This window comes from Allorhizobium ampelinum S4 (assembly GCF_000016285.1).
Classification (GTDB): Bacteria; Pseudomonadota; Alphaproteobacteria; order Rhizobiales; family Rhizobiaceae; genus Allorhizobium; species Allorhizobium ampelinum.
The window spans coordinates 402,788-460,458 of the sequence record NC_011988.1; the positions used below are offsets into that span (position 1 = coordinate 402,788).

52 protein-coding genes (2 of these 52 running past the window's edge) are annotated in these 57,671 nt (G+C 58.8%); 35 read left to right on the forward strand and 17 right to left on the reverse strand.

Features of this window, described 5'->3' with window-relative positions:
• The 7 genes from AVI_RS19095 to AVI_RS19125 all read left to right on the forward strand — a co-directional run.
• On the forward strand, positions 1-394 hold the end of the coding sequence (locus tag AVI_RS19095) for an ABC transporter ATP-binding protein (RefSeq protein ID WP_012653775.1). The gene continues 707 nt to the left of window position 1, outside the view; 394 of the gene's 1,101 nt are visible here — the last part of the coding sequence; its start codon lies off the left edge, out of view; the stop codon is at positions 392-394.
• A 449-nt stretch (positions 395-843) separates the two neighbouring features.
• Positions 844-1,833 carry an ABC transporter substrate-binding protein gene (locus AVI_RS19100; protein ID WP_012653776.1) on the forward strand — a complete coding sequence of 330 codons (990 nt, stop codon included), beginning with the start codon at positions 844-846 and terminating at the stop codon, positions 1,831-1,833.
• 5 nt (positions 1,834-1,838) lie between these two features.
• On the forward strand, positions 1,839-2,612 hold the full coding sequence (locus AVI_RS19105; protein ID WP_012653777.1) for an ABC transporter ATP-binding protein: 774 nt from the start codon (positions 1,839-1,841) through the stop codon (positions 2,610-2,612).
• A gap of 55 nt (positions 2,613-2,667) precedes the next feature.
• Complete coding sequence (locus AVI_RS19110) at positions 2,668-3,423, forward strand: ABC transporter permease (RefSeq protein ID WP_012653778.1); 756 nt, start codon at positions 2,668-2,670, stop codon at positions 3,421-3,423.
• A 117-nt stretch (positions 3,424-3,540) separates the two neighbouring features.
• Positions 3,541-4,524: an isopenicillin N synthase family dioxygenase gene (locus tag AVI_RS19115; RefSeq protein WP_012653779.1), complete on the forward strand. Its 984-nt coding sequence runs from the start codon at positions 3,541-3,543 to the stop codon at positions 4,522-4,524.
• Positions 4,525-4,610: 86 nt separating this feature from the next.
• Positions 4,611-5,513 (forward strand): LysR family transcriptional regulator, encoded by a 903-nt coding sequence (locus AVI_RS19120; protein ID WP_012653780.1) that lies wholly within the window; start codon positions 4,611-4,613, stop codon positions 5,511-5,513.
• Positions 5,514-5,584: 71 nt separating this feature from the next.
• Positions 5,585-6,967: a cytosine deaminase gene (locus tag AVI_RS19125; RefSeq protein ID WP_012653781.1), complete on the forward strand. Its 1,383-nt coding sequence runs from the start codon at positions 5,585-5,587 to the stop codon at positions 6,965-6,967.
• On the opposite strand, the gene lacZ is transcribed toward AVI_RS19125, so the two are convergent.
• On the reverse strand, positions 6,945-9,971 hold the full coding sequence (gene lacZ, locus AVI_RS19130) for a beta-galactosidase, LacZ type (RefSeq protein ID WP_012653782.1): 3,027 nt from the start codon (positions 9,969-9,971) through the stop codon (positions 6,945-6,947). The genes AVI_RS19125 and lacZ overlap by 23 nt on opposite strands.
• A gap of 403 nt (positions 9,972-10,374) precedes the next feature.
• Here lacZ and AVI_RS19135 point away from each other — a divergent pair, with 403 nt between their 5' ends.
• On the forward strand, positions 10,375-11,565 hold the full coding sequence (locus AVI_RS19135) for an ROK family transcriptional regulator (protein WP_012653783.1): 1,191 nt from the start codon (positions 10,375-10,377) through the stop codon (positions 11,563-11,565).
• Positions 11,566-11,580: 15 nt separating this feature from the next.
• On the opposite strand, the gene AVI_RS19140 is transcribed toward AVI_RS19135, so the two are convergent.
• The 7 genes from AVI_RS19140 to AVI_RS19170 all read right to left on the reverse strand — a co-directional run bounded on the left by AVI_RS19140 (position 11,581) and on the right by AVI_RS19170 (position 19,607).
• Entirely contained in the window at positions 11,581-12,438 is an 858-nt protein-coding gene (locus AVI_RS19140) for a formate/nitrite transporter family protein (RefSeq protein WP_139192519.1), read from the reverse strand.
• A 142-nt stretch (positions 12,439-12,580) separates the two neighbouring features.
• Positions 12,581-13,945, reverse strand: coding sequence for a guanine deaminase (gene guaD / locus AVI_RS19145; RefSeq protein WP_041698486.1), 1,365 nt, complete (start codon positions 13,943-13,945; stop codon positions 12,581-12,583).
• Between the two features lie 19 nt (positions 13,946-13,964).
• Complete coding sequence (locus tag AVI_RS19150) at positions 13,965-14,816, reverse strand: aromatic ring-hydroxylating oxygenase subunit alpha (RefSeq protein ID WP_012653786.1); 852 nt, start codon at positions 14,814-14,816, stop codon at positions 13,965-13,967.
• A 23-nt stretch (positions 14,817-14,839) separates the two neighbouring features.
• On the reverse strand, positions 14,840-15,775 hold the full coding sequence (locus AVI_RS19155; RefSeq protein WP_012653787.1) for an ABC transporter permease: 936 nt from the start codon (positions 15,773-15,775) through the stop codon (positions 14,840-14,842).
• Between the two features lie 11 nt (positions 15,776-15,786).
• Positions 15,787-16,833, reverse strand: coding sequence for an ABC transporter permease (locus AVI_RS19160; RefSeq protein WP_012653788.1), 1,047 nt, complete (start codon positions 16,831-16,833; stop codon positions 15,787-15,789).
• Positions 16,826-18,421: an ABC transporter ATP-binding protein gene (locus AVI_RS19165; RefSeq protein WP_012653789.1), complete on the reverse strand. Its 1,596-nt coding sequence runs from the start codon at positions 18,419-18,421 to the stop codon at positions 16,826-16,828. The genes AVI_RS19160 and AVI_RS19165 overlap by 8 nt, the downstream gene beginning before the upstream one ends.
• Positions 18,422-18,494: 73 nt before the next feature.
• Positions 18,495-19,607, reverse strand: coding sequence for a BMP family ABC transporter substrate-binding protein (locus tag AVI_RS19170; RefSeq protein ID WP_012653790.1), 1,113 nt, complete (start codon positions 19,605-19,607; stop codon positions 18,495-18,497).
• A gap of 473 nt (positions 19,608-20,080) precedes the next feature.
• Between AVI_RS19170 and AVI_RS19175 the strand changes: the two genes are divergently transcribed.
• The 26 genes from AVI_RS19175 to AVI_RS19295 all read left to right on the forward strand — a co-directional run bounded on the left by AVI_RS19175 (position 20,081) and on the right by AVI_RS19295 (position 47,611).
• Positions 20,081-20,314: a hypothetical protein gene (locus AVI_RS19175; RefSeq protein WP_049777339.1), complete on the forward strand. Its 234-nt coding sequence runs from the start codon at positions 20,081-20,083 to the stop codon at positions 20,312-20,314.
• Between the two features lie 52 nt (positions 20,315-20,366).
• Complete coding sequence (locus AVI_RS19180; protein ID WP_012653791.1) at positions 20,367-21,059, forward strand: Rieske (2Fe-2S) protein; 693 nt, start codon at positions 20,367-20,369, stop codon at positions 21,057-21,059.
• Positions 21,059-21,691, forward strand: a complete 633-nt coding sequence (locus tag AVI_RS19185) for a glutathione S-transferase family protein (protein WP_012653792.1) — start codon at positions 21,059-21,061, stop codon at positions 21,689-21,691. Before AVI_RS19180 ends, AVI_RS19185 begins: the two co-directional genes overlap by 1 nt.
• Positions 21,692-21,745: 54 nt before the next feature.
• Positions 21,746-23,545, forward strand: coding sequence for an adenine deaminase (locus tag AVI_RS19190; protein ID WP_012653793.1), 1,800 nt, complete (start codon positions 21,746-21,748; stop codon positions 23,543-23,545).
• A complete protein-coding gene (locus tag AVI_RS19195; RefSeq protein WP_012653794.1) occupies positions 23,545-24,495 on the forward strand; it encodes a LysR family transcriptional regulator in 951 nt (316 codons plus the stop codon). The genes AVI_RS19190 and AVI_RS19195 overlap by 1 nt, the downstream gene beginning before the upstream one ends.
• Positions 24,496-24,588: 93 nt before the next feature.
• On the forward strand, positions 24,589-25,089 hold the full coding sequence (locus AVI_RS19200) for a thiamine pyrophosphate-binding protein (protein ID WP_012653795.1): 501 nt from the start codon (positions 24,589-24,591) through the stop codon (positions 25,087-25,089).
• Positions 25,086-25,694 (forward strand): thiamine pyrophosphate-dependent enzyme, encoded by a 609-nt coding sequence (locus AVI_RS19205; RefSeq protein WP_012653796.1) that lies wholly within the window; start codon positions 25,086-25,088, stop codon positions 25,692-25,694. The genes AVI_RS19200 and AVI_RS19205 overlap by 4 nt, the downstream gene beginning before the upstream one ends.
• A gap of 13 nt (positions 25,695-25,707) precedes the next feature.
• Positions 25,708-26,889 carry a GMC family oxidoreductase gene (locus AVI_RS19210; RefSeq protein WP_234895225.1) on the forward strand — a complete coding sequence of 394 codons (1,182 nt, stop codon included), beginning with the start codon at positions 25,708-25,710 and terminating at the stop codon, positions 26,887-26,889.
• Between the two features lie 19 nt (positions 26,890-26,908).
• The gene (locus tag AVI_RS31460) at positions 26,909-27,286 is read left to right on the forward strand and encodes a GMC oxidoreductase (protein WP_244427792.1); all 378 of its coding nucleotides are present in this window, start codon (positions 26,909-26,911) and stop codon (positions 27,284-27,286) included.
• Positions 27,287-27,331: 45 nt separating this feature from the next.
• Positions 27,332-28,726, forward strand: coding sequence for an amidohydrolase family protein (locus tag AVI_RS19215; protein WP_041698878.1), 1,395 nt, complete (start codon positions 27,332-27,334; stop codon positions 28,724-28,726).
• Positions 28,723-29,589, forward strand: a complete 867-nt coding sequence (locus AVI_RS19220) for a phenylpropionate dioxygenase (protein ID WP_012653798.1) — start codon at positions 28,723-28,725, stop codon at positions 29,587-29,589. Before AVI_RS19215 ends, AVI_RS19220 begins: the two co-directional genes overlap by 4 nt.
• Positions 29,589-32,735 (forward strand): molybdopterin cofactor-binding domain-containing protein, encoded by a 3,147-nt coding sequence (locus AVI_RS19225; RefSeq protein WP_012653799.1) that lies wholly within the window; start codon positions 29,589-29,591, stop codon positions 32,733-32,735. The genes AVI_RS19220 and AVI_RS19225 overlap by 1 nt, the downstream gene beginning before the upstream one ends.
• Positions 32,732-33,217 (forward strand): (2Fe-2S)-binding protein, encoded by a 486-nt coding sequence (locus AVI_RS19230; protein WP_012653800.1) that lies wholly within the window; start codon positions 32,732-32,734, stop codon positions 33,215-33,217. The genes AVI_RS19225 and AVI_RS19230 overlap by 4 nt, the downstream gene beginning before the upstream one ends.
• Position 33,218: 1 nt before the next feature.
• A complete protein-coding gene (locus AVI_RS19235) occupies positions 33,219-34,733 on the forward strand; it encodes an aldehyde dehydrogenase family protein (RefSeq protein ID WP_012653801.1) in 1,515 nt (504 codons plus the stop codon).
• A 161-nt stretch (positions 34,734-34,894) separates the two neighbouring features.
• Positions 34,895-35,602, forward strand: a complete 708-nt coding sequence (locus AVI_RS19240) for a CoA transferase subunit A (RefSeq protein WP_012653802.1) — start codon at positions 34,895-34,897, stop codon at positions 35,600-35,602.
• Positions 35,602-36,249, forward strand: a complete 648-nt coding sequence (locus AVI_RS19245) for a 3-oxoacid CoA-transferase subunit B (protein WP_012653803.1) — start codon at positions 35,602-35,604, stop codon at positions 36,247-36,249. The genes AVI_RS19240 and AVI_RS19245 overlap by 1 nt, the downstream gene beginning before the upstream one ends.
• Positions 36,250-36,472: 223 nt before the next feature.
• A complete protein-coding gene (locus AVI_RS19250) occupies positions 36,473-37,228 on the forward strand; it encodes an FCD domain-containing protein (RefSeq protein ID WP_012653804.1) in 756 nt (251 codons plus the stop codon).
• Positions 37,225-38,364, forward strand: a complete 1,140-nt coding sequence (gene lldD, locus AVI_RS19255) for an FMN-dependent L-lactate dehydrogenase LldD (RefSeq protein ID WP_012653805.1) — start codon at positions 37,225-37,227, stop codon at positions 38,362-38,364. Before AVI_RS19250 ends, lldD begins: the two co-directional genes overlap by 4 nt.
• A 117-nt stretch (positions 38,365-38,481) precedes the next feature.
• Positions 38,482-39,549: a VOC family protein gene (locus AVI_RS19260; RefSeq protein ID WP_234617649.1), complete on the forward strand. Its 1,068-nt coding sequence runs from the start codon at positions 38,482-38,484 to the stop codon at positions 39,547-39,549.
• Positions 39,550-39,597: 48 nt separating this feature from the next.
• Positions 39,598-40,449 carry a fumarylacetoacetate hydrolase family protein gene (locus AVI_RS19265; RefSeq protein WP_012653807.1) on the forward strand — a complete coding sequence of 284 codons (852 nt, stop codon included), beginning with the start codon at positions 39,598-39,600 and terminating at the stop codon, positions 40,447-40,449.
• Positions 40,450-40,641: 192 nt separating this feature from the next.
• A complete protein-coding gene (locus tag AVI_RS19270) occupies positions 40,642-42,285 on the forward strand; it encodes a bifunctional 3-(3-hydroxy-phenyl)propionate/3-hydroxycinnamic acid hydroxylase (protein ID WP_012653808.1) in 1,644 nt (547 codons plus the stop codon).
• Positions 42,286-42,912: 627 nt separating this feature from the next.
• The gene (locus AVI_RS19275; RefSeq protein ID WP_139192520.1) at positions 42,913-44,130 is read left to right on the forward strand and encodes an ABC transporter substrate-binding protein; all 1,218 of its coding nucleotides are present in this window, start codon (positions 42,913-42,915) and stop codon (positions 44,128-44,130) included.
• Between the two features lie 171 nt (positions 44,131-44,301).
• Entirely contained in the window at positions 44,302-45,159 is an 858-nt protein-coding gene (locus AVI_RS19280; RefSeq protein WP_012653810.1) for a branched-chain amino acid ABC transporter permease, read from the forward strand.
• Between the two features lie 9 nt (positions 45,160-45,168).
• Positions 45,169-46,167: a branched-chain amino acid ABC transporter permease gene (locus AVI_RS19285; protein ID WP_012653811.1), complete on the forward strand. Its 999-nt coding sequence runs from the start codon at positions 45,169-45,171 to the stop codon at positions 46,165-46,167.
• Positions 46,164-46,907, forward strand: coding sequence for an ABC transporter ATP-binding protein (locus tag AVI_RS19290; protein ID WP_012653812.1), 744 nt, complete (start codon positions 46,164-46,166; stop codon positions 46,905-46,907). Before AVI_RS19285 ends, AVI_RS19290 begins: the two co-directional genes overlap by 4 nt.
• On the forward strand, positions 46,904-47,611 hold the full coding sequence (locus AVI_RS19295) for an ABC transporter ATP-binding protein (RefSeq protein ID WP_012653813.1): 708 nt from the start codon (positions 46,904-46,906) through the stop codon (positions 47,609-47,611). The genes AVI_RS19290 and AVI_RS19295 overlap by 4 nt, the downstream gene beginning before the upstream one ends.
• Before the next feature lie 61 nt (positions 47,612-47,672).
• On the opposite strand, the gene AVI_RS19300 is transcribed toward AVI_RS19295, so the two are convergent.
• Positions 47,673-49,571, reverse strand: coding sequence for a bifunctional sugar phosphate isomerase/epimerase/4-hydroxyphenylpyruvate dioxygenase family protein (locus AVI_RS19300; RefSeq protein WP_041698891.1), 1,899 nt, complete (start codon positions 49,569-49,571; stop codon positions 47,673-47,675).
• A 149-nt stretch (positions 49,572-49,720) separates the two neighbouring features.
• Between AVI_RS19300 and AVI_RS19305 the strand changes: the two genes are divergently transcribed.
• A complete protein-coding gene (locus AVI_RS19305) occupies positions 49,721-50,443 on the forward strand; it encodes a TetR/AcrR family transcriptional regulator (RefSeq protein WP_041698893.1) in 723 nt (240 codons plus the stop codon).
• On the opposite strand, the gene aroQ is transcribed toward AVI_RS19305, so the two are convergent.
• The 8 genes from aroQ to treZ form a co-directional block, all read right to left on the reverse strand.
• The gene (aroQ, locus tag AVI_RS19310; protein WP_012653816.1) at positions 50,418-50,861 is read right to left on the reverse strand and encodes a type II 3-dehydroquinate dehydratase; all 444 of its coding nucleotides are present in this window, start codon (positions 50,859-50,861) and stop codon (positions 50,418-50,420) included. The genes AVI_RS19305 and aroQ overlap by 26 nt on opposite strands.
• The gene (locus tag AVI_RS19315) at positions 50,858-51,727 is read right to left on the reverse strand and encodes a shikimate dehydrogenase (RefSeq protein ID WP_012653817.1); all 870 of its coding nucleotides are present in this window, start codon (positions 51,725-51,727) and stop codon (positions 50,858-50,860) included. The genes aroQ and AVI_RS19315 overlap by 4 nt, the downstream gene beginning before the upstream one ends.
• Positions 51,728-51,798: 71 nt before the next feature.
• Positions 51,799-52,557, reverse strand: coding sequence for an amino acid ABC transporter ATP-binding protein (locus AVI_RS19320; protein ID WP_012653818.1), 759 nt, complete (start codon positions 52,555-52,557; stop codon positions 51,799-51,801).
• Positions 52,558-52,570: 13 nt separating this feature from the next.
• Positions 52,571-53,410, reverse strand: coding sequence for a transporter substrate-binding domain-containing protein (locus tag AVI_RS19325; RefSeq protein ID WP_012653819.1), 840 nt, complete (start codon positions 53,408-53,410; stop codon positions 52,571-52,573).
• 130 nt (positions 53,411-53,540) lie between these two features.
• Positions 53,541-54,191: an amino acid ABC transporter permease gene (locus AVI_RS19330; protein WP_012653820.1), complete on the reverse strand. Its 651-nt coding sequence runs from the start codon at positions 54,189-54,191 to the stop codon at positions 53,541-53,543.
• 10 nt (positions 54,192-54,201) lie between these two features.
• Entirely contained in the window at positions 54,202-54,870 is a 669-nt protein-coding gene (locus AVI_RS19335; protein WP_012653821.1) for an amino acid ABC transporter permease, read from the reverse strand.
• A 627-nt stretch (positions 54,871-55,497) separates the two neighbouring features.
• Positions 55,498-56,388: a SphA family protein gene (locus AVI_RS19340; protein WP_012653822.1), complete on the reverse strand. Its 891-nt coding sequence runs from the start codon at positions 56,386-56,388 to the stop codon at positions 55,498-55,500.
• Positions 56,389-56,977: 589 nt separating this feature from the next.
• Positions 56,978-57,671, reverse strand: partial view of a malto-oligosyltrehalose trehalohydrolase gene (gene treZ, locus AVI_RS19345; protein WP_012653823.1) — the final stretch only. Its footprint extends 1,070 nt past the window's final position; the window shows 694 of its 1,764 coding nt (coding positions 1,071-1,764); its start codon lies off the right edge, out of view — the gene reads right to left on this strand; it ends in the stop codon at positions 56,978-56,980.

Sequence of the window (57,671 nt, forward strand, 5' to 3'; positions counted from 1 at the left end):
CTCTCCGGCGATGAATTTCATTCCTGCGCGGGTCTCGCCGGATGGGCTTGGTCTGGAACTTGATTTTGTCGGGAAGGCGGAGATTCTGAGATTTGCCGCCGGAATGACTGATGGCCTTGCGGCAGGCCAGCCACTAACCCTTGGCCTGAGGCCGGAACACCTGTCGCTGACGGCTCCCGGCGAAGGCGCGTTCGACGTCGAGGTGGCGCTGGTCGAATCGACGGGATCGTCAACCTATGTGACGACCAGAACCGAGCCGGAATTGACCATTGTCGTTTCGGGCGGTCGCGGCCTTCGCTCCGGCGACCGGCTGGGTGTCCGGATCGATCCGCAGACCGTGCATCTTTATGATGCGCAGACCGGTTTGCGGCTGGATTTCGAGGGGATGCAATAAGAATTTTCCGCTTGTTGTGTTCTATTTATTAGAGCGCTTATTTTTTGACCGATGCCGGTTTTTCGCCTGCGGCAAGTTCGTGCCGCAGCCTGTTGAAATATAAGGATCGGCGTGTGCGGACCGAGAGGCTGTCAGCGACACAGTCGGGTTTCGCCTATTTTATATGCAGTTTCATGCATTGTTTAAAACTCTTGCAGAATCCGCGCTTGCGTGAAATGGTTTGAGCACGAGTAGAAGCGGTCTGAGCCTGAGGCTCTGGGCATTGCTCGACGGCGAACCCTGTCGAAGAGATGCCTTCATGCCGCTGTTCTTGTCACCAATTATCGAAAAACCACCGTCACAACCCTGTCTTTTGGACGCGGGGTGCGCCATCGCACGCCTGCCAAGTTCACGCTTCCCCTCGTCAGCCGTCCTTGAAAATCGAACACTGAGCCTTGGAGAAATGTCCCATGTTTCGTCGTAAGCTTGCGTCCACGCTGTTCACTCTTGGCCTTTTCTCCGGGACTGCCCTTGCCGCCGACAAGGTTACGTTCCAACTGGACTGGCTGCCCGGTGGCGACAAAGCGCCGATTTATGTCTGTATCCATCAGGGCTTCTGTCGGGACGCGGGGCTGGATGTGACGATTGCCTCGGGTCGAGGCTCGACCGAGGCGATTTCGAAACTGGCGGCAGGATCTTCCGATATTGGTGTTTCGGATATCGGCGCCTTGATGGCGGCCCGCGCCAATGAAGGCGTGAAGGTTATTGGTGTCCTATCGGTGTTCAACAAGGGACCACACGCCTTCTATGTCATCAAGGGTGGCTCAATCGCCAGTGTTGCCGACGTCAAGGGCAAGACCATCGCCACATCGCCGTTTACCTCGTCCAATGTCTATCTGCCGCTGGTGCTGAAGGACCAGTCCATCGATCCGGCGGCGATCAAGCTGATCAAGGCCGATCCCGGTGCGCTCGGTCCGATGCTGATGACCGGCAATGCCGATGGCATCATTGCCTGGATGACGGATTTCACCCGCTATTCCAACCAGGCCCGCCAGGCTGGCAAAGAAATCGTCGCGCTGCCGTGGTCGGCTGCCGGGCTTGAGCTTTATTCGGCCTCGTTGATTGCCAGCGAGGATTTCCTGGCCAAGCGCCCGGATGTCGCCAAACGTTTCATCGACGCCTACAAGAAGTCGGTGCAATTCACCCGCGCCAATCCTGATGCCGCCGTCACCTCCGTCACCAGTGTGGTGCCGGAACTGGGGTCGGAAGACGTCAAGGGATCGATCAATGACACGCTGCCGCTGATTTTCAATGAGGTCACGGACAAGGATGGCTTGGGCGTGTTCGAGCCCAAGCGCCTGACGGAAACCTGGCGCCGGGTTGCCGCCGCCCAAGCCATCGATCCGGCCAAGCTTGACCCGGAAACGGTGGTCAACCGCAGCTTCATTCCGACGGAGTGAAGAGCATGACGATACCCGCAATCCGCTTTGAGCGGCTTGGTCAGGTCTTTTCGACCCGCTCAGGACAAACGGAAGCGCTGCGCGATGTCAGCTTCGAGGTGGCGCGGCACGAATTCCTAGCCATTCTCGGCCCGTCTGGTTGCGGCAAATCCACCTTGTTGCGGATGATTGCCGGTCTGCTTGCGCCCAGCAGTGGTTCGCTCCAGGTGTTCGGTCATCCGGTGACCGAACCACGCGACGATATCGGCATCGTTTTCCAGAAGCCGACACTGCTGCCCTGGGCGACAGTCGAGGATAATGTGCTGTTTCCGGCTCGCCACAAGCGCGGCAGGGTGAGCGCCGAGGAACGGCAGCGGGCAGGCGAGTTGTTGCGGATGGTCGGGCTGGAGGGGTTTGCGTCCCGGCTTCCCGATGAATTGTCCGGCGGCATGCAGCAGCGGGTTGGTATTGCGCGGGCCTTGCTGATGGACCCGGATATCCTTTTGATGGACGAGCCGTTTTCGGCGCTTGATGCGCTGACCCGCGAGGTGATGGGCTTTGATCTGCTGCGGATTTTTACCGAACGTCCGAAGACGGTGGTGTTCATCACCCATTCCGTCAACGAGGCGGCGCTGCTGGCCGACCGCGTGCTGGTGATGACTGGCCGTCCCGGCACGGTGCTGACCGATATTGTCGTGCCAGTCGGTCGGCCACGTGGTCCCGAAACAGCCAACGAGAGAGCCATTCATGACCTTACCGCTTATCTCCGCGACCTCCTCCTCAAGCGACAGGCGGCCTGAGCCGGTGGCTGGAACGCGCCAGCGCCTGCCGTTGCGCAACACTGTCTCCAAGCTCATGGGCCTGCCGGGCCTTGCAGCCCTTGTCTCGCTGGCGGGTGTGATTGTGTTTTGGGAATTGGCCGTGCGGCTGTTTGCCGTCCCGTCCTATCTCCTGCCGTCGCCATCGTCGATCTTCAATGCGTTTTCGTCCATCGGGATCGACCGCTGGGGCCTGCATCTGTGGGCGACACTGCGGGTGGCGATGATCGGCTATGTGTTGTCGATTGCCATCGCCATTCCGCTGGCCATCGTCATGATGCGCTCGCCGCTTCTGTCAAAGACGCTTTATCCGTTGCTGGTCGTCATCCAGTCAACGCCGGTTGTGGCAGTGGCACCAATCATCATCGTCGTGCTGGGGGCGGGCGATGCGCCACGGGTGGTGATCACCTGTCTCATCACCTTCTTTCCGCTGGTCGTTTCGACGGCGACCGGGCTTGCGGCAACGCCGCCGGAATTGATCGAACTGTCCAGAAGCCTACGAGCGCCCGCCTTTCGGGAGATCACCCAGATCAGGCTGCCCTTTGCCGTGCCTTACATCTTTTCGGCGCTGAAAATCTCGATCACGCTGGCGGTGATTGGCGCTGTGGTTGCGGAATTCTGCGCATCGGAGGCGGGTGTCGGCTATTTCATCCAGTTTTCGACATCGCTGTTCAAACTGCCCCAGGCCTGGGCCGGATTGTTCGTGCTGGCAGCCTTGTCGCTCATCCTGTTTCAGGCGGTGCTGCTTGTACAGAAATTGCTGTTTCCCTGGAGCCTGCCGAAGAACAGCTGAAACCTTTTGCCGGGGAAAAATCCCCCATTCTTTTCGGAGTAGAAGCAGTCGGGCATGCCCGGACATTGCTCCTCAACGGCCGGTATCCGGCTCAACCTCAAGGAGACTGCCATGACCATGCAAAGCTACAGCCTTGCCGAATTGAACAAGGAAACCACCATTGGCGGCATCGGCAAGACCGTCGAGCGCGACGTGCCTGTCATTGATCTCGCCGATTTCGACAATCGCAAGGCAGAGATCGCCGATCAATTGTGGGAGGCCTCGGTTGGTATCGGGTTTTTCCAGGTCTATAATCACGGCATTCCGCAGCAGGATATCGATGCGGCTTTTGAGACAGCCTGGTCCTTTTTCGAATTGCCAGCGGACATCAAGGCCCAGTATCCGATGCCAAAGGGAACCAATGCCGGATGGGAATTCAAGGCGCAGGTGCGCCCTTCCACCGGCACGCCGGATAACAAGGAAAGCTATCAGATTACCCGCCCGATGATGGGTGGACTGTGGCCGAGCGAAGAAGAACTGCCTGATTTCAAGGAGAAGATGCTGCGCTTCGAGCGGCAGAATTGGGAGCTCGGCATGCGCATTCTCTCCTGCTTTGCCCTCAAGATGGGCTTTGCCGAGGACTTCTTCACCAAGGCGCATGATCCGGCATCCAGTGAGTACCAATCGACGCAGCGGCTGATCCATTACATGTCGATGGAACATGCCAAGCCGGAGGATTTCGAGTTCTGGCGGGCCGGTGCGCATTCCGATTTCGATTGCCTGACCATCCTACACCAAAAGGAAGGCGAGGGTGGCTTGCAGGTCTGCCCCGGCAAGGATGCGGCCTCCGGCGAGTGGACGGATGTGCCGCCGAAAAACGGCTATATCACCTGCAATATCGGTGACATGCTGATGCGCTGGTCCGATGACCAGCTACAATCGACGCTTCACCGTGTCCGCATGCCGCGTCCTGGCGAATATCTGGGCCGCCGCCTTTCGCTTCCCTTCTTCTGCCAGGCCAATCGCGATGCGGTCATGCAGGGTCCGCTTGGCAAATATGAGGCGATCACTGCCGGTGATTACCTGACGCAGCGCATCAACGCCAACTTCGCCCGGAAATGATGTTGAACCCGGCGCGCCATGATGCCATCGTGGCCAGACAGACAGCGGACAGGGGCAACCGCCCCTGTCGCGCGACGGGAACGCTGATGCTTCATGGCCGCGCTTTGCGCTATATCGACGAAGTCGCCCGGCAGGGCTCGATCCGCAAGGCGGCAAAGACACTGAATGTCGCTGCCTCCGCCATCAATCGCTATATCCTTGACCTGGAACAGGAATTGGATGCACCGATTTTCGAGCGGTTGTCGCGCGGGTTGAAGCTGACCAGTTCCGGCGAAATCCTGATTGCCCATATCCGCGAGACGCTGAAAGCGCATGATACAATGCGGGTGCAGATCAAGGCCCTGCGTGGCCTTAGCCGAGGCGAGGTGGTGATTGCCACCATGGCAACGCTGGCGGCGGGCAGGCTTGCCGACATTATTGCTGCTTACCGTGCCGATATTCCGCAGGTCAGCCTGCGCATCAAGGTCGGGGATCGCGCCGCGGTTTGCGACATGGTCGCTTCAGGAGCCGCCGATCTGGCGCTTGCCTATAATCTGCCGGAGGATAATCGCTTGCAGCGTGCGGCGGAATTCATGCATCCGCTTGGCGCTGTGGTTGCGCCCGACCATCCGTTGGCGACGCGCAAGACGGTGCGAATTGCCGATTGCCTGATCTATCCGCTGGTGCTGGCTGACAAGAGCCTGTCGCTGCGGGAGGTGGTTGAAAACCTGACGCCAGCCCAGGCGCAATTGACGCCTGTTGTCGAGACCAATTCCATGGAACTGATGAAGCGGCTGGTGCATGGCGCACCGCATGTCACTTTTCTCAATCGCGTTGATGTGGACCGCGAACTGCAAAGCGGAGAACTGGTCTTTCTTCCGCTGACCGGGTCTGCCGGACTGCAAAGGCTGAACATTCTTCACCGGGCGCGCGGTTCGCTCTCTCCTGCTGCCAGCCATTTCATGCACTACGCCCAGGAACGGCTGCGCATGGTGGAAGACAGCCGCTGACGGCGGTGTCCGATGATGTCGCCGTCCCCCCCACACCTTGAAATTCGGCTTATGCCCTATCGAGATCGATCATGATTGACAGTTCCGTCCGCACGCTGGCACGTACCAGCTTTACCGGCCATGGCCGCATTGTTATCCGTCAGGCCCGCGTGCCAACGGTCTGTCTTGCGGACGGTGTGCCGCCGGACAGCGCTCTCGACCGCGACGGCTGTGCTCTGGTGGATATCCTGCTGGACGACGGACGTGTTGCAGCCGTGCTGCCAGCGGCAAGCGGGGTGACCGGCGGTGGCATCGATCTGGAAGGCCGCCATCTCTGGCCGTTGATGATCGACATGCATGTCCATCTCGACAAGGGCCATACGATCAGCCGGGCACCAGCCTCCGATGGCACGCATCCCAGCGCTCGTGCGGCGACGACAGCTGACCGGCAGGCCCATTGGCGTCACGACGATCTGGTCCGGCGGATGGAATTCGGTCTTGCCTGCGCGGATGCGCACGGCGTTGCCGCGCTCCGCACCCATCTCGATAGCCATGCGGGGCAGGCGGAAACCACCTGGGCGGCATTTGATGAGGTGCAGGCCCGTTGGTCGGGGCGCATTGCGTTGCAGGCGGTCGGCCTCGTGCCGCTGGATGCCTATCGCACCGACCATGGGAAGCAGCTTGCCGACCTGATCGCGCGTCAGGGCGGGCTATTGGGCGGGGTAACGCGCGCCTCGGGTGGCACTCATGGTATCGGGAAAAATGGCACCGGGCTTGATGATATCGATGCCTTGCTCGACAGCCTTTTTCTGCTGGCCCGCGAGCGTGATCTCGATATCGACCTGCATGTGGATGAAGCTGAAAAGGCCGATGCCTTGCCGCATGTGGCCCGCGCTGCCATCCGCCACGGCTATGAGGGTCGCGTTACCTGCGGCCATTGCTGTTCGCTGGCTTTGTTCAGCGAGACGGAAATCCGCGAGCGGATCGCGCTTCTGGCCGATGCCGGACTGTCTATCGTCACGCTTCCGACCGTCAATATGTATTTGCAGGGCCGGGCGCAGGGTATAACCCCGCGTTGGCGTGGTGTTACGCCTGTCAAGGAGCTGCGCGCCGCCGGTATCCGCGTCGCGGTTGCTGGTGACAATTGCCGCGATCCGTTTTTTGCCTATGGCGATCATGATATGGTCGATACCTGGCGCCAATCGGTGCGCATTCTGCATCTCGACCATCCCTATGACGATGCCGTGGCACTGGCGACCACCCAACCCGCCGCGATGACCGGTTTTTCCACTGGAACCATCGGGGCCGGGCGTCCGGCGGATCTGATGATCTTTGAGGCCTGGAGCATGGACCAGGTCATTGCCCGCCCGCAAACCGACCGGGTGATCGTGCGGGCAGGCAGGGTCAGTGAGGCAGTGTTGCCATCCTATCGGGAGATCGAATTGCCCTTTCTCACCCCATCACCCTCATCCTGAAGGTGAGCGTCAGAGGCTCACCCGGCTCGATCATGTATTGAGGATGCGGCAGCGCGCCCCAGCTATCGTCGCCACCGACGCCCATCTGCCGGGCCATCAGCGTGACAATGGTACGGTTGGCTGGCGGCAGGTCATAGGGCCGGGCGGCGGCTTCCAGCTGGAAAGCCGTATAAGGCGAAACGCCCAGCTCGAACGGCATATCCACCGCCTCGAAGCGCAGTGTGTTGCCCTCAGCGTCGAACAGTTCTGCCCAGCGCACGCCGGTTCGGTTGCCGGATTCCTGCGGGATGACATAGGGCGTGACATTGTCGGCCACCGCGCGCTGGTAAATGCCAAGCCGTGCGCCATGGGCGCGGTCGATGTGATTTTCCTCCGGTCCAAGTCCATAATAACGGAAGCGGTTAAAGGTTGCTGGCATGGGAATCGTCAGGCCGAACAGCGGTAGCGACGGCAGGCTGGCATCGCCCGGCCAATGGGCGGTGACGGCAATCGCCCCGTCCTCCTCATAGCGGTAGGACACCGTGGCCTGCATGCTGCTATCAGGCAGGGCAAAGCGATAATCGGCCCCGCCGTCACGATAGGCATAGGAAGCTTGTTTCTGGTCGAGGCTTGCCCGCCGCCAGCTGCCGAATTTGAAGCCGAAGCCAGCGCCCCGGTCATTGTCGGTCGGCGCGCGCCAGAAGATCGGCAGGGGTGGCCGTTCCAGGAATTCCACGCCCGCCGCATTGACCAGCGACACCGGCCCGCCAAAGCGACGGCAGAACAAGGTGCGGCTGTGGCCATCGGAAATGCCGAGATTATAGCTGCCTTCGGCGCGGGTGAGGGGGAGGGAAACCGGGTTCGGTTTTTCACCTGCCACCGTCCAGACGTGTTCGCCAAACGCCACTTCGTGGTCAGCCGGTGCCCATGCGCGGTCATGGCGTTCACGCAGGGAGCATTGCAGGGCATATTCGCCCGGCTGCTGCGTGACGGGTATGGACAGCCGCAGATAGGTTTGTTCCTGGGCTGAAAGCGCAATATCGGCTCGCCCTTCGTCCACCGCGACACCATCCTTCAGCAGGTGATAGGACAGATAGAAAGCGTCGAGGTTCAAGAACAGGTTGTCATTGATGACTTTGACGCCGTGCGCGTCCGGGATCAGCCGGACAGGCTGGTAAAGCGCCTTGATTTCCTGGACTTTCGGGGTCAATTGCCGGTCAGCGGTGATAATGCCGTCGCAGCAGAAGCTGTAATCGGTTGGCCGGTCGCCAAAATCGCCGCCAAATAGCAGGCCTTCGCTGCCATCCGGGCGGGTGCCGTAGAGAGCCTGTTCGATATATTCCCAGATAAAGCCGCCCTGGCACTGATCATAACGATAGGTGAGGTCGGTATAGAGATGCATGCCGCCGCAGGAATTGCCCATCGCATGGGTATATTCGCAGGACACGAAGGGCTTGGATGGATTGCTGCGCAGAAAATCCTCGATGTCCTGCGGGCGCGCATACATCCGGCTTTCCATGTCGCTGGAGCGCGCATCAAAGCGGCGGTCGTGGAACACGCCTTCGTAATGGACGAGGCGCGAGGGATCGCGGTCCCTAAACCAATCGGCCATATCGGCAATCACGCTGCCGCCATAGCTCTCATTGCCGCAAGACCAGATCAGCACGCAAGGATGGTTCTTGTCGCGTTCCAGCATATTGGCGGCACGGTCGAGCACGGCGGGTCGCCATTCGTCGCGGTCGCCGGGCAGGACTTTGTCCGGGTCCAGCGTCTCGACCGACCATGTGCCGTGAGTTTCCAGATTGGCCTCGTCGATGACATAGAGGCCGTGCTGGTCGCAGAGCGCGTAGAACTCGCTGCGGTTTGGGTAATGGCTGGTGCGCACCGCATTGATATTGTTGCGCTTGAAGAACAGCACATCCCAGAGCATGTCCTCAACTGTCAGGGCGCGTCCCCGGCGTGGATGGAAATCATGCCTGTTGATGCCACGGAAAACGATGCGCTGGCCATTGAGACGCATCACCCCATCGCGCATTTCAAACCGACGGAAGCCGACCGGCTGCGGCACGGCCTCGATCGTCGCGCCCTTGCTGTCCTTTACGACCAGCAGCAGGCGATAGAGATGCGGCGCCTCAGCGCTCCACAGCAGCGGGGCGGTGACGGGCAGGGCAATATCCATTTCGGCTGCGGCATCGAAGGACGTTGTTAGGACGGTTTCACCCTTGGGATCGTAGAGCGTCACGGCAAGACTGCCAGGGCTCTCTTCCGCCAAGTCGAGGGCCAGCCGCAAGCGCAGGGAGCCACTGTTGAAATCATCGGCAAGATCGGTGGTGACGAATAGATCGCGGATATGCAGGCTCCGCCAGGCCTCCAACCGGACAGGCCGCATGATGCCCGACAGACGCCAGAAATCCTGATCCTCAAGCCAGGCACCGGAAGACCGATGATAGACCTCAACGGCCAGCAGGTTATCGCCGTCAATCAGCGCGTCGGTAATATCGAAGCGTGAGGGCGTGAAACTGTCTTCGGCATAGCCGATAAAACGGCCATTCAGCCAGACATAGAAGGCGGTCTCGACACCGTCGAAAGTGAGGATGATCCGCTGTCCGGCAAGGGCGGGGTCAAGCTGGAAAGTCCTCGCATAGCAGCCGACTCGGTTGGCCTCGGCGGCTTGCCCAAGCGCCAGCGCCTCATGGCCGTCCCAGGGATATTGGGTGTTGACATATTGCGGGCGGCCATGGCCTTGCAATTGCATGGCACCGGGTACGGTGATGTCGCCGAAGCCGCTGCGGTCGAAATCGTGATGGTGGAAACCTTCCGGGCGCTCAGCGGCTGATATGGCGGAGAGGAACTTCCAGGTGCCATCAAGGCTCTGGCGAAGCGGCGAGGCAGAACCCGCCTTGGCGGAGGCTTCATCGGGATAGACGATATGGTCGGAATGGGCAGGCAGCCGCCCGACGGCAAAGACCTTGGGATCGGAAAGCCAATCGAGATGTGCTTTAGCAGGCAAAGTTTGGATCGTCACATGTCCCTCCCGGACGTCTATTCTAACTCATAATACCAGTGTCTCTTATCATATTACAAGCGAAACCGGAATCGGATAGTGGCAAAATATCCAACATCTATAAAGTGTTATCGATTTTTTTGCGCGCAAAAGAAGCTTGAAAGACAAGAAAAGTCTTGAACACGGGGAACTCGATCGCGGCGATAAAAAAATCCTATGCTGGTGCAGGTTGCATTTTCCTCCGGCAATTTGCGGTGGCATTGATCGTGCTCTTGTTCTCGCGTATCAACGGGGTGAGGACGAATTGTGGCAAGGCGAGATAATTCGTCATGGGGACGAACTATTTGCGTCCGTGACCCGGTCGTGCGATACGTGCCATCAATATTTCAACATGCCTGTTGTCGATAGGATGAGGTGATTGCGGATGAATCTCTGGACGAGCACACCGCCGATGTTACGCCAGATCTCCGTTCGCGCCGCTATGGACATCCTTCTGCACCAAGGCCCGACCTCGCGGGCGGATCTGGCAAAAAAGACTGGCCTATCGAAACAGACCATGTCCGAGGTCATACGCACGCTTGAGACGGCAGGCTGGGTTCGAGTCAAGGGAATCGTGTCCGGCAAGGTCGGGCGCAGTGCCGTGACCTATGAAGTCGCCCCGGATGCGGGTTTTGTCATCGGTATGGATATCGGTGCAACGACCATTCGGGTGGCGATTGCCGATATTGCCGGAACGATTGTCCATGAAGTCGAAAAGTCGGCCGGAGAGCATGGTGGGGAGGCCCTTCTGGCGCATGTCAGCGGCGTTGTCGAAGCGTCGCTTAAAAAGGCGAGGGTTTCCCGCAGCAAGGTTCTGTTGGCCGCTGTGGCCATGCCTGGCGTCATCGATCCTGAAACCGGTCGGCTTTCGCTTGCGCCGAACCTGTCAGAAATTGGCAGTCTCGATGTGATCAAGGCCTTGCAGGGCATTTTCCGCTGCGATGTCATCATCGAAAACGATGTCAATGCGGCGGTGATTGGCGAAAGCTGGAAAGGCAGCGGCATCGGTCTCGATTCGGTTGCGTTCGTGTCGCTGGGAACCGGTATTGGCCTTGGCGTCCTTTTCAACGGCAAGTTGATGCGCGGGGCTAAAGGAGCGGCAGGCGAAATCGGCTATCTGCCGTTCGGAGCCGATCCCTACAACTCGGAAAGTCTGGAGCGCGGCGCGCTCGAATGCGCCATTGGCGCCCGTGGCATTCTGGAGCGCTATGGCAACCCTGGAGACGGCGGTATGACGGTTCGCGATATTCTTGAAGCGGCTGAAAAGGGCGACGCAAAGGCGCTGGCAACCGTGCAGGAAACAGCGCGGCTGGCGGCTTTGCTGGTGGTTTCGGTTCACGCCATGCTCGATCCGGGTAAGATCATTCTCGGTGGCAATGTCGGTCGCAATCCGTTGATGGTGCGCATGGTCAAGGAGGCGCTGGCAACCTCGACTCGCAGCAGCATTTCGCTTGAGGCGAGCACGCTTGCGTCCCGCGCCACCTTGGTTGGCGCGGTGGCCATCGCGCTCAACCAGCTTCACAATGCGCTGTTTTCCCCCCAGGATCTTCCAAGCGAAATGCGTCTGCCAGCCTGAAAACGGATTTCCACATCAGTCCGGCTTGAGTTCATCGCGAACCTGGCAATGGGCGACAACGGCAAACAGTCCGGTGCCGCCGATGATATTGCCGATCAGCGTCGGAAGAATAAAGCCGCCAACAGCGCCCCAGACGTTTGTTTCGCCCGCCAACATCAGCAGCCACGCCTCCCCGGACCCGGCGACGACATGGCTGAACCCGCCGAGCGCAACCGTATAGGTAATCATCACGATGACCCAGAACTCATTGCCTTTGGCATTGGGGAGAATCCACGCGATAGAGGCAATCAGAAAGCCTGCCGGGGCGGCAAGCAGCAATGTCGTTGCAAAATCATGCCCGAGGATTGCTCTGGAGATATCCAGGACCGCCTCGCGTTGTTCGGCGCCGATAATGAGCTGGTTCTCCATCAGCACCGCGATGAAAAATGTTCCGAGCAGATTGGCCGCCAGCACCGTCACCCATAGGCGAAGAAGCCGATAAAAGTTGCGACGTGTCGGGTGGGCGGCGATAGGAAGTACGGCGGTAACGGTCGTTTCGGTAAACAGTTGCAGATTGCCCAGAATGACGATCACGAAGCCGACGGTATAGCCAAGGTAAACAACCAACTCCCGCCACGGCGTGTCGGGTAGTCGCACGTGCAGAAAGGCTTCCGCCAGCAGCGATGCACAGATAGCCACGCCGGCAGCGAAGCCTGAAAAAAGCAGGGACTGAAGCGGGCGGCCCAATTCCTCGTCGCCTTGCAGGCGAACGACTTCATGAACCACCTTGGCCGACCCGGACCCTCGCTCGCCGATATCCTGCTTGTCTTCCTCCGACATGGCGTTGGACGGCTGCGCCTCCTGGGCGGCTTCCTGTTCGGCGATATCAGGCATTCTTGTCTTTCCGGGGTAAAACTGGCGAGCGTGCTCTCTCATCATCCCTGATTGAATAGGGGTGGACGCTCGCACGGCAGGCTAAACTATCGAGAACCCATTCGGTTCCAGCGGCAGCTATGTCGCCGCTTTTCCGCGCTGATCAGGCCACCTTGCATCCGTCGATAAACACGGCAGAGATATTGGCACGCGATGCAGTAAAGACGATTTTCTGGAGCAGGGTCTCAGTCATTTCATCACTCTCGCAGAACCGCAGCGTGCCTTGGGCGGCCTGCGGATCAACGACGATGGCATCGAAGCGATAGCCCGGGGCAAATTGGCCGATGGGCAGATCCAATGCCTTGCCGCCGCCAGCGGTGGCGACGTGGAAGGCGTGGCGAAAGTCGATGCGGGCCTTCGTGCCGCTTGCGCGCTTTTCCGGCGGGAGGCCCGGATCGACCCCGGTTTCCAGCATGCGGGAGACGAGAATGGCGGCGCGCATATTGTCCAGAAGCGAGGCGCTCGGTCCGCCGGAAATATCGCTGCCCAGCCCGACATGCAGGCCCTTTTCCAGGGCAGCCCGCAGGGGAAAGACCGCACCAGCGAAATAGCCGTTGGAGAGCGGGCAATGCGCCACCGCTGTCTGTCGCAGCTTGATCAGGTCCATATCATCAGCAGTCAGCAGATTGGCATGGGCAAGCATGCTGCGGCGGGTGAGAAGGCCGAAGCGATCAAGGCTCATCGCATCCGTCATGCCGTGGCGCGATAGCACATAGGCGTGTTCCCAATCGCTTTCCGAACAGTGGGTCTGCACATGGCAGCCACAGTCTTGGGCCATAGCCCCCAAGCCTTCCAGCGTCGCATCCGTGCAGGCCGGAATGAACCGTGGAGTCACCACCGGCCAGACGCGGGAGGCCGTGTTGTCGGGATGAGTGCTGATATAGTCGATCAGCGCTTGTGTTCCCTGCAAAGCCGCATCCGGTGAGGCGTCGCGGTAATAGTCCGGGCATTGTTCGGCATTGTCCATGGCGACTTTGCCGATCAGGGCGCGCTGGCCTTTTTCAAGGCAGGTATCGACGAGAATGCGGGTCGCATCCTGATGGATGGTGGCGAAATACAGCGCCGTCGTCGTTCCATTGGCCAGCAGATCATCAACCAGCAGGCCATAGACTCGCTTTGCATAGGCTAAGTCCGCATAGCGGGCTTCCAGCGGGAAGGTATGGGCATGCAGCCAGGTTTCAAGCGGCACATCCAGCGCTGTGCCAAGCTGAGGATATTGTGGCGCATGCACATGGCAATCCACCAGGCCCGGCAGGAGCAGGCAACCCGCAGGCAAGCGTGATAGCCGCCCCTGGCGGTCGGCTTCGGCTTTCGTCAATGCATATCCGTCATCGCCGGGACGCTGCACGGAGAGGATCATGCCCTCCGCATCAATAGCGATCAGGCAATCAGTCAGCATATCGATTTCGCCAGCCACCGGGGCATGAAAACCGCTGGCGATCAGTACCCGGTTTCTGAAATCGCTCATGGCTGGTACGCGGTATTGGTCATGCAACGGCCTTCAGCGAGGTTCCATAGGTCACGCCTTTTTCCTTCAGCCAGCGGCGATAGGCGATGGAGGTAGCGTCAGCCCGGGTGGGGATTTCCGAGCGTGGCTCCATTGGCAGCAGAACCGGGCGCTGGTTTTCAAGGATGATCCGGTCTTGCAGGAAAATCAGCTGCTGGAACTGGATCAGCGAGGCTGTGGTCGATTGATCGTCGATCAGATACATGATCGGATGGGCGCGGCAGCGATCTGGGTCCAGGGGTTGGACGAACAGGCAGATCACATCCCATCGGCTGTCGGAATTCGGGCAGGTCTTGTAGAGCAGCGTCGTGAACGGCGTCATCACCCGGTAGATATAGTGGGTCATCAACCCGTCCGTGGCGGAAAGGGCGGCTTGTGGCTGGAAGAATTGGCAATTGGTCGCCCAGACCTCATCGACGTCGCGGCGGATTTCCACATTATAATGCTCGACTTCCGTATGCGGCTCCGAGCCGAGAATATCGGTATGGACGAAGGGAAAATGCGCCATATCGAGAAAGTTCTCGACAATCCGCAGGCCCGATGCCTTCACGGTGACCGCACCGCAAGGCACCATCCGGCGATCCGGCTCATCGGCTTCCTCAATGGGGAAAATCTCCTTGTCGGGGGTGCCGAGCGTCGTCCATATATAGCCGTAGCGCCGCCGGATTGGCAGGTTGTTTTCCTGTGCCTTCACGGTCACGTCACCGTCCTGGGTTCGGATCACGGCGAGATCAATGCCAAGAAGCCGGTTTGCGGATGTACCATAGGGAATGAGCGCTTCGGTATCGATGGGATACCATTGATCGAGGCTTGTTTTGTCGATTGCCATCATTGGGTTTCTCCCTGCATCCTTGGTCAACGAAGGCTGCGGTAATAGGGCAGGCCAAGGGCGGCGGGTGCCGCCATCAACCGGCGCATGCGCTGCCAGGCGATCACAGGCACGATAATGAAGGCGATGGTTCCGGCATAGGGCAGCATGGATAGAAAAGCCGGAGCAATCGGCCAGCCGCGCGCCTGTCCAACGAAGCCGAGCGCGGTGATAAAGCCGAACAGCAGGCCGGACAGAGCGGCTGGAATGGGCCGATATCCGGCAAAGATCACCAGCGCCACCGCAATCCAGCCGCGCCCGGCCACGACGCCATCCGACCAGGACGGCACGAAAGCCAGAACCAGATAGGCGCCTGCACCTGAGGCAAGCGCCGCGCCCGCGCAGACATAGCCAAAGCGGATGCGATGGACCGGAATGCCCGCCGCATCGGCCGCCGCCGGATTTTCGCCGACGGCGCGCATGTTGAGCCCGTGGCGGGTGCGAAACATCAGAAAGGACAGGCCAAGCGGCAGGATGATGTAGATCAGGTAGACGAGAATATTCTGGCTGAAAAAGGCCGGCCCGAGGATAGGGATCTCCGAGAGGATCGGCATCTTGACGCCCTGGAATGTCGCGGGGACCGGCATGCCGGAATAGGATTTACCAATCGTCTGGGCAAGGCCGGTGCCGATCAAGGTCAATGCCAGCCCGCAAAGCACCTGATTGGCCCTGATCGTTACCGTCGCCACCGCAAACACCACGCCGAACAAGGCGCCGACGGCGAGCGCCGCCAAAAAGCCGAGGATGGGCGATGGAAAGGCGGTGACGGTGGCAACAGCGGTGATCGCCCCCATGGCGATCAACCCTTCGACACCGAGATTGACGACGCCGACCCGCTCGGCCAGCACTTCGCCCATGGCCGCCAGCGCCAAGACACCGCCAGCCAGAAAGGCTGTGGTCAGAAGTCCGGTCAACAGTTCCATCGCGGGTCCTTTCAGGTCTTGTCGCGCACGATGCGGTAATGGGAAATCTCGTCGCCGATGGCCGTCAGGAAGAGGATGAGGCCGGTGATCGCCAGCACGGTCGAGGTTGTCAGCCCCTGCGTTTGCAGGATGATGCCCGAATTGAGGATGAAGGCCATCAGCGCACCCGCAAGGATAACCCCGATACACGAACCCCGCGCCAGCACGGCGACCATGATACCGAGATAGCCGTAATTGTTGGAAATACCGCCTTGGAGACGATGCACTGTTCCGGTCACTTCCAACATGCCCGCCAGACCGGCGATGGCCCCCGATAGCAGCATGACGGTGATCAGATGGCGGCGGGCGGCGATGCCCGCATAGTTTCCGGCGTGCGGATTGGAGCCGATCAGCCGCACCTCATAACCCCAGCGGGTAAAGGCCAGCAGCGCCGCCATGGCCAGCGCGAGAAGCACGGCAATCGGCAGGCCCCAATGCACGAGGCCCCAGAATTCCGGCATTTCGGCCTTGATGCGCGGCGTGGCGGAATTGGCGACGCCGCCCCGTTCGCGCCAGGCATCTGTGGAGACATAATAGACCATCAGGATGGCGACGAAATTCAGCAGCAGCGTGGTGATCAGCTCGTTAACATTGGCATAGGCACGGGCAAGGGCCGGAATGAGGATCCAGATGCTTCCGCCAACCGCTCCGGCGAAAAACATCGCCACCAGGCTCCAGCCTTCCGGCAGCGGCACAAAAAGACCAACGGCGCTGGCGGCGAAGGCACCTGCGTAAAACTGCCCCTCCGCCCCGATATTCCAGGCACCGATCTGTTGCGCGACCGTGACGGAAAGGCCGGTCAGGATCAGCGGGATGACCAGAAGGCCAAGATCCTCCAGACCGAAACTGGAGCCGAGCGAGGACGAAACCACCTGAATGCCAAGGTTAACAGGGCTTTTGCCCGCGACAGCCAGAATGACACCCGCGATCAACAGCGCCAGCGCGATGGCCGCCACTCGTGCGCCCAGGGCTGCCGCAGGTGTGGTTGAAGGGAAGCGTTGCAGGCGAAGACTAGCCATGCTGCGTGCCTCCTGCCAACTGGCCCGGCTGAAGCTGTCGCCCGCCCATCATCAGGCCGATCTGCTCGATATCGGTGCTGTCATTCTCGACGATGCCCATGATCCGCCCCTCATAGAGCACGGCGATGCGGTCGGAGAGGTTCAGCAATTCTTCAAGCTCCTCCGAGATCAGCAGGATACCGGCGCCTGCATTGCGCAGGTCAACGATATAGCGCAGCATGGTATTGATCGCCCCGACATCCAGCCCCCGGCTCGGATAGGCGGCGACCAGGATTTTCGTGGCGATCCGCATTTCGCGCCGCGCCACCAGTCTTTGCTGGTTGCCACCGGATAGATTGCGGATCGGCATGGCAAAATCCGGGATGGCGACCTCTGCCACGCTGGCGATGCTGCGGGCCAGCGCCTTGGCGGCGGAGGGGCGAAACAGGCCGCCAACGGTGACCGGCGGTTTGCCATATTCGCGCATCACGGCATTGATGGTGATCGACAGCCCCGGTGCCAAGCCGCTTTGTAGCCGGTCTTCCGGGATATGGCCGATGCCGCGCCGCACGAAATCGGCGGCATTCGCGTCGCCAACCGCTTCGCCGTCGATTTCGATGGTGCCGGAGGCGATGGGTCGCGTGCCGGTCACCACTTGCGACAGTTCACGCTGACCATTGCCTGCCACCCCGGCAATCCCAAGGATTTCGCCTGCACGCAGATCAAGGGAGATATCGTGCAAGGCTTGGCGTCCGCTATCGTCCAGCGCCGTCACTGTGCTGACCCGCATGACAGGAGCAGACGACAGCGCGGCGGCACCTTGCGGGCGGCCCCGCATATCGGCCAGCACGATATCGCGCCCGACCATCAGCCGCGCCAGCTTGGCCGGGCTGCAATCGGCGGAAAGCTCGGTGCCGACCTTTTGCCCGCCGCGCAGGATCGTCACCCGGTCGGAAATTTCCAGTACTTCATCGAGCTTATGGGAGATGAAGATCACCGCATTGCCGGTGGAGACGAAATCGCGCAAGGCCTTGAACAGCTCGCGTGCCTCAAGCGGCGTCAAGACGGCAGTCGGCTCATCGAGGATCAGCACGCGGGCCTTGCGGGCCAGTACCCGCAGGATTTCAACCCTCTGCTGTTCGCCGGTCGAAAGCCCTGTTATCCGCGCCGAAGGCTTGACCTGAAGGTTGAACCTGGCCGCGAGCTCTGCGGTGCGTTCCTCCAGAACCGGGGCCGAGGCACGGCGGGGTGTCTCACTCCAGCCGAGATGAATGTTTTCCGCCACGGTAAAGGCATTCACCAGCTTGAAATGCTGATGGATCATGCCGATGCCAGCGGCAATCGCCTGTTGCGGTCCGGTAAATTGCCTTGCATAGCCGTCGATGATGATCTCGCCCGCATCCGGCTGGTAAATGCCGGTCAGGATATTCATCAGTGTCGATTTTCCAGCGCCATTTTCCCCCAGCAGCGCGTGGATTTCACCGGGCATGACTTCAAGATCGACATCGCGATTGGCGATGACGCCGGGGAAATATTTGGCAATGCCTTTTAACTGGACGAGAGGGGCTGCCCCCGTCGGCACTGCAAATTTCGCAGGATGTTCATTCATTCTCGGCACACCGGCATGAGAGACTGCGAAGGGCCGGGCATCATCGCCCGGCCTCTATATTTGGTTGGGTGTTTTAAAGCCCCGTGACGCCTTCCACTGACCAATCCCAATTATAAAGCTCGAGTTCGGTCATCTTCTGGCCCTTGGCCACCCGCACAGCGCCCTTGGCGTCCTTCAATTCGCCGACAAACGGCGACCAGCCGCCCAGGATTTTCGTGCGTATATCGTCTGCCGCCTTGCCGACTTCGGCGGGAACCTTGGCGCCCCAGCTATCGCGGTCAACGCCTGCGCCCATGGCGAAGATGCTTTCCGAAGGCGACCATTCGCCTGCCAGCCGCTTGCGGACCTGATCGATATAGAACTCCTTGAAGTCGATAATGATCGAAGACACGTAGGAATTCGGGCCATAGCGGCGGATGTCGGTGTTCCACATCGCAGCCCAGACGCCGCGTTTTTCGGCGACCTGAAGATAGGCGGCCTCATCCATGATGCCGAACAGGAAATCGCAGCCATTGTCGATCAGCGCGGTGCCAGCCTGGGCGGCGGCCTGCGGATCGAACCAGGAATTGATGGTGATGGTCTGGCAGGTGGCATTGGGGTTGACGGTGCGCGCGCCCATCAGGAAGGCGTTGGTCGAGGCATAGACCGAAGCAACCGGGAAGGAGGCGACGTAACCGAGTTTGCCGGTTTTCGACAGATGCCCTGCGGCGACGCCGACCACATAGGTTGGATACCAATGGGCCATATAATACCAGCCGAGATTGTCCATCGTCACATGGCCATTGCACTCCATGAAGGCGGTGTCTTTGGCGCGGCGCACCACGTCATGCAGGAAGTCGCCGGTAGACGACGTATCGAAAATCATGTTCGCGCCTTCCGACACGAATTGCCGATAGGTGCGGGTCGCATCCGCTGAATAGGGAACGTTCTCGACCTCGAGGATCTTCTTCAGCTTGGGGAATTTTTCCTTGACGGCGAGAACACCCTGATGGTGCGACCAGGTCCAGCCTTCATCCGTCACCGGGCCGACATGGCCGAAGCCAATCACGGCGTCCTCTTCCTTTATGGCCGCCAGGGTATTGGCGGCTGAGGCAGAGCGCACCATGCCGGGAAGCGCCAGTGAGGCGCTGCCGGCTGCCGCCATGTTGAGAAAACCGCGACGGGAAAGGCTGCGCAGGTCGATCATTGGAACCCCCATATGTTTTTGTTGAACTGGTTTTGTCTAACTCTACCGGTTGGAACGCGGCGATCCGCATCCACCTGCCGTCCTTTCTGACGCAACAACCGTGCCAGATGGTGACGTTCAGCTGCCGATGCTTCGGCATTCATCTCGGCACCGGTCTTGGTCGGATGCGGTCATCCACGCAGGGTTGTTTGCCGCGCCGATGCTCACCCCATTCCAATCGGCTTCGACCTTTTCAAATCGCCGGTGTTCCGCATAGTCGAAAAAAATCGCTCAAGATGATGCGTGAAAGGCAACATCTTGACTGAAAAAAATGCTTGTAAGCCTGCTTCTCCTAACGTTAGACTGAATAAAAATCAGGCATGCACAAGATTTAATCTTATGCGTTTGAAACGGTCAATCGGAGACGAAATATTGCGCAGGATTGAGCCTGAGGTTGAGCCGAGAAATGAAGTGCGAGCAATGGTGGAGCCGTGATGAGCCTGACGGTCAATCTGGTGTTCGAGGGAGATTTCAACTGCCACAGCTTCCTCAGTTTTGCCCGCCATCGCGCTGGCAGGCTTGATATCGGCATTGATGTCGAGGCTTGCAGCGAAAACCGCGTTGCGGTTTGTGTCATCGGGCAGGAGGCCTTGGTCGATATGTTTGAAATGGCCTGTAGCCTTGGCCCGACCGACTGCATCGTGCGGGATGTTCGGCGGCTTTCATGACGGCACAGATTTGAGAGTGCGAGACAGGCAGTTTTTGAAAGGTGAAGGGGTCATGAGCATTGAAACAGCATGGGTGCCGGTGGCGCTGTCTTCGTCTATCGAGCCGGGAACCTCGGCTGGTGCTGTCGTTGATGGTGCGGAGATCGTCGTCTGGCGCGATGCCAAGGGGGCAGCGCATGTCTGGGAAGACCGCTGTCCGCATCGCGGCATGCGGATGAGCTTTGGCTTCGTGCGGGGTGACCATATTGCCTGTCTCTACCACGGATGGTCCTATGATACGGCGGGACAATGCACCCATATCCCGGCGCATCCCGATCTGGATGTGCCGAAGACCATCCGGGTGACGACCTATGCCGCCGAGGAGCGCGATGGCGTGATCTGGGCAGCACTTGCCGATCATGCCGACGTGGCCAGCATCCCGGATCTTGGTGTGGGCTTAAACGTGCGCAGCCTTTATGCGGATTGTACCATTCAACAGGCCATGAATGTGCTGAAGGAAGCGCAACTCCCGACCAAAGAGGGGATTTTACCCGCACATTTTGAGGTTCTCACGGCCAATGCCTGGCGGCTTGAGGCTGGTGATCTACGTGTTGCGATTGCAGTTCAAGTGATCTCCGCTGGAAGGCTTGCCCTCCATCTTGTGACCGATGCAGGATCGACGGCATTGAGACCGGCGCTTGCCCGCTGGGCAGAGGCACTGCGCCTGACACTTGAGGCGCCCTCCCCATTGGCACAGGTGGCCTGATGTCTGCGATCACGCTTTACAATTACGATCTGGACGAGAACTGCTACCGGGTGCGTCTGTTGCTGTCCTGTCTTGATGTAGCCTATGAAACCCTCGCCATCGACATGGTGCCGGGCCGGGAGGAACAGACCCCGACGATGCTGGCGCTCAATCCGCTCGGCGAGCTTCCGGTGCTGAAGGATGGCGAGCAGGTGCTTTACGGCACGCAGGCCATTCTTGCCCATCTGGCCAGGGTCTATGATCCCTCCGGCACATGGCTGCCGCTCGATCCCGCCGTCTTTTCCGGTGTCATGCAATGGACCTTGTTTTCAGCCGCGCCGCTCGGTTGTGCTGTCACGGCCCGGCGGGTGGCGCTGTTTGGCGGACCGGGCGATGTTGAGGTGCTGAAAGCGTCCTCGCGCGCCGCCTTCCGAATCATGGACGACCATATGACGCTGCGCCAGATGGATGGCTGCGAGTGGTTTGCCGGGGCAGGCCCGACCATTGCCGATCTCGCCCTGTTTCCAAGCTTTGCGCTCAGCCGCGACTACGGCATCGATCACGATGAATTTCCAGCGCTTCGGCGGTGGATAAGGCGGTTTCGCACGGTTGCTGGCTTTCGGACTATGCCGGGCATACCCGATTATCACTGACGGCAGGACAGAATCCAGGTCTTGGTAATCTGTCCATCAGAGGAGTTCATGCCAATGGCTTTAACCCGATTTTCCGTTGCCCCGCTGGCGGGCATGACACGGCACTTGGCAAATGTGGCGTCTGGCCGTGCCGCGCCGGATCTGGTGATTACCGGTGCCCGCGTTCTCTCCACCTATTCCGAGCGTATTTTGCCGGACAGGGAAATCTGGCTGGCTGGCGGACGGATCGCCGCTGTAAAACCGGCTGGCAGCTCGAAAGCTTCGGGCGTGCCACGCTACGATGCGCAGGGCGGTATTCTTGCGCCGGGTCTGGTCGATCCGCATATCCATATTGAATCCAGCATGGTCACGGCCTGCGCCTATGCCGAGGCAGCGCTTCTCAATGGCACGACGACGATCTTCTGCGACAGCCACGAGATCGGCAATGTCATGGATGTCGCAGGTGTCGAGGCGATGCTGGAAGACGCCCGCCATGCGCCGCTATCGATTTTCCTCACCGTTCCCTCGACCGTGCCTGCCACCTCGCCAGAGTTGGAAACGGCGGGTGGGGATCTGACAGCGGACAAGATCGCCGCCCTGTTCGATCGATGGCCGGAAGCGGTGGCGCTGGGCGAGAAAATGGATTTCGTCCCCGTTACCATGGGGGATGAGCGCGCCCATGCCATTCTGGCCGCAGCGCTTTCCCGGGGCAGGCCGGTTTCGGGCCATGTCTATGGCCGTGAATTCGTCTCGGCCTATGCCGCATCCGGCGTCACGGACACGCATGAAGCTATCGACCGTGACATTGCCGATGACCTGCTGGAGGCGGGGATATGGCTGTTTCTGCGTGGCGGCCCGCCAACCACGCCCTGGCATTCGCTGCCGGAGGCGATCCGCACGGTGACGGAGCTTGGTGCTTCGCATAAGCGCATCGCCGTCTGCACCGACGACCGCGATGCCGAGGACCTGCTGGCCTTTGGCCTCGATTGGGTGGTGCGCGAGGCACGGCGCGCCGGGATGAGCCGGGAGCAGGCCTGGGCCATGGGCTCGCTGCATGGCGCGACGCGGTTTGGCATGGATGGGGAGATCGGCGGGTTGGGTGGCGGTCGCCGGGCCGATCTGGTGCTCCTGAATGACGATCTTGAACCGGTCAGCACCTGGTATGGCGGCGAACTGGTGGTTGACCACAAAAAAATTACCCCGCTTCTCGATGCCGCCCTTTCCAACCGCTGGCGCTATCCCGATGCTGCCTATCACACGGTCAAGCTGCCTGACGTGGTGAAGCTGACCCCGGACCTGCCGAGTAGCAAAGTCATCGCCAATACGATCCGCACTGAATTGCCGGGTATCATCCTCGGACACGAGAAAATTGAGCTGGAACCGGCCAATGACTGGGAAACGCATTTTGCCCGCCACGGCCTGTGCTTCGTGACGGTGATCGAGCGGCACGGCAAATCGCCGGGCAATGTGGCGCATGCGCTTCTTTCCAATTTCGCGCTGAAAAGCGGTGCCGTTGCCTCTTCTGTCGGTCATGACAGCCACAATATCATCATCGCCGGTACCAATGAGGCCGATATGCAGGTGGCGTTGCGCGCCATCGAATCCCATCAGGGTGGGGTCTGTGTGGTGCAGGATGGCAAGGTGACGGCCATGGTGCCGCTGCCGGTTGCGGGCTTGATGTCCGACAAGCGGGTGCATGAGGTGGCCGCTGAAGTTCAGGCGTTGAAAGTGGAGTGGGAAAAGGCAGGCTGCATCATTCCCTATATGGGGTTCAACCTGATCCCGCTGTCGGTGATCCCGGAAATCCGCATCACCGACAAGGGTCTGGTGACGGTGCCGCAAATGGTGATCGTGCCGCCCTTCGAGGCGGCGTGATGGATGCCTACCGGCTGGGCCTGGTTGCAACGCGCATCCATTATTTCCAGCTGGTGGCGCGGCTGGGCTCGATCCGCCAGGCCGCCCTTGCCCTCAATGTCGCACCCTCTTCCGTCAGCCGCATCCTGCGCCGATTGGAAGAGGAAATCGGCACGCCGCTGTTTGACCGGGTGCGCCAGCGCCTGAAACTGACCAGCGCCGGTGAACTGCTGCTGTATCACGCCAAGGCATCGCTGTCGGAACTCAGCCGGGCCTGTGCCGAAATCAACGATCTGCATGGCCTGCATCGAGGCACCGTCTCGGTGGCTGTGGTGGAAAGTGTGGCGCGGGGCCTGTTACCAGCGGCGCTGGAGGCATTCTGGAGCCGCCATCCGGCGATTACCGTCGATGTCAAGGTCATGGCCTCGCAGCAGGCGGCCAATGCCGTGGCCGAAGGCGAATGCGATCTTGCGGTTCTTTTCGACGTGCGCGTGCCGCGTACCGTGCGCCGCATTGCCAGCGTGTCGCTGCCAATCGGCGTTTTGGCCCTGCCGGACAGTGACATGGCCAAGCGCACGGAAATCAAGCTGTTTGATCTCGCCAATCTGCGGGTGATCCTCTCGGATGCCAGCCTGACGCTGGGTGCTTCGGTGGAGGAAGCGTTGAACCGGTCGCTGGTGGATCTCTCGCACCGCTCACGGACCAATTCCATCGGCCTGATGGTGGAATTGGCGAGGCGCAATCTCGGCCTTGTCTTGCAGACCCGGGTCGGCGTGGAGCAGGAACTGGCGGAAGGGTCGCTGGTGTTTGTGCCGCTTTCCGACAGCCGCTTGCCGAACCGCAAGCTGCTGTTGCTGTCGCGCTCCGCCAAGGAGATGTCGGATGCGGCCTCGGCGCTGGGGCGGCTGCTGGAGCAATCGGTCGAACAGCTAACCCAGGCGGCAGCACACGCGCCGCGAGATCTATCGTAACATGTTGCCTTTTGCGCATCACTTACGTCGAAAAATGCCGTCTATTCGAAACACTTTCGGTTTGCGAACCTCACGCGGAAACGAGGGATTACCATGAAACCATCATCCGTCGATGCCGTTATCCGAGGCCTCAAGAAAGCCGGGGTCAGTGTCGTTTGCTACCTGCCCGACTCGCTGTTTAAGGAATTGTATCCGGCACTGGATGCCGATCCTGAGATCCGCACCATCCGTGTCACCAATGAGGGCGAGGGGGCGGCAATCTGCGGGGGCGTGTTTCTCTCTGGCAAGCGGGCGGCGCTGGTCATGGAAAATTCCGGTCTGCGGGCTTCCGTTGAACCGCTGGCGCGCATGGGGCTTGGGGCTGGTATTCCGGTCGTCATGCTGATGAGCTATCGCGGCGAACTGGGAGAAAACAACTGGTGGGCCATTCCCCACGGCATCACCATGGAGCCGGTGCTGAACGCGCTGCGCATTCCCTACCGGGTGGTGCGCGAGGAAGACGAAATCGAGCAATCGATCATCGATGCCTATAACTGGTCCTACAATGCCTACTACCACTCGGCCATCGCCCTTGGCGGGAGCATCGTCCGATGAAGCGCTATGATTGCATGAAGCTGCTGGCCGCACGGCTGGAAAACGAGCTTGTCATCCTGTCGCTCGGGGCCTCCGTTGATGAATGGTATAACGCCGCCCCGCATATGCGCCAAGCCAGCCTGTTCCAGCAGCAGCTTGGCTGCGTCACGCCGCAGGCCTTCGGGTTGGCGGCAGGGCTTCCGCATCGCCGCATCATCTCGCTCGATACCGATGGCGGCATGATGTTCAACCTTGGCATTCTCGCCACCCTTGGCAACGAACAACCGAAAAACCTGTTCATCGTCGTCTGGGACAATGAGTGCTACCAGTCGATTGGCGGGCCGCCGACCCACACGGCTTTCGGCCGGGTGGATATTGCCGCCATTGCTCGCGGCGCCGGGATAGACAATGCCTTGACCGCCCGCACGCTGGAAGAGTTCGATTCCCATTGCGAGGCAGGTCTTAAAGCGGATGTTCCCTATGTGGTGGTTGCCAAGGTGGCAGGCACCGTGCAACCGGACATCAAGCGCAAGCATTCGGATGGGCGCGAGGACAAATATATCTTCGTACGCCATGTCGAAGCCAGCGAGGGCATCGTCATCATGGGGCCGAGCGAGCACAATTGAGGCCGATGTCCCCATGTCCAATACGATGACTGAAGCACGCTCCCTCTTGCCACAGCGTCCGCTGCAAAAAGCCTATGACTATATCGTCGTCGGTGCTGGTTCCGGTGGCTTGCCGGTGGTGCGTCGCCTGATCGATGGCACGGGGGCGACCGTGCTGTTGATTGAGGCGGGCGAGCCGGGGATCGGCAGGGCCGAGATTGACGATCCCCGCCAATGGGTGCCGCTGGGGCGCGGACGCTGGGACTGGGGCTATGATTATGCACCCACCTCTCGCGTAAACGGCCATACGATTGGCATTCCGCGTGGCAAAGTGCTGGGCGGCTCCTCGGCGATCAATGCGATGATGTGGTATCGCGGCCATCCCAATGACTATAACGCCTGGCAGGCCGCTGGCTGGTCCTTTGAGGATGTGTTGCCATTCTTCAAGAAGGCCGAGGATTGGGAAGGGGGCGAAAGCCGCTGGCGTGGTGCTGGCGGTCCCCTGAAAATCACGACCAGCAAGACACTCCATCCAGTGGCCCGGGCGATGATGGAGGGTGCTGCCGATCTCGGCATTCCCGTGATCGATGATCCGAACGGACCAAGCAATGAGGGTGCCTGCCCCTCGAATTTCAATATTGTCGATGGCAAGCGCTGGAGTTCGGCTGAGGGCTATCTCTATCCGATCCTCGATCATCCGCGCCTGACCGTGCTGACCGGTTCACAGGTGATCGGCCTGATGGTTGAAAAGGGTCGCTGCACGGGCATTCGCCATCTGGTGGAAGGCAAGACAGTTGAGACGCTTGCCCAAAGCCAGGTGGTGCTGGCGGCGGGAGCTTTCGATACGCCGCGCCTGTTGATGTTGTCGGGCATTGGTGATCCCGAGGAATTGAAACGGCTTGGCATTCCGCTCAATCATGCCCTTCCCGGCGTCGGGCGCAATCTTCAGGATCACCCGCTGGTGCAGGCCGTGGTCTGCCGGTCGAAAATGCCGCTGGGTGATGTGCTCGACAATGGCGGCGGCACGATGATGAACTGGAAATCATCGGCCCATCTTGGCCAGCCGGATGTGCATGCCTTTCCCGTGCAGGGCAATAGCGCCACGCCTGCGCTGCGCGCTCTTTACGACATGTCCGGCCCGGTGTTTTCAATGGGGGCGGGCTTGATGCGCTCGAAAAGCATCGGCTACCTGCGTCTGCTGTCTGCTGTCTGCTGACCCTCTTGGTCCGCTGGAGATTCAGCCGAATTACTTTGCAGACCCTGCTGATTTGGATGCGACGCTTCTGGCCATTGAGACAGTGATGGCTCTGGCGCAGACACCGGCTTTCGCTGCGCTGTTTGATGGGTTTGCCGCGCCAGACACAAAACTGTCGAGGGACGGCCTTCGGGATTTCATCCGTAACGGCTGTTCCACTTTCTTTCATCCCGTCGGTACGGCCAAGATGGGCAGTGATGAGATGGCGGTGGTGGATAGCCGGTTGCGGGTGCATGGCCTTGCCGGGCTGACGATTGCCGATGCCTCGATCATCCCCATTATTCCGACCTGCAACACCCATGCGCCGGTGACGATGATTGGTGAACGTGCCGCCGCCTTCCTGATGCAGGCGGCGTGAAATTTGCATGCCCTGAAGGGCAGAAGGAAGACCCTGGAGATGAGCATGACTTCGAGCGCAATGATCGTCACCGCCGACACTCTGTTGACCATGGATGCGAAAAACAGCGTCATCTCTGATGGCGCGGTTGCTATTGAGGACGGTCGTATCCTGGCGGTCGGTTCGCTGGAGGTGGTGAAGGCCAGCCATCCGGCTCTGGCGATCAAGAGGATCGACAATGCCTTGCTGATGCCGGGGCTGATCAACGCCCATGCCCATTCCGGCTTCCTGCGCGGCACAGCGGAACATCTGCCGGTCTGGGACTGGCTGACCATCCATATAAACCCGATGCACCGCGTGCTTCTGCCGCATGAAGCCGAGGCGGCGTCCTTTCTGTGCTACGTCGAATCCGCACTATCCGGCACGACGACTGTTGTCGATATGTGGCGCTATATGGATGGCAGTGCGCGGGCGGCACAGTCCATCGGCACGCGCCTGGTTGCTGTTCCGTATGTTGGTGAGCATCCCGATTACAATTATTTCGAAACGCTCGACAACAATGAGGCGATGATTGAGACCTGGCATCGCAAGGCGGGGGGCCGCATCAATGTCTGGGTCGGGCTGGAACATCTGTTTTATGCCGATGCGGCTGGCCAGCAGCGGGCCATCGCCATGGCCAAACAGTATAACACCGGCTTTCACACCCATTGTTCGGAAGCCGAAGTCGAGGTTGGCGGCTTTATCGACACCTATGGCAAGCGCCCCATGCATGTTCTGGAGGATCTCGGCTTCTTCGAGGCTCCACGCACCATGCTGGCCCATGCCGTCTGGCTGGATGAGGCGGAAATCGAGCTGATTGCCAGATACAATGTCTCGGTCGCCCATAATCCGGTGTCGAATATGAAGCTTGCTTCCGGCATTGCACCGATTGCCGATATGCTGGCGGCGGGCATTCCGGTCGGTCTTGGCACGGATGGCGAAAAGGAAAACAACAATTTCGACATGTTCGAGGAGATGAAGACCGCCTCCCTGCTCGGCAAACTGCGCCACCGCGATGCCGCCGCCATGGATAGCTGGCAATGTCTGCGCATGGCGACCATTCTCGGCGCGAGAGCTATCGGTCTTGAGGATGAAATCGGCTCTATCGAAGTTGGAAAGCGCGCCGATATCATTGCGGTGCGCACCGATACGCCGCGTATGACGCCACTGTTTGCCGACGGTCCCTATTTCAATGTGCAGCACAATCTCGTCCACGCGGTGCGCGGCGGCGATGTCGCCATGACCATGGTGGATGGTCAGGTGATCGTGGAAGATGGCGTGCTGAAAACCGGCGACGTCAAGGCGATCATTGCCGATATCCATGGCATGGCGCCTTCGCATTTTGCCCGCCGCGCCGCATGGCTTGCCGAAAACGGCGGCGGCACCAAGCAATGGATCAGCGAAGCGGAGGGTGTCAAATGAAGACGACCGACCGGGTCGCGCTTGACGATTGGTATGTGATCGCCACTGCCGGGGATGTCACGACCCAGCCGGTGCAAACAACGCTGCTGGGCCAGGAGATCGAATATCGGCTGGACGCGAATGGTGCGCCGCTGGTGCGCGAGACAGGCGCGGACGGTTGCTATGGACCGGCCCTGCCGTTCCAGGTCAAATACGGTTGCCTGTTTACTACGCTTGGCACGCCGGGGAAGGACATTGTCGATATCGCCGAGGCGCAAGAGGCGGATCGCCGGTTTGTGCTGTGCGGCTGGGTGACGATGCGGGCATCGGGCCTGCGTGTTGTCGAGAATTTTCTCGATATGGCGCATTTTCCCTTCGTGCATACCGATATTCTCGGCTCAGAACCGCATACCGAAGTGCCGCACTATCTGTCTGAAATCCGCCGCGATGTGGATGAGGTCTGGGCGACCAATTGCACCTTTTTCCAGCCGCGTATTGCCGCGACTGAAAGCGATGGCGATTTCGTTCAACTGACCTACCGGGTGCCGTCGCCTTTCGTGGTGATGCTCTACCGGGTCTGCCCCACATCGCCGAACCGTCTTGATGCGATTGCCCTGTTCATCCAGCCGATGGAAGACGGACTTTGCCGCGCCCAGCCGGTCATGTATCTGGTCGATACCGTCTCGCCGCACACGGCATTGCTGAATTTTGAGCAGGTGATTTTCCTTCAGGACCGCATCATTGTCGAAAACCAGCGCCCCTTGCTGTTGCCGCTTGAGCCGCGGGCTGAAATTCCGACAAGGGCAGATTCCTCCTCGATTGCCTATCGCCGCTGGCTGAAGGAAAAAGGCCTCCGTTTCGGCACGACCGCAGGAGCCGCCTGATGGAGGTGCTGGCCCCGGAGACGCTGGAACTGGCCATCGCGGAGGCGCAGCAGCCGGGCGCGCGCATCGTCGCCGGAGCAACGGCGTTGCAACTGGAATGGGCGAAGGGTCTGGCGAAGCCGGACCGGATGATCAGTCTTGCAGAGCTATCCCCGGCACTGTCGGGCATTGCGCAGGTCGGTGGGCATATCCGTATTGGTGCAATGACACGCCTTGCCGATCTCCTGGCCTCGCACGAGATTGCTGCCGCCCTGCCATTGTTGCATTCTGCCGTAAAACTGGTGGCCAGTCCTGGGGTGCGCACTCTGGCGACCCTTGGCGGCAATATCGCCGGGCGCACCGGCTGCCTCTTGCCAGCCCTCCTCGTGCTCGACGCTGTCCTGGAATTTGCCGCCCTGCCTGACTGTATCACGGTTTCCGTAGCGGACTGGCTGGCGGCCCCGGCGCAGCATGGCGCAATCCTCACGGCCATCCTGATTGCGCCGCAAGGGGCCGGGGAGCGCTTCGTTTTTCGCAAGATCGGCTTAAGAGCGGCCTTCAGCCCGAGCGTCATCAACGTCGCTGGCCGCCTTCGGGCGGGGCAGAGCCGTGTCGATGCGGCGCGGTTTGCTGTCGGCGGCGGCATCGTGCCGCCCGCCCGCCTTGATGATGCCGAAGCGCTTGCAGCTGGGGCTGCCTTGGACGGGATCGATTGGGTCGGGGTTCATAACGCCTTGATGGAGACGATCCAGGCCCCGGGCGATGGATTTCGCTCCGGTGCCTATCGGCGCTTGATTGCCGCGAATATGCTGTGTTTCGGGCTTGGTGGATTTCTGCCGGGTCGTGCGCCATCCGCTCCCGTCGCACAGCCCATTGCCTTTGCCCGCCCGCCCGAGGGTGAACTGGCGCTCGACCGCCTGCGGATGCCAGATCGCTGGCATATTCGTCCGGATGTGGAGCAGAAGATCCGGGGCGAACTGGCCTATCTGACCGATTATCGGAAGGTGGGCATGCTGGTCGGCCGCATCCTGCGGGCCGGAATTGCCCATGCGCGTATCCTGTCCATCGACACAGTGGCAGCAGAAACACTGCCGGGTGTTGTCGCTGTCGTCACGCATCGTGATGTGCCGGGGCTGAATGCTTTCGGCATCGTGGTGCGGGACCAACCGGCGCTCTGCTTCGACACGGTGCGCCATCGTGGCGATCCGGTCGCGGCGGTGGCGGCAATCGATGAAGAGACGGCGGAAAAGGCGCTGGCGCTGATCGACGTCCGCTACGCGCCGCTGCCTGTAATAGATGATATGGAAGCGGCTCTGGAGCCGCAGGCGGAACAGGTGCATGAAAACGGCAATCTTCAGCGGGAAATTCTCTTTACCCGTGGCGATAGTATCCAGGGTTTCGCCAAGGCCGATCATGTCGTCGAAGAAACCTATATCACGCCCCGCCAGATGCATGGCTTCATGGAGACCGAGGGTGGCTATGCCTTTGTCGAGCCGGATGGGCGGCTGAACATGTGTGCTGGCGGCCAGCATGGCGGGCGTGACCGGCTGCAATTGTCGCGTATCCTTGGCTTGGACGAAGACGATATCCGGGTGGTGACGTCGCCGACCGGCGGTGCTTTCGGCGGCAAGGACGAGCTTTCTGTTCAGCCAGCGCTGGCGCTTCTGGCGCTGAAGGCAAAGCGGCCTGTCAGGCTACATTTGTCACGGGCGGAGTCCATGCTTGCCGGTCAAAAGCGCCACCCGATGAAGATCCGCATGAAAACCGCCTGCGACGCGCAAGGTGTTTTGCTGGCCCAGCAGGTCGATCTGGTGGCGGATGCGGGGGCTTACGCTTCGCTTGGCCCGAGCGTTCTGGAAACGGCGCTGGAACATGCCATCGGCCCTTATGTGGTGGGCAATATCACCACGCGGGGCCGTCTCGCCTATACCAATAACGGACTTTGCGGCGCTTTTCGCGGGTTTGGCGCCAATCAGATGACATTTGCCGTCGAGTGTCAGATGGACAGGCTGGCAGCTCTTTGCGGCCTCTCGCCTTTGGAGATCCGCAGGCGCAATCTGCGACAGCCAGGCTCTCCCGGCACTTTAGGGCAGGTCGTATCGACCAGTGAACGATTGGAAGACATGTTGGTCGCTGCCGGGGCCTCCGTGCTGTGGCGCAAGCCGCAAGGACTCGCTGCCGAGGGCGAGTGGATGATAGGCACCGGCATGGCGCTGAATTATCAGGGCAATGGTCTCGGATCGATCATTCCTGATCCCGCAGCGGGTCGGCTGGCGTTGACCAAGCAGGGTCTGATCGAAGGTGCATTCGGGCTGGACGAAATGGGGCAGGGGCTTTTGCCGGCAATCTGCGCGGCCATTTCCGCAGAATTAGGTTGCGCGCGCCAAGATGTGCTCCCGCTTGTCGGAGATACATTGCTGGCACCGGATTCCGGTTCCACCACCGCCTCGCGTGGCAGCCATGTCGTTTGGGCCTCGGTTCGGCTGGCCGCTCCTGAATTTCGCACGCAGATGTGCCGTGCGGCGGCAGGATTGCTTGGCTGCGACCCTGAACGGCTCGTTCTGGTGCCCGGCGGTTTCGCGGAGCCCGGCAACCATAGCGGCACAATTTTGCTGTCCTATGCGGATCTGGCCGCCGCCTTGCCGGAGAAGGATTTGCCAAGTGTGACGGTGAGGTTTGATTTTCCAAAGACCGATTATACGAATGCCAATGCCCGCTATATCTTTGCCTTTGGCGCATCGCTGGCGCGTGTCGCCGTCAGCCGGGTGACGGGAGAAGTGCGGGTGCTTGATCTTCACCAGCATTCTGCTGCCGGACCGATCATCGATCTTGCCACCTATCTCGGTCAATTGGAGGGTGGAGCGGTGCAAGGGCTGGGCTTCACGCTAACGGAGGATTGCCCGATGCAGGAGGCCGCGTATCTGACCGGCAATTTCGACACTTATATGCTGCCCGGCATTCAGGATGCCCCGCTCGGTCTGCATGTCTTTGCGCTTGAGGATCTCGATCCCGGCGACGCGCTTGGTCCGCGCGGGGTCGGCGAACTCGGCATCGGCGCAGTCACGCCCGCAATCGCCAATGCTATTGCGGCTGCCACCGGCTATTGGCCACCAGTCATGCCTGTCGCGCCGGAAACGCTTCTCGCATATCTCTCGGTGATGGCATGAACCTGGGCTTCACACTGAATGGCCAGCGGGTCACTGTGGAGTGCCAGCCGGAGACGCGGCTCACCGAAATTCTGCGTGACGAGCTGTATCTGAGCGCCACCAAGCTAGCCTGCGCCATTGGCCGCTGCGGCGCTTGTAGTGTGCTGTTGGATGGCAGGCTTGCCAATGCTTGCCTACTGATGGCCTGGCAGATCGACGGTGCCGATATTTTGACGGCGGAAGGGCTGGCCTCACATCCATTGGGAGACGCGGTGCGCGAAGGGCTGGCGGAGGAAAACGCTTTTCAATGTGGCTATTGCGCGCCGGGCTTTTCGCTGGCGCTGGTGGCCTTGTTTGCCGACAACCCGCAGGCTGGGGAAAAGGATATTCGCGCTGGTCTGGAGGGCAATCTCTGCCGCTGCACCGGCTATCATTCGATCATCAGAGGGGCGTTGAACGCCGCTTGCCGCATTCGCGCCGCACACGCCATTTCCGGAGACTGACATGACCCTGGCACTCGACCCTATCGGCCCGAAAAACGACGGCGCCAAAGCCTTTCTGGCCCACCGCCGTAAGCAGATCCTGATCGGCGGGTTCTGGCGCGATGCCGGTTCTCGGCGATGGTTTGAGACAGCCGATCCGGCTACAGGTGAGGTTCTGGCCGAGCTTGCCGAAGGAACGGCTGCCGATGTAGACGAGGCCGTGGCCAGCGCCCGTGCCGCTCTCACCTCTCCGGCATGGAAAGGGCTGACACCCTCCCAGCGGGGCAGGCTGTTGTGGAAAGTCGCCGAGTTGATCGATGCCCATGCGGAGGAACTGGCGGAACTCGAAACGCTTGATCAGGGCAAGAGCTTCAGGACCAGCCGGTTTGCCGAAATTCCGGCCAGTGCCGAACAGTTTCGCTATTTCGCGGGTTTCTGCACCAAGATCCTCGGCACCACCATTCCGACCTCTATCGGCTATCAGCCGCAGGGCAAGCAGATCTTTGCCTATACCATCCGTGAGCCTGTGGGCGTGGTGGCTGCGATCACCCCCTGGAATTCGCCCCTGCTGATGGCGGCCATGAAACTAGCGCCAGCGCTGGCTGCCGGTTGCACGGTGGTGCTGAAACCGGCGGAAGAAACCTCGCTGACGGCGCTGCGGCTGGGCGAGTTGATGCTGGAGGCGGGTCTGCCTGACGGCGTCGTCAATATCGTCACCGGCTTTGGCGAAACGGTGGGGGCGGCTCTGTGCACCCATCCCGATGTTGACAAGGTGGCTTTCACCGGATCGACCGAGGTCGGCAAGCTGATTGTGACTGCTGCTGCTGGAAATCTGAAAAAGCTGACGTTGGAACTGGGCGGCAAGTCGCCTGCCATTGTCATGTCGGATGCCGATATGGCCCTGACCGTTGAGGGAATCGCGCGCGGCATCTTTAGCAATTCCGGTCAGGTCTGCGTTGCGGCCTCACGTGTCTACGCCCATCGGTCGGTTTGTGAACAGGTGGTCGAAGGGCTGTCAAAGGCGGCTTCCACATTGCGTCTCGGTCATGGGCTCGATCCCGCCGTTGATCTGGGGCCGTTGGTCAATCGCCGCCAGGCCGACCGTGTGGCGGCCTATGTGGCGGAGGGGAAGGCAGAGGGTGCTGAAATCGCGGCGGGTGGCAGCCAGTCAGGAGAAACAGGCACGTTTTATGCGCCGACCGTGGTGACGGGCGTGCGGCCCGACATGCGGTTGATGCGCGAGGAGATTTTCGGTCCTGTCGTTGCGGTAACACCCTTCGACGATGTCGAGGATGCCATAGCGTTTGCGAATGACAGCCCTTATGGGCTGGCGGGTAGTGTTTGGACCCGGGATCTTTCCCAGGCCCACCGATTGGCGGCGCAGGTCAAGGCGGGGACGATCTGGATCAATTGCCATTCCTATTTTTCACCTGAACTGCCGAAGGGCGGACACCGTCAATCCGGCTGGGGTTATGAGAATGGCGCGCCAGGCCTGGAAAATTATTTGGAAACCAAGACGGTCTGTGCGTTGATTTAACGCTGAAAGCTTTTCTACTTTTGAGATCAATGTTGATCACGGTTTCTTTCCTCCGTGCGCCGCTTTGCGCTTGCCGGACGCATTACGATGAAGTTTAAAGTTGATCTGGAGGCGACAGCTCAAACAGGTTTCAGGACTGATTATTCAGGCGGGAGATACAGATGAAGAAAATATATGGTGACGCAAGTGCGGCCTTAGACGGATTGTTGTTCGATGGCATGACGATTTGCGCCGGTGGTTTCGGGCTTTGCGGCATTCCCGAACGCCTGATTGATGCGATTGTCGCATCCGGGGTCAAGGATTTAACGATTGCCTCCAACAATGCTGGCGTTGATGGGCATGGGCTTGGAAAACTTCTGCGCACCCGCCAGGTCAAAAAGATGATTTCCTCCTATGTCGGTGAAAACAAGGAATTCGAGCGGCAATTTCTGAGCGGCGAACTGGAAGTCGAATTTTGTCCGCAGGGAACGCTGGCCGAGCGCATGCGGGCTGGCGGTGCCGGTATTCCCGGCTTCTATACGCGAACCGGCGTCGGCACTCAGGTGGCCGAGGGCAAGGAAACGCATATTTTCGATGGCGAAGTCTATCTGCTGGAGCGCGGCATCCGGGCCGATCTGTCGATCATCAAGGGATGGCGCGCCGATGAGGCTGGCAATCTGATGTTCCGCAAGACAGCCCGCAATTTCAATGCGCCTGCGGCAACATCCGGCAAGATCTGTGTCGCGGAGGTCGAGGAGATCGTGCCGGTCGGAAGTCTTGATCCCGATGCCATCCATCTTCCCGGCATTTATGTCCGGCGGATGATCAATGGTTCGCCTTATGACAAGAAGATCGAATTCCGCACCGTTACAGTAAGAGGAGCAGCCTAATGTCCTGGAGCAGAGATGAGATGGCGGCACGCGCCGCAAAAGAGCTCAAGGACGGCTTCTATGTCAATCTTGGCATCGGCATTCCGACGCTTGTGGCAAATCACATTCCGCCTGGGGTTGAAGTGACGCTGCAATCCGAAAACGGAATGCTGGGGATCGGGCCGTTCCCCTTTGAGGGCGAAGAGGATGCCGACCTGATCAATGCGGGCAAGCAGACGATCAGCGAGCTGCCGTCATCCAGCTATTTTTCGTCCGCCGACAGTTTTGCGATGATCCGTGGCGGCCACATCGACCTTACGGTGCTGGGCGCGATGGAAGTCTCGGCCAATGGCGATATTGCCAATTGGATGGTCCCCGGCAAGATGGTCAAGGGCATGGGCGGTGCGATGGATCTCGTGGCCGGTGTCAAGAAGGTCATCGTTGTCATGGAGCATTGCTCCAAGGCAGGCGAGTCCAAGTTCATTCCCGAATGCACGCTGCCGCTGACCGGGCTGAATGTGGTGGACATGATCATCACCGATCTCTGCGTATTCGTGCGGTCTGATCGCGCTGGCACGTTCCGGCTGGTGGAACTGGCGCCTGAGGTTACCGTGGCCGATGTCCAGGCCAAGACCACAGCTGCTTTCGAGATTGCCGAAGGCCTTTAAACGCAGGCTTCAAGCTAGTCATGCCAAAGCCCCTACAGCGTCTGATCAGACGCTGTAGGGGCTTTTTATTGGGCATTCGTGACCTCTGAAGAGATTGCTCATAAAATTGGTCCTACCAATTTTTGATGAATTGGTGAAAAAATCGTGATATTTGAGCATTAATCCGAATATTGCTTAATTCGTAGAGTTTTGGTACGACCAATAAAACAAAAAGGTTCTACCAATGTCGCTGACCGGGCGCATCGAAGCCATGATTGCTGAGCGCAAGCTCAGTCCGGGAGATCGTCTGCCGCCGGAGCGCAGCCTGGCGGCGGAGCTTGACGTCTCACGGTCGCGGCTTCGGGAGGCAATCCAGCAGTTGATCAGCCGTGGGATCGTCGTCAGCCGTCGGGGTGGGGGCACTTTCGTCGCCATTGAGGACGCCGCTCGATCGCTGGAACGGGCGCTGGAGCCGCTTTTGCCGATGGTTCAGGGCGAGGCGGGGTATTGGCGCGATGTGATGGAAATTCGAAAATCGCTCGATACGGATGCTGCCTATTACGCGGCCTTGCGGGCCACGGATCTGGACAAAGAGCGGATGACAGTGGCCTTTGCAGCGATGAGTGCTGCGGAAGGCGGCAATCCGCAGAGCCAGGCGCGCGCCGATGCGGCTTTTCACATGGCAATTGCCGAGGCCTCGCATAATGTCGTTCTGCGCCAGATTGTCGCCGGACTGTCCGAGCTTTTACAGCAGAGCATCGCGCAAAGCCTGATGCAGTTCTATCGCCAGCCGGACCTTGGGCCAGCGTTAGAGCGCCAGCATGGCCTGATTCTGGACACCATCCTGGCCGGTCGACCGGATGAGGCCCGCAAGGCAGCGGCAGATCACCTTGCCTTCGTGGAGGAAAACCTTCGTGTCATCGAGGACAACCGCGCGCGGGAGCAGCGAGCCTCAGAGGCTTTGCAAAGACCGGAATTTCAAGGGGAAAACCTATCATGATCATTTCGTCCTCGACTGATTATCGCGAGGCGGCCCGCCGACGCCTGCCGCCCTTTCTGTTTCATTACATCGATGGCGGCGCCTATAGCGAGCACACGATGCGCCGCAATATTGATGATCTTGCCGATCTGGCATTGCGTCAGCGGGTGCTGAAAAGCGTGGGCACAGTTGATATTTCCACGACGCTTTTCGATGAAGAGCTGGCTATGCCGGTCGTTCTCGCGCCCGTTGGATTGACAGGCATGTATGCAAGGCGCGGCGAAGTGCAGGCTGCGCGCGCAGCGGAAAAAAAAGGAATTCCACTGACGCTTTCGACGGTGTCCGTCTGCCCGATCGAGGAGGTGCAGGCGGCCAGCAACCGTCCCATCTGGTTCCAGCTCTACGTGCTGCGGGATCGCGGCTTCATGAAGAATGCATTGGAGCGGGCCTGGGCGGCGGGTATCCGCAAACTGGTTTTCACGGTCGACATGCCCGTACCTGGCGCCCGCTATCGTGATGCCCATTCCGGCATGTCCGGCCCGAATGCTTCTCTGCGCCGCATTATCCAGGCCGTCATGCATCCGACATGGGCTATCGATGTCGGCCTGTTGGGAAAGCCGCATGATCTTGGCAATGTTTCGGCCTATCGCCAGCAGAAAACCAATCTGGCCGACTATGTCGGCTGGCTTGGTGAAAATTTCGACCCCTCGATTGGTTGGAAGGATCTCGAATGGATCAGGGATTTCTGGAAGGGACCGATGATCATCAAGGGCATTCTCGACCCGGAGGATGCAAAGGATGCTGTGCGTTTCGGGGCCGATGGCATTATCGTCTCGAACCATGGCGGGCGCCAGCTGGACGGCGTTCTGTCTTCCGCCCGCGCCTTGCCAGCCATTGCCGCTGCGGTCAAAGGTGACCTGACGATCCTTGCCGATTCCGGCATTCGCTCGGGTCTGGATGTCGTGCGGATGATAGCGCAGGGAGCCGATGGCGTGTTGATCGGACGCGCTTTCGTCTATGCATTGGCCGCTGCCGGGCAGGCGGGCGTGGAAAATCTGCTCGATCTCTTCGCCAAGGAAATGCGGGTTGCCATGACACTGACCGGCGCGCGTTCTATCGCCGAAATCTCACCCGATAGCCTGGTGCGTGGCCTCTGAAAGCCCAGAATTTGCCTTAGGAAAAGTAGAGCCGGTTTTGCGGAAGACCCGCATGCCTCTCTTTGCCGGGGCATGGATGAAGTGCCTGCGGCCAACAGCTGAGGTGCCCATTGATCAATGGTGATATTGACGTTTTGGAACAGCAAATATCACGTCTCTGCCGTCCGCACGTTTCCTTTGATGTCTTCCAATAGCTGTGCATGGTTGCGTTCCGTCAATTCCAGCAGGAATGGCGTTCATGCGCCATATGGTGTGTATTTATCAAATTTTTTATTTTATCAATTTTCTGTATTGAATAATTATCAAAAAACGATAATTTGTAAAAACATCATCAGGGAGGATCAAATGGCATTCACAGCCGTTCAAGCAGGTGCGTACCTGCATCACGTTGCATTCGAAAGCTCCAATCCTGAGCGTCTGGCGCGGTTCTATGCCGATGCCATGGACATGAAGCTCGAAAAGGTTGGAGACGAGTGGATTTGTGAAGGGCCAAAGCGCCGCTTCATCGCCGTTGCTGGAGCTGACAAGAAGCTGGCTTATTCCGGACTTGCTTGCCGCAATGCCGAAGGGCTTGCGCTTCTGCGGGCCCGGGTCGATGCTGAAGGCATTGCGGTGCTGGCTAGCCCTTCGCCCTATTTTGAAGATGGTGCATTCGCGATTCGCGATCCCGACGGACGTATGGTGTGCTTCGGTGTAGCCAAGCCAGACAAGCCGGGCGCCAAGGGTATCCAGGGTCCAACGCAGCATCTAACCTATGCATCCGAGGATGTGGCCGCGTTTGTCGACTTTTACGTCGGCAAGCTGGGTTTCCAGCTGACAGACCGCGTGCTGCATGAAGATGGCCGGCTTGCCACCGCCTTCACGACCTCCAATCACGAGCATCACACCATCGCCTGCTTCTATACGCCGGGCCGCGTTGGCGTCGATCACCATTCCTACGAGGCTGGGGAATGGAACTACATCCGTGATTGGTGCGATCATCTGGCAACTCATGATATCCAGCTCAGCTGGGGTCCCGGTCGCCATGGTCCTGGCAACAATCTCTTCATTTTCATCACTGATCCGGATGGCAATTGGATCGAGATCTCGGCTGAACTGGAAGTTATCTACGATCGCGACACGATGGATTGGCCGCAGCATCCGCGCACGCTCAATAAATGGGGCGAGGCGATTCTTCGCTCCTGATCCGGTTGTCAGATCTCACTTCCAAGACCAATTCTAGGAATTAGTGACATGCAATTTTTAAGTTACACCCGGCTTGGCCGGGCAGGTTTCGGCGTTCGCGTCGACAACGGTATCGTTGATCTCACCGGCAGGCTCGCCGCCGATGTCGTCACGCTGAAGCAGGCCATCGAAGCCGATCTGCTCGAGAGTGCTCGGGATTATATCTCCGGGCGGCGAGCAGAGTTTACTGAGGCTGATATTGCGCTTCTGCCGGTTGTGCCGGATGCCGGCAAAATCCTCTGCGTCGGGTTGAATTATGAAACCCATCGTGCGGAAACCAAGCGCCCCGACGCCAAATATCCGACGATCTTCACCCGTTTCGCTGACACTCAGATCGCTCATCGCCAGCCAATTCTGAAGCCCCGGGTATCGGATCATCTGGATTATGAAGCCGAGCTTGCTGTCGTCATCGGCCGCGGCGGACGCTATATCGCCGAGGAAAATGCTCTCGATCACGTGGCTGGCTATACCTGCTATAACGATGCAACCATCCGTGATTGGCAACGGCATACGTTTCAATTCACGCCGGGCAAGAATTTCCCGGCAACCGGCGCATTTGGACCGCAGCTCGTAACCCCCGATGAAGTTGGCGATTACACGAAGCTGAAAATCACTGGCCGTCTCAATGGTCAGGTGATGCAGGATGCAACACTGGCCGATCTGATCTTCCCCATCGCCACCCTGATTTCCTATTGCTCGCACTTCACGCCGTTGCAGCCCGGCGACGTGATCCTCACGGGTACGCCAGGTGGTGTTGGAGATCGCCGGGAGCCGCCCCTGTTCATGAAGGCGGGGGATGTTTTCGAAGTGGATATTCCCGGCGTTGGTTTGCTGGTCAACGCTGTCGGCACGGAGCCCTGAACAGCGCAGCCCTTAGCAGCACGGCCCTGGGGCGCGGGGCGGGAGGACTGCGCCACCCATCTACAGCATGGCGCCCTGGGTTCATTCGGACCCAGGGACGAAAAACACTGTATTTGTAGGGTGTTGCAGTGAAGTTTAATAGACAGAACACGATGCGGGCGCTGTAACGTTCAGCGTGGAGAGGAGGGCCTGATGAACGCCGAGGAACTTGAGACCGAAGTCGAGGTCGTCATTGTCGGGGCGGGTCCAACCGGACTGACCCTGGCTAATCTTCTGGGCGGCATGGGTGTGTCGGTGGCGCTTGTCGAGCGCAACCTGACCACGGTTCAGGAGCCGCGTGCCGTATCCATCGACGACGAGTCGATGCGAACCATGCAAGCTATCGGGTTGGAGGACGCGGTAGAGAAAATCGTGGTGCGCGGCTATGGCTCGCGTTATCTTTCGCCGGCTGGCGAGCTGTTTCTGACCGTGGAGCCGACGTCGCGCGATTATGGTTTCGACAAGCGCAATGCATTTCAACAGCCGGAATTGGAAGCGCTTTTGCGCGAGGGGCTTGCCCGTTATCCCAATGTGATCCAGTTCTTCGGCTGGGATATGCAAACATTTTCCCAGACTGCGGATTCCGTTACCGTGGAAATCGCCCATGCGGCGACAGGAACCCGCGTCATCCGGGCGCGCTATATGGTCGCCAGTGACGGAGGACGCTCCCCGACACGTGGAAAACTCGGCGTCCATCTTGTCGGCTCCACCTTTGTGGAGCGTTGGCTGATTGTCGATCTGGTCCGGACGGAAAATCGTTTTCGTCATACGCAGGTCCATTGCGATCCTGCTCGCCCGTGCATATCGCTGCCTGGTCCGGACAATATCCGTCGTTACGAATTCATGCTGCATACCAATGAGGACGAGAAGGACGCGACTGAGGAGGCTTTTGTCCGTGGCCTTCTGGAGCGTGTTGGGCCTGACCGGGATTGTGAATTTCGCCGCGTGCGGGTCTATACATTCCATGCCCGTCTGGCTGATCGCTGGCGGGACGGCAATATCTTTCTCGCCGGCGATGCCGCGCATTTGACGCCTCCATTTGCGGGGCAGGGAATGAATAGCGGCCTGCGTGATGCGCATAATCTGGCCTGGAAACTGGCGGAAGCATTGCGTGGCGATATGCCGTCCGATTTCCTGGATAGCTACGAGATTGAGCGGCGTCCGCATGCCTGGGAAATGATAGCATTGGCGCTGCGCATGGGGCAGGTGATGATGCCGGAAAATGGCATCAAGGCCCTTTTGACGAGGGCCGCTTTTCGTATCCTTGGGCTCTATCCGCCTGTCCGTGATTATTTCGCCCAAATGCGCTACAAGCCAAAGCCACGCTTTCGCCAGGGACTTCTATGGCCCGACTCCAGACCGGAGAAGGAAACCATGGTGGGGCGCCTCGTACCGCAGCCCGTGGTGGAAGACAGCCACCGGCACCGCGTATTGCTTGACCGCGTCTTGCCGGATGGACCTGTTGCTCTGGTCTTTGATGAGTTCCCTGACCGTGCTTTGTCCGTTGATGTCATCAGGGCTCTGGAGGCAGCGGGTGCAACTGTGGTCGGTTTGACCCCTGAATGGATGAATCCAATTGACGGCATTTTCCCGGTTCACCGGGATGTCGGGCGGCTGTTCAGCTCCGGCCCGATGAAATCCTATCTTGGCCATGTCCTCTTGCTGCGCCGTGACCGATATATAGCGGCAGCCACGCCTATCGCTGAAGCCCTGCATCTGGTGGAAAAGTTGGGGATGCTTGGTCCACGCTCGGTGATCCGGGCAGAAGTGAAGGACTCTTTGGCTGCGGCATCCTAGTGCACTGACGCATTCACTTCGTTCATGCTTTCGTGCACTCATTTTTTGTTTATGCATCGATTTTTCCAAACTCGGCTGAAGCCTCCGTTTGGATCGATGCACTAGCGTTTATTCGAGAGCCAATCTGCAAGATACCGGCGCATCAGCCTGTTGTTGAGCGCCCGTGTGGAGAGCATGGTGTTTGCCGCAGAAGTTCGCCAATTCAGGCAATAAGAATGCTGTTCCTGATATCTCCATATTTAATTATAAAATATCATAAAATGATAATTAAAATTTTAAATACGAAATTTTATTAGATTTTATGATAATAAACTTGATAAAGCGCAGGAATTGATAATAATCGTTCTTGTCGTCGTGGAGAGCCTGGGACATCGGGAAATGTCGTCAGACACGTCAGAAGAAGTTCGCGGCGATAAGAAAAGACGACGCCCAAATCTGCAGGACATGCCTTGCCGTTATCAGCGCAGGGCTCGCGATCTAGCATCATCAGTTCATTGAACAATTTTGCCTTCGATCGGGTCTGTTTTCCGGATTTGTCGGCAGCGTCGTGCCTTTTGCGCTGTCGTTTTTCGAGGGCTAGCCAAAGGGGGAGGCACAATTGACGATCATTGGTGGAGGAGCACTATGATGACCGAACTGAAGTTTACACGCCGAGGTGCCCTTGGGTTGCTGGCTGCTGCGCCATTGGCCGGTTGGGCCGGGCAGGGACGAGCCGCCAGCCAGCCGATCAAGATCGGGCTGGTGCTGACCATGTCCGGCCCGTTCGCATCAAGCGGGCAAATCATGGCCAATGCGGCGAAACTCTACCTGGAGACCGAGGGCAAGGCGGTGCTGGGGGATATTCCGGTCGAACTGGTCATCCGCGACGACGGCGGTGCCAATCCGGATGTGGCCAAACGACTGGTTCAAGAACTGGTGACGCGTGACAAGGTACAATATCTTGGCGGCTTCCAGTGGACGCCCAATGCCAATGCTGTGGCGCCATTGTTGATGAAGGCCAAGATGCCCTGCGTCTTGTTCAATGCGGCAGGCGCCAATACCACCCAGCTTGCGCCCTGGTATGTGCGCACGGCCTTTACCCATTGGCAGGTGAATCAGCCGCTGGGCGAATGGGCGGCGGCCAAGCGCGGTTTCAAGCGAGCCTACCTGCTGACCACGGATTTTGCCCCTGGCCACGATGCAGAAGAAGCGTTTACGAAAGGCTTCACATCCAAAGGGGGAACCATTGTCGCCTCGGTGAAAATGCCGATCCAGAGCACAAATTTCGTCCCCTTTCTGCTCGCAGCCAAGCAGGAGAAGCCGGATGTGGTCTTTGCATTCCATCCCGGCGGTGTGCAAGCCTCCGCATTCATGCGGGCCTATCAGGAAGCGGATTTGCGCGGTGCCGGCATCCAGTTGATTGGTCCGGGAGACCTGACAAGCGACGAGGAATTGCCGAATATCGGCGCAGCAGCACTCGGCGTCCTCACCGCTGGCCAATATAGCATGGCCGGTGATCGCCCCGCCAATGCCGCTTTTGTCGAGGCCTGGAAAAAGGCCTATACGTTCATGCCCGTCCGGCCCAATTATATGGCGGTCGGTGCCTATGATGGCATGCATCTGATCTGCTCGGCCATCGCTGCGACCAAGGGCGCTTCCGATGCCGCCGGTGCCATGGCCGCGATGAAAACCTTCAAAGCGGAGCAAAGCCCGCGTGGGCCAATTTCGATTGACCCCGAGACGCGCGACATTGTGCAGAATATCTACATCCGTGAAGTGCGCGAGAAGAACGGCGAGCTTGCCAATGTGGAACTTGAAACCATTCCAGCCGTCAAAGACCCTTGGAAGGTTGAGCATCCTCTCTGATCTCTGGTCGCTCAGAATGTCCGGCTAGCGTTTGTCTGGGGAACTGGAACCTGTTTTCCCGAAAAGACAAACGAAAACAATGGAGGCGAGAGTCTGTGTGGTTCGATTTGAACCTGACGGACTCTCGGAGTCATCCCGCAATATTGCCGGATGACAGGGAGGAGGCTTGTCATGACACTGGTGGAAGTTGCGTTCCAGTCGCTTGCCTATGCAAGCGTGCTTTACCTCATATCCGTCGGCCTGTCGGTAACGCTGGGTCTGATGGGTTTCGTCAATCTGGCGCACGGCGTTTTCGCCATGGCCGGTGGCTATATAGCGGCCACCGCGATCAGCGCCTGGGGCCTGCCCTGGCCGCTCATGGTGATCTGCGCCCCCCTTGCTGTTGCGCTTCTGGCGGCGGTGGCGGAAAAGCTGCTCTATGCCCGGCTTTACGGTCGGTCTGAGCTGGATCAGGTTCTCTTCTGCATCGGATTGATCTTCATCGTCGGTGCGCTGGCGCGGTTGTTTTTCGGGCCGTTGATGCGCCCCGTCGTCATTCCCGAGTTTCTGGCGCAAAATCTGACGGTGGGTCCTTTCTCATTCTATCTCTACAAGCTGGTTGTGATCGGTATCGGTATCCTGACTGCCGCATTCATTCTGTTTGTGCTTGAACGCAGCCGGATCGGCGCCATCATCCGGGCCTCCGTTGAAAACCGGGGCATGGCAGAATCGATTGGCATTCGCACCAAACATGTGTTCATGGCGACCTTCGCCTTTGGGGGAGCGCTCGCGGCCCTGGGCGGCATGCTGGGGGCGGATGTCTTCGGGCTCAATCCGTCCTATGCCTTCGATATCCTCGTTTATGTTCAGATCGTCGTGGCTGTGGCGGGGCTTGGCACGTTGCGAGGCTCTTTCGTTGCAGCCCTTCTGGTTGGCGCCGTCCAAACCGTTTCGGCCTATTATGTGCCGGCTTTCGGTACGGTCATGTTGTTTCTCCTCGTCTTCATCCTGCTGCTGGTCAGGCCGCGCGGGCTGTTTGGAAGGGTATGAAGATTGAAAATGTCAGATCGCTCCGCTCTTGTATCTCCACCGTCCACGTTTACCGGCTTCTTGCGCCGCAAGCATGGTTTTAATCCGGCTGATGGCCTGATCGTCCTTGCGTTGGCGCTGGTGCCGCTGCTCGGCGATGATTATTACGCGCTCGGTTCGCAAATCCTGATCACCATTATCTTCGCCTTGTCCCTCGATCTCCTGGTCGGCTATGCCGGGATTGTCACGCTGGGCCACGCCGCCTTTTTCGGGGTTGGTGCCTATGCCACCGGCATTGCCTCAAAATACGGCTGGGGCGAGCCATTGAGCGGCCTGTTGATCGGTGCCATGGCAGCCGGGCTGGTAGGCGCGGTGGTTGGAGCCATTGTTCTACGCACGGCACGTTTCACCTTGCTTATGCTGACGCTTTGCACGGTGTTTCTGTTTGGCGAGATCGCCAACAAGGCGACCTGGCTGACCGGAGGCGTCGATGGCCTGGTGGGCATGGAGACCTGGCCGGTTTTGGGTCTTTACGAATTCGATCTGCTCGGTCAGGTCGGTTATTGGTTCTCGGCCCTCGTCTTTCTGCTTGTCTGGCTCGGGGTGCGCCGATTGGTCCATTCGCCTTTTGGACAATCGATCATGGCGATCCGCGACAATCCCGGTCGCGCCGCTGCCATCGGCATCGCGGTCCGGCCACGCACCTTGCTGATCTTCGTCATTTCCTGCTTGCTGGCCGGGCTTGCCGGTGCTCTGCAAGCCGAGGTCAATCAGTTCGTTGGCCTGAAGGATATGAGTTTCGAACTGTCGGCAACTATTCTTGTCATGTTGGCGCTTGGTGGCTCAGGGCGGCTTTACGGCGCGATTATTGGACCTGCTGTCTATCTGATTGCCCAGGACATCTTGTCGAAAGACAATCCTGTCATGTGGCAGCTCTGGCTGGGGATCATCCTCGTGGTGCTCGTTCTTTTCGCACCAGGGGGCATTACGCGGATTTTGGCTCAACTGCGCGGAAGGATCGGTCGATGAGCGCTTTGCAGCTTGAAAACCTTACCTTGCAATTCGGTGGACTGGTGGTCACCAATAATGTGTCGCTCGTGCTTGAGAAGGGTGCACGCCACGCTTTGATCGGGCCAAACGGTGCTGGCAAGACGACGCTGATCAATCTCATTACTGGCAGGCTGACCCCACGCAAGGGGGCGATATTTCTCGATGGTATAGACCTCAAGGGCATGGCGCAGCACAAGCGCGTTGGGCTGGGATTGGTGCGCAATTTCCAGGTCACCAATCTGTTTACGTCATTCACAGCCCTTGAAAATATCGCGCTTGCAATTGGCGAACGTGAAGGCTTTGGGTTTTCAATGGCAGGGCATCATGGCTTCCCGGCAAAAGTGGTCGCGGAAGCAGAAGAAATCGCCAGCCGTATGCGCCTTGCCAATGTCCCGCATGTTCCGGTGCGCGATCTGGCCTATGGCCAGCAGCGCCTCGTGGAACTGGCGGTCGCCATGGCCCTGCGCCCGAAAGTGCTGTTGCTGGATGAGCCTGCCGCTGGACTGCCTGCGGCGGATCATGAGGTGATCCTCACTATTCTCGATGAATTGCCAGCCGATGTTGCCGTTTTGCTGATCGAGCACGATATGCCGCTAGTCTTCCGCTTTGCGCGGGAGATCACGGTCTTGGCCGAGGGAACCATCATCGCGCGTGGCACGCCAGAGGAAATTCGCCATGACGCCAATGTCCGTGCCGCTTATCTGGGGAACCGTTCATGACCGCAGACCTGCTCGAAATCCGAAATGTCGTCAGCGGTTACGGCCCGACCCGCATTATCAATGGCATTGACCTGACCCTCCCCATGGGCGGTGGGCTGGCGCTGCTTGGGCGCAATGGCGCCGGCAAAACTACACTGCTCTGCACCATTGCCGGGCGCTTGCTGCTCAAGGAAGGCAGCATTCGTTTTAACTCTGGGGAAATCGGCGGGCTTTCTCCCAGCCAACGCTGCCGGCTTGGCATAGGCTTCGTGCCGCAGGAGCGGCAGATTTTTGCCACGTTGAGCGTCGAGGAAAACCTGCGCATTGCCGATCTTCGCCGAGGATGGACGATGGAGCGTGTCTACGAGCTCTTTCCCCGCCTTGCCGAACGGCGGAAAAATGGTGGCAACCAGCTTTCCGGTGGAGAGCAGCAGATGCTGGCGATAGGCCGTGCGCTGATGAGCCAGCCGACTTGCCTCCTGCTGGATGAACCTTTTGAGGGCTTAGCGCCGGTTATTGTCGATATGCTGCTTGAAGCGCTGATCAAGCTTCGCAAGGAAAGCGAAATGTCGATGATCATCGTTGAACAGCATGCGAAACTGGCGCTTGAAATCGCCGAACAGGGCATGGTTATCGAACGTGGCCAGGTCCGCGTCAGCGGTTCGCGTGAAAGCTTGCTCCAGGATTGGACCGAGATCGAGGATATGCTGGCTGTGACGCATTAGAGCATCGTGCTGATTCTGATTTTCTTCACGATGCTCTAGCCAGCGATGATGGCAGTCATTGTTATCTCGGAACGCCATCCGGGCGCAGTTGCCGTCTTTGTGCTGCTATACGGAACGGGGCGTTCATCGCACCATAACCACCATAGGCGCCGCGCCTCTCGACGATTTCGAAGAAAAAGCCCTCACCGAAGGTCCGGCTGTAGATTTGGAAATACTCGCCATTATCGTCGCGGTCGTAAAGGATACTGGCCGAACGCAGTGCATCGGCAAAATCCGGTTCCAGACCGAAGCGGGCTTCCAAATCGTCATAATAGTTGCGCGAGATAGTCAGCGCCTGGAAGCCGCAGGCCGATAGCGCCTGCGCCGTCGCGAAGATATCGTCGGTCGCCAGGGCGATATGCTGGATGCTGGTGCCGAAGCCTTCTTCGAGAAACTTTCCGGCGACGGTTTTCCGGTTATCGGCGCCGTTCAACGTCACCCTGAAACGAGGATCTGGTTTGCTTTCGATCGCTTGGCTGCGCACCAGCCCGCCCGGATCGACCACATCGACCATGGGCGTGCGCCGCGTGGCGAAGATCGAGCCGTAAAACAGCAGGCATGTCAGCATCTCGTCATAGCGGGTTGTCTGGGCGAGATGGTCGATACGGGTCAGGCGGGTATTTGCCGGAGCCTGATCGGCGTCTACGTCTTTGAATTCCTGTTTCCAGATGCCGGACAGGGCAGGCGTGTCATCAAGGAAATAAATGACGCCATTGCTCACGCCTTGAATGGCGGGCACGGGTACTTCGCCCGGTTTGCGCGGTTCTGAGAAGCTCGTTGCCCCCAGCGCCGTGGCGCGCTTCAAGGCGTCTTCGGCGTGCCCCACCTTCATGCCGAAGGCGTAGGCACTTGTGCCGTGGATTGCATAGGAGGCGCCGGCAAAACTGTTGTTTGTCGTATCGGTATTGATGAGAATGCGGATGTCGCCCTGGGTGTAAAGGTCAAGATCCCTGTTGCGATGGGTCGCGGTTTTCGAAAAGCCGAGCGTCGCTAAAAATGCTGCCAGATCCTGTTTTTCCTCGACCGACGTCGCAAATTCCACGAATTCGACGCCCTGGGTTTCGACAGGGGCTGGCATGGCCGGGGCGCTGAGCCGGATATCGGGTTCGAGGCGTTGGACTTGGTCCATGAGGTAGACCAGCGAGCGGTGGCCGTCCTCGGCAATGGCCCGCGGTGAGCCTCCCCGGAACTGGTCGTTGAAAATCTCCAGGGATAGCGGCCCGGTATAGCCTGTGGCGGCCACAGCGCGCATGAAATCGACCACCGGCAAGTCGCCTTCGCAGGGCATGTTGCGGAAATGGCGGCTCCAGTAGAGCAGATCCATGTCGAAAAGCGGCGCATCGGCCAGTTGGACGATGAAGATCTTGTCGCCGGGAATGGAACGGATCGAGTTTGGATCGATCTTGCGCGACAGGGTGTGAAAACTATCAAGGATCAGGCCGACATTGGCATGGTTTGCCCGGCGGACGACTTCCCAGGCATCCCTGTGGTCGTTGACGTGGCGGCCCCAGGCAAGTGCCTCGTAGCCGACGCGGACGCCATGCTTTGCGGCGCGTTCGCCCAGCTCCTGGAAATCGGCGGCGGCCCGGTCGATGCCGCCCAGCGAGATGGGAGAGACATTTGAGCAGATCAGCATCAGGTCGGTGCCAAGCTCATCCATGATCTCGAATTTGCGCTCGGCCCGCTCAAAAGCGCGGGCGCGGTGCAGTTCCGGCATGCCTTCGAAATCGCGGAAGGGCTGGAACAGGGTGATGTCGAGACCGTGGTCGGCAACCATTTTCGCCACATCCCGGGGGGAGGCGTCATAGGTCAGGAAGTCGTTCTCGAAAATTTCAACGCCGCTGAAGCCAGCCTTGGCAATGGCCGCCAGCTTTTCCGGAAATTCCCCACTGATCGATACGGTTGCAATCGATGTCCGCATGGTTACTGTCCCGGGGTGTGAAGGGGTGCTGGCATGGGTGCTCGTCCGGTCGCTTTTGTCTGGGCTTGCCATATTGCTTCCTTTCCGGCTTTATGTACTGCTTGGTTAAGAAGTAGAGCCTGGCGCTGCGGCCTGGCGGCGGATGGATGATGAAACGGGACGCAACCACGCGAGACGGTAAAGAGGCTCGCCCGGCCAAAGGGGAGCCTGGCAAACGCGACCCGGCCAAACGGGACCCCGAAGGCGTGCGCCGCGATATTCTTTCGGTGGCGATGGAAGAGTTCTCGCAAAACGGCCTGTCTGGCGCGCGCATTGACGAGATTGCCGCCAGAACCCGCACGTCCAAGCGGATGATCTATTATTATTTCGGTGACAAGGAAGGGCTTTACCAGCGCGTGCTGGAAGAAGCCTATGGCAAGGTGCGCGGCGGAGAAATGGACCTGGAGCTGGAAGGGCTTGACCCTATCGCCGCCCTCGACAAGCTCTGTCGCTTCACCTTCGACCATCACCGCCGCAACCCTGCCTTCATCCGCATGGTGATCATCGAGAATATTCATCACGGTCGCCATATGCAATTGTCCGAGACCATCAGGGGTCTCAACCAACCGGCTATCGAGGCCCTGCACGGCGTTTTGCGACGCGGGCAGGAGCAGGGACTGTTCCGGCAGGGCATCGACCCGCTTGAATTGCACTGGCAGATCAGCGCGCTGTCGTTTTTCAATGTGTCGAACGCAGCCAGCTTTTCCGTGATTTTCGGTAATGCGCTGTTTACGGCAGACGGCCAGGAGACCCTGTCGCGCCACGTGGCCGACATGGTGCTGCGCTATGTGCTGCGTGCCGAGCATATCAGCCCGATCGAGCAACGCGGCTGATAAGATGGCGCAATGCCATTTCATAGCCCTCGATGCCCAGTCCCGCGATGACGCCCTCCGCCCGTGTTGAAACGTAGGAGTGATGCCGGAACACCTCCCGCTTGTGGATGTTGGAAATATGCACTTCGATGACCGGTGCCTCAAAGGTGTTGAGGGCATCGAGGATCGCCACCGACGTATGGGTGAAGGCACCGGGATTGATGACGATTCCAGCCGCCTTGCCGCGTGCCTCGTGGACCCAGTCGATGATCTCGTATTCCCGGTTGCTCTGCGCGAAAAAGATCGAATGTCCTGCCGCCTCGGCAATCGCGCGGCAATTGTCCTCGACATCGACAAGGGTTTCGCGACCGTAAATCTCAGGCTGACGTTGGCCGAGAAGGTTGAGGTTTGGACCGTTCAGGATGAAAAACAGGCTCATGCGGCTGCCTCCGAAACACAAAGTTCAGTGAAATGGGCGCTCATCCGCTCGGCATCTGGCTCGTAGCCGCAGAACAGACGGAAAGCGCCGACTGCCTGAAACACGGCCATCCCGCCACCGGGCAGTGTTTGGCAGCCCTTGTCGCGCGCCGTTGCGATCAGTTCGGTGACGAGTGGCATATAGACGATGTCGGCAACCCAATGGCGCGGCTCGATCAGATCCGCGGCGACCGGCAGTCCCGGATGGGCGGGCATCCCGACCGGGGTGGCGTGAATAAGCCCATCGGCTTCGGCTAAGGACTGACTGGGAGCGGTGACAGCATGGGCGCGTCCTTCACTGAAGCGCGCATTGAGCGCTGCTGCCAGTCCTTCGGCTCTCGTGAGGTCTTGGTCGAAAATGTCCAACTGTTCGATCCCCAATTTCAGCGCGGCATGGGCAACGGCCACCCCCGCACCGCCTGCGCCGATCAGCAATGCCCGCTTCAATTGTACATCCGGCAGGCCGCGCCGGAAGCTTTCGTAGAAGCCTGACCAGTCAGTATTATGGCCGATCCGCTTGCCATCCCTGAAGACGACCGTATTCACTGCACCCAGCATACGGGCATCTTCCGAGAGATCATCAAGAAAGGGGATGACTGCCTGTTTGAAGGGATGGGTGATATTGGTGCCAGCAAATCCGCGTGTCTGGCACTCGTCCAGCAGGTCAGGCAGTGCGCTTTCCGGCAGGTTGCGCACATGAATGTCGATCAATTCGTAGCGATAATCCAGCCCGTGCGCCGCCCCTTCGCGCATATGCATGGCAGGGGATTTGGAGAGCTGGATATCGGTACCAATCAGGCCGACGTGAAGAATGGGTTTTTCTGTCATGATTGCGTCCACTTGGTCGGCGTGGTGAAGGCTTTTACCTGCCTGTTACGTTGTCGCTGCGGCAATGCAGCTCAGTGATGGGCGAGAATTTCGCCCAGGAACGTGCGGGTGCGTTGATGCTGCGGATTGCGGAAGAACTCTTCCGGTGGTCCTTCCTCGATGATCTGCGCGGAGGCCATGAACACGACGCGATCTGCAACCTGACGGGCAAAGCCCATTTCATGGGTGACGCAGATCATCGTCATGCCGTCGCGGGCAAGACCGATCATCGTATCCAGCACTTCCTTGACCATTTCAGGGTCAAGAGCCGAGGTGGGCTCATCGAACAGCATCGCCTTCGGCTCCATGCAAAGTGCGCGCGCAATAGCGACGCGTTGCTGCTGACCACCGGAAAGCTGGGCGGGATATTTGTCCGCCTGGTCCAGAATGTGAACACGATCCAGATATTTGCGGGCGACCTCTTCGGCCTGTTGCTTCTGAAGCCCCTTCACCCGCATCGGCGCAAGGGTGCAGTTTTCCAGGATCGTCATGTGTGGAAACAGGTTGAAGCTCTGGAACACCATGCCAACCTCGCGGCGTACTGCGTCGATGGTGCGGCTCGCGCTGGTGAGCGTGGTGCCTTCGACGGTGATCTTGCCTTCCTGGATTTCCTCCAGATGGTTTATGCAGCGGATCAATGTCGATTTTCCGGAGCCGGACGGCCCGCAAAGGACGATTTTTTCGCCTTTGCGGACTGTCAGGTTGATGTCTTTCAGCGCGTGGTAGGCTCCATACCACTTTCCAACGCCTTCAAGTGCGATCAGTGGAACCTGTGCGGTGGATTGTTGCATGGAAGCCTCTCCATTACTTCGCGGTGAACGGGATGTCCGGAAGCGAATCCGGGAATGCCGGAACATCGCGCTTCATCCACTTGGCGTAGATCTTTGCCAGTTGGCCATCGGCCTTGATCTTGTCGATGAAACTGTTGATGCTTTCGTTCCAGTCCTTCTCGCCCGGACGCATTCCGGCGCCGTTATAGAGCGTGACGAGGTCGAACTTCGTTTCATACTTGCCCGCAGCGGCAGCGTTCAGCCGATCGCCATAGAACTGGTTGCCACCGACGGCTTCGACCTGACCTGAAATCAGAGCCTGGATGTTTGCTGCGTCATCATCGAAACGCAGGATGCTGGCCTTGCTGCCTGCGCCAGCGGTGATGGCGGTATCCATGGCGCTGGATTTCGGCACGCCGACGGAAACGCCGGTCAGATCGTCATAGCTGCCGATCTTCTTGTCCTTCGGTCCGTAGACCGACAAGACGTTGCCGGCATAGGGCTTGGAGAACTGGATGGTCTTGGCGCGGTCGGCGGTCATGCCCATGGTGGCAAACAGGATATCGACCTTGCCGGTCATCAGGGCTGGAATGCGGTTTGCCACGGCCAGCGGCACAAACTCGGCCTTGACGCCGAGATAGTCTGCATAGGCCTTGCCGATATCGGCATCCAGACCGTCCTGCACGCCGCTGGAATTGACAAAGCCCCAAGGCGAATTGTCGCCCTGAATGCCGATCACCACTTTGCCTTTGGCCTTGGCCTGTTCCAGCGTCCCGGCGAAGGCCGTGGCGGGGGCGACGAGCGGCATGGCCGCCGCTGCCGCGATCAGGGCGAGCGCTGTGCGGCGCTTGATTGTCATTGTCTTGGATTTCATCATTTGCTCCTCCTTACAAAGCTGATGAGAGTGGTGCTTGGCACCAAACCTGATGTCGTCTTTTGTTGTGCTTCCTTGTTTTCGTTTTTGTATTGAGGAAAGCCGGTTTCTACACGTCGTCTGGTAAACCTTACCGGGCGGCGGCTTGCAGCCGTTTCTCTTTTCTGGCGCCCCAGAGTGAAAGCGGCCAGCAAATCAGGAAATAGATGATGCCGACGATGGCAAAGACCGTCAGCGGCCGGAATGTCTGGTTGGAGACGATCTGCCCCGCCCGTGACAGTTCCACGAAGCCGACAATGGCGGCAAGCGAGGTCCCTTTGATCAATTGTACCAGAAAGCCGATGGTGGCGGGCAGGGAGACTTTGAAAGCCTGCGGCAGCACCACGTCCTTCATGATCGATCCGTAATGCAGGCCGAGCGCCTTGGCGGCTTCCGTCTGCCCCTTGGGAACGGCCTGAATGCCGCCGCGCCAGATATCGCCCAGGAAGGCGCTGGCATGCAGGGTGAAGGCAATGGCGACGGCGATCCAGGCATCCACGTCCAGACCGAGCAACGCAACGCCGTAATAGACGACGAAGAGCTGCATCAGCAGCGGCGTGCCTTGGAAGACGGCGATATAGCCTGCGGTCGCCTTGCGCAGAGCTGCGCTATCGGCCACCCGGGCCAAAGCGACGCAAAGGCCAAAGAATCCGCCGCCGACAAAGCCGATGGCGGTCAACGCCAGCGTCCATTTCAAACCTTGCAGCAGGAAAAACAGTTCATTGGGTCCGATAGAAGCCATCGTCTTCGCCTCACTTTACCGGGTAACTGAAGAAAATGCGGGAAATGAGCGCAAAAGCCCCCATCATCAGCGAGGAAATCACCAGGTAAAGCAGGGTGATCGAGAAATAGACCTCGAAGGACCGGAACGTATCCGCTTCGATTTTCTGGGCAACGGACGTTAATTCGTAAGCTGCAATTGACGTGCAGACCGAGGTCGTCAGCGTCAGCATGACGAACTGGCTGGTGAGCGATGGGTAGACGGCCCGCAAAGCTGGCTTGAGAATGATGTGGCGCAGGATTTGCGCCCGGTGCAGGCCGAGCGCAAGACCCGCCTCCACCTGCCCCTTGCCGATGGAATCCACTCCACCGCGAATGATTTCGATGGCATAGGCGCCGCCGTTCAGGCCGAGAGCGACAATTGCCGTGACGGTCGGGTTGAGCCGAACACCGATTTGCGGAAGAGCGAAGAAAATGAAGAAGATCTGGACAAGGAAGGGCGTATTGCGGATCAACTCAACAAAGCCGATTGTGGCGCTTCTCAAGATGCGGGAGGGCGACCGGCGCGCAACAACCCCGAAAATGCCGATGATGGTTGCGATGGACATGCCGGCGATGGCAAGACCAATGGTTGCCAGGCATGCCAGGATCAATTCCGGCAGTCGCTCGATCACAACCGAAAAGTCGAGAGTGTAACCCATTTTCCCTCCCAGGCATTGTCTAAGCCCTGACTGACAAGGCTTTAAAGCTCCCCATGCAAGCCGATAAGGCTGGCACGTTCCCTTTATTTTCCGCGGGTCGTGGCGCTCTCTCCTCGCGCCCAACCTCCGTCGTTAATATGTTTGTACCAGTTAGTTCATACTTAGGCAATATGATTTGCGAAAGATCAATTGATGTGGATTGACGAATTTCGGGTGCTCTAGCCGAGGTAAGGGGATTGCAACATTTGATGTCTGCCTCCTCGCTTTATTCAAACTGAATTGAACGCGGGCCGACCCGGTTCTGCCAGTTCGATGCAGCGAGTGCAGATAGAATGGGGAAATGGGAGGAGAGGCGACAGATCCCATGCCTCGGACGCGCCAAATAATATAGACGCTCATCTTATACGAAGAGTCATTGAAGATGACTCTTCGTATTCGTTTTGCAACGCCTTCAAGGCGAGAATGCGTGAGCATTTTCAATCCTTGGTATTATACGAAAGCCCGACGATGTGTTGGCATCTTCGGGCTTTTGTATGCGGAGAAATTTACGGGGCAGGCGTTTGAATTTCTGTCGGATCGCCTGCCTTTGAACGCTCGTCTCGAAAATCGAGCTGTGATCGGATAATTCTAGAATTTTGTTGCGAGATTCACCCAGAGAGTGTTGCCTTCGGTTCGGTTTTTAGCCACCACGTCATGTTGCCATGACGCGCTTATGCCCAGGCCCGGATTGAAGTTATAGGTCAATGATGGACCAATCGCCAGACCTTCGCCGCGATGGCCGTCGGAGGCGACGCCGGGTCCTTTGTCATCGGTGAACTGCTTGATGTAATATCCTGTTGCTCCGACTCTTATCTTGCCAAAATTCCAGCCGACTGCGTAATCAAGGACGAACTCATTACCGGTTTTGTAGTCGGTTGCTGTGTTTTCGGAGTTGAAGATGACCCTCGCGGCGGTCGCGAATTCAAGTCCTTGTGGGTCGGAATAATGATAGGCAACCGTTGGCTGTACGGACCAGTGATTAAGGCCCGCATTGGCAAGGGCGTTCTCGTCGTAAGCGCCGGTCGGTATGCCGATGTCTATCCCGGTGATGAATGTCTGATTCTGATCAGGGTGCCATGATAACCCAACAGTTGCAGTTGCGTCTCCCAGGTTAAAGCCAGAGTCTCTTGCAAATGTGTTGGAAATATCGAGGTGAATAAGGGGAAGGACGAGCTGTCCCCAGAGTTGGGCGTCGCCGATACGGATATCTGATACATAAATGAAGCGAAGAGTTTCAACGGTGGCTTTCACCTTGAAGTCTATGGGTATTTCACGACCTTTGCCGTCATTGACTCTGTTGGCGCTAAAGTAACTTGTCTGCGAAAGAAAATAAAATCCCTCAAATGGAGGAATGGCGCCCGCGTAAAATTGTGACGCGCCCGGTGCATATTGCGTATTGCTGTTTTCTGCGGCGTTTGCCGCTGTAAAACAGCCCGTGAGGAAAAGTGCTGCCCCCAGTAACGTCCGTGTGTTTTTCATTCTTCTCTCCTCCTCTTGAGATGAATAAAAATATCGTCACAGGCGATGAATCGCTCAATGTGATGATATTTGAATTTATTTCGATTTTTTCAATCCAAAATAAACGTATTTTTAAATACCGCGCATCGTTGATGTGCAGTATTGATGCCGTTATTGATTGGATATACGTCCCCAGGAATTTTTAATAATTGCTTTGCAATCATAACGACTGGATAGCAATAATTTACTCCCTATTCTCCTCCTATTTCTGGTAGAGAAGGGTTTGACGAATGTAAAATTCCAATTCGGAATAGAATGTATTGATTTGATGAATATTTTGAGATGGAGAAATGCTTCGGAGTGCAGGCGTATTTCGGATCTTATAATATTTCGATTATTTTTGTGGCATAAAATTATTGAAATTATCAGAAAATGAATTTCTGGGTAATTTTAATGGGTGCCTACATAATTTTATGGTTCGATCACGCTTGTGCGCATTGTCTCATCGATACAGGAGTGCGAGATCCTCGCCAGCCGCTCATGTCGGGGCGCCTGGAAAGGGGCGTTTGGCAATCTTCGGTTGTACCGATTGGGATACAAACGCTTTGCCTCAGCAAGGTTCAATGCGCCAGACAACGGCCCAGGGACCGAGATTGTTTCCTGGCTGTGTGCCGAACGTGAACAGGCATTCGCCGTTGGTATATATTGGGTTCTCCACAGTCTCGGCAGTCAGATTGGCGGTGAGGGTCAGATTGTGTGAACCGAGCGTCCAGCGCACAATTGTCACTGACCCCAGGCTGCTATAGTTGCCCGCATGCCCGTGGGCATCTTGCAGCAGAGGAACGATTTTCTCTTTACGCAGCGCCAGCAATTCGCGGTAAAATTGCAGAATTTCACCGTCTTGCTGGTCTGGCTCCCATGATAGTTTGGCGCCACTGAATGTTGTCTGTGCTGTTGGATCGGATGCATCATCGGCATCGAAGCCGGGCAACCTTGACAATTCCTTGCGCCGTCCCTGTCTTACCGCTTCATTCAGCTCTTCGTTGAAATCGCAGAAAAACGGAAAGGGGGTCTTTGCGCCCCATTCCTCTCCCATGAACAGCATGGGGATCTGCGGGGCCAGCAGATAAACCGCCGCCAGTGCCTTCAACGCCTCTGATGGTTGCGATGCGGCCATCCTGTCGCCCAAGGCGCGATTGCCGATCTGGTCATGGTTCTGGATAAAGGAAATGAATGCAGTCGGTGGCAGGTGGGTGCTCGGCATGCCCCTTTCCTTCCCGCTATAGGGCATGTGCTCGCCTTGG

Coding starts and splice junctions, on each gene's coding strand:
- AVI_RS19100 (WP_012653776.1), top strand. CDS start 844: ATGTTTCGTCGTAAGCTTGCGTCCACGCTGTTCACTCTTGGCCTTTTC.
- AVI_RS19105 (WP_012653777.1), top strand. CDS start 1,839: ATGACGATACCCGCAATCCGCTTTGAGCGGCTTGGTCAGGTCTTTTCG.
- AVI_RS19110 (WP_012653778.1), top strand. CDS start 2,668: ATGGGCCTGCCGGGCCTTGCAGCCCTTGTCTCGCTGGCGGGTGTGATT.
- AVI_RS19115 (WP_012653779.1), top strand. CDS start 3,541: ATGCAAAGCTACAGCCTTGCCGAATTGAACAAGGAAACCACCATTGGC.
- AVI_RS19120 (WP_012653780.1), top strand. CDS start 4,611: ATGCTTCATGGCCGCGCTTTGCGCTATATCGACGAAGTCGCCCGGCAG.
- AVI_RS19125 (WP_012653781.1), top strand. CDS start 5,585: ATGATTGACAGTTCCGTCCGCACGCTGGCACGTACCAGCTTTACCGGC.
- AVI_RS19135 (WP_012653783.1), top strand. CDS start 10,375: ATGAATCTCTGGACGAGCACACCGCCGATGTTACGCCAGATCTCCGTT.
- AVI_RS19140 (WP_139192519.1), bottom strand. CDS start 12,438: ATGCCTGATATCGCCGAACAGGAAGCCGCCCAGGAGGCGCAGCCGTCC.
- guaD (WP_041698486.1), bottom strand. CDS start 13,945: ATGAGCGATTTCAGAAACCGGGTACTGATCGCCAGCGGTTTTCATGCC.
- AVI_RS19150 (WP_012653786.1), bottom strand. CDS start 14,816: ATGATGGCAATCGACAAAACAAGCCTCGATCAATGGTATCCCATCGAT.
- AVI_RS19155 (WP_012653787.1), bottom strand. CDS start 15,775: ATGGAACTGTTGACCGGACTTCTGACCACAGCCTTTCTGGCTGGCGGT.
- AVI_RS19160 (WP_012653788.1), bottom strand. CDS start 16,833: ATGGCTAGTCTTCGCCTGCAACGCTTCCCTTCAACCACACCTGCGGCA.
- AVI_RS19165 (WP_012653789.1), bottom strand. CDS start 18,421: ATGAATGAACATCCTGCGAAATTTGCAGTGCCGACGGGGGCAGCCCCT.
- AVI_RS19170 (WP_012653790.1), bottom strand. CDS start 19,607: ATGATCGACCTGCGCAGCCTTTCCCGTCGCGGTTTTCTCAACATGGCG.
- AVI_RS19175 (WP_049777339.1), top strand. CDS start 20,081: ATGAGCCTGACGGTCAATCTGGTGTTCGAGGGAGATTTCAACTGCCAC.
- AVI_RS19180 (WP_012653791.1), top strand. CDS start 20,367: ATGAGCATTGAAACAGCATGGGTGCCGGTGGCGCTGTCTTCGTCTATC.
- AVI_RS19185 (WP_012653792.1), top strand. CDS start 21,059: ATGTCTGCGATCACGCTTTACAATTACGATCTGGACGAGAACTGCTAC.
- AVI_RS19190 (WP_012653793.1), top strand. CDS start 21,746: ATGGCTTTAACCCGATTTTCCGTTGCCCCGCTGGCGGGCATGACACGG.
- AVI_RS19195 (WP_012653794.1), top strand. CDS start 23,545: ATGGATGCCTACCGGCTGGGCCTGGTTGCAACGCGCATCCATTATTTC.
- AVI_RS19200 (WP_012653795.1), top strand. CDS start 24,589: ATGAAACCATCATCCGTCGATGCCGTTATCCGAGGCCTCAAGAAAGCC.
- AVI_RS19205 (WP_012653796.1), top strand. CDS start 25,086: ATGAAGCGCTATGATTGCATGAAGCTGCTGGCCGCACGGCTGGAAAAC.
- AVI_RS19210 (WP_234895225.1), top strand. CDS start 25,708: ATGTCCAATACGATGACTGAAGCACGCTCCCTCTTGCCACAGCGTCCG.
- AVI_RS19215 (WP_041698878.1), top strand. CDS start 27,332: ATGACTTCGAGCGCAATGATCGTCACCGCCGACACTCTGTTGACCATG.
- AVI_RS19220 (WP_012653798.1), top strand. CDS start 28,723: ATGAAGACGACCGACCGGGTCGCGCTTGACGATTGGTATGTGATCGCC.
- AVI_RS19225 (WP_012653799.1), top strand. CDS start 29,589: ATGGAGGTGCTGGCCCCGGAGACGCTGGAACTGGCCATCGCGGAGGCG.
- AVI_RS19230 (WP_012653800.1), top strand. CDS start 32,732: ATGAACCTGGGCTTCACACTGAATGGCCAGCGGGTCACTGTGGAGTGC.
- AVI_RS19235 (WP_012653801.1), top strand. CDS start 33,219: ATGACCCTGGCACTCGACCCTATCGGCCCGAAAAACGACGGCGCCAAA.
- AVI_RS19240 (WP_012653802.1), top strand. CDS start 34,895: ATGAAGAAAATATATGGTGACGCAAGTGCGGCCTTAGACGGATTGTTG.
- AVI_RS19245 (WP_012653803.1), top strand. CDS start 35,602: ATGTCCTGGAGCAGAGATGAGATGGCGGCACGCGCCGCAAAAGAGCTC.
- AVI_RS19250 (WP_012653804.1), top strand. CDS start 36,473: ATGTCGCTGACCGGGCGCATCGAAGCCATGATTGCTGAGCGCAAGCTC.
- lldD (WP_012653805.1), top strand. CDS start 37,225: ATGATCATTTCGTCCTCGACTGATTATCGCGAGGCGGCCCGCCGACGC.
- AVI_RS19260 (WP_234617649.1), top strand. CDS start 38,482: ATGGTGATATTGACGTTTTGGAACAGCAAATATCACGTCTCTGCCGTC.
- AVI_RS19265 (WP_012653807.1), top strand. CDS start 39,598: ATGCAATTTTTAAGTTACACCCGGCTTGGCCGGGCAGGTTTCGGCGTT.
- AVI_RS19270 (WP_012653808.1), top strand. CDS start 40,642: ATGAACGCCGAGGAACTTGAGACCGAAGTCGAGGTCGTCATTGTCGGG.
- AVI_RS19275 (WP_139192520.1), top strand. CDS start 42,913: ATGACCGAACTGAAGTTTACACGCCGAGGTGCCCTTGGGTTGCTGGCT.
- AVI_RS19280 (WP_012653810.1), top strand. CDS start 44,302: ATGACACTGGTGGAAGTTGCGTTCCAGTCGCTTGCCTATGCAAGCGTG.
- AVI_RS19285 (WP_012653811.1), top strand. CDS start 45,169: ATGTCAGATCGCTCCGCTCTTGTATCTCCACCGTCCACGTTTACCGGC.
- AVI_RS19290 (WP_012653812.1), top strand. CDS start 46,164: ATGAGCGCTTTGCAGCTTGAAAACCTTACCTTGCAATTCGGTGGACTG.
- AVI_RS19295 (WP_012653813.1), top strand. CDS start 46,904: ATGACCGCAGACCTGCTCGAAATCCGAAATGTCGTCAGCGGTTACGGC.
- AVI_RS19300 (WP_041698891.1), bottom strand. CDS start 49,571: ATGCGGACATCGATTGCAACCGTATCGATCAGTGGGGAATTTCCGGAA.
- AVI_RS19305 (WP_041698893.1), top strand. CDS start 49,721: ATGAAACGGGACGCAACCACGCGAGACGGTAAAGAGGCTCGCCCGGCC.
- aroQ (WP_012653816.1), bottom strand. CDS start 50,861: ATGAGCCTGTTTTTCATCCTGAACGGTCCAAACCTCAACCTTCTCGGC.
- AVI_RS19315 (WP_012653817.1), bottom strand. CDS start 51,727: ATGACAGAAAAACCCATTCTTCACGTCGGCCTGATTGGTACCGATATC.
- AVI_RS19320 (WP_012653818.1), bottom strand. CDS start 52,557: ATGCAACAATCCACCGCACAGGTTCCACTGATCGCACTTGAAGGCGTT.
- AVI_RS19325 (WP_012653819.1), bottom strand. CDS start 53,410: ATGAAATCCAAGACAATGACAATCAAGCGCCGCACAGCGCTCGCCCTG.
- AVI_RS19330 (WP_012653820.1), bottom strand. CDS start 54,191: ATGGCTTCTATCGGACCCAATGAACTGTTTTTCCTGCTGCAAGGTTTG.
- AVI_RS19335 (WP_012653821.1), bottom strand. CDS start 54,870: ATGGGTTACACTCTCGACTTTTCGGTTGTGATCGAGCGACTGCCGGAA.
- AVI_RS19340 (WP_012653822.1), bottom strand. CDS start 56,388: ATGAAAAACACACGGACGTTACTGGGGGCAGCACTTTTCCTCACGGGC.